The organism is Coleofasciculus sp. B1-GNL1-01, from assembly GCF_040220235.1.
GTDB lineage: Bacteria > Cyanobacteriota > Cyanobacteriia > Cyanobacteriales > Coleofasciculaceae > Coleofasciculus.
Window position 1 is genome coordinate 1 of the sequence record NZ_JAVJTO010000030.1, and the last position, 57,671, is coordinate 57,671.

Consider the following 57,671-nt stretch of genomic DNA (forward strand, 5'->3'; position numbering starts at 1 on the left):
CCCCAGCTTCACCGTAAAATCATTCATCTGATTATTTAGAAAAAACCCCGTATCCTTTGCCATCACCTTAGCGCCAAACAGGGAATTAATCGTATACGTAACCGCCACCGCATTGCCAAACTGATCCACAATAGAATAATGGGTCGTATGAGTGCCTTGAGGCATATCCTGCATCTGCAACGCCTGGGGATTCAACGCCCTTTCCCCAATTTGTTCCCGAATCTGGGCTGCATACTCTTGACTCAACAGGCGCTTAACGGGAATCTCGACAAAATCCGGATCACCCAAAACCTGATTCCGATCCCGATAAGCAAATAGCGCCGCAGACAAAAAGGAATGCAGACTCTCCACCGAACCCCATCCCCACTCCCTCAGAGGATACCCCGCCAACACATTTAACATCTGACACACCGTTACTCCCCCTCCCGGCGGTGGCGCCGTTACCACCTCATAGCCGCGATAAAAACAGCGCAACGGCGTATCCTGACGCACCCGATACCGAGTAAAATCCTCTAAGGTGAGAATCCCGCCATTCTCCTGACTAGCTTGCACGATCGCCTGAGCTATTCTACCCTGATAAAATACCGAAGCTCCCGATCGCGCGATCGCACTCAAGGTTTCCGCCAACTCCTCCTGAACCAACCGTTCCCCCACCTGAAAGGCTTCCCCCCCATCCAAAAAAATCGCCGCCACAGTCTCCTGTTGACGGTTCATCGTACCATACTCCGATAACGCCCTATCCAAACCCGCCACCGTTCCCGGAACCCCTACCGCCAGATATCCCTGGGTACTTAACTTAGGAATCACCTCCCCAGAATCATCCAAATACATATCCGCCGACGCCGCCAGTGGCGCAGTTTCCCGGAAATTCACAAACATGGATGCGATAATCAGAAGCAGGATTTTCTTCTGGCGTGTGAGTTTTATTTGCATAAGGGATACCTAGCCGAGAGATATTAAACAGAAAACAGTTAACATTGGTGGGTTACGGCGGATTGTTCATTAAAGGCTTATCGCTTTGGTTTAAGTTCCGCCTAACCCACCCTACGTTTTTTGAGGTGTGGTTGTCGGTTAGGTTGACGCAGGAAACCCAACCAAGTTTAGGATTATTGTCTGAAATAAGCTGTAATGCATTTAAATTGGGTATTAGTAGCGAGCAAGATGCAAAGCCTGCGGCATGGCTTCGCTAAACGCACTACAAGGATCTCCCAATTCTTGACATTATGGTTTAAATGCCGAACAGCTTATTGATTCGATAATATTTTCCCCCGTTAATATTGGTGGGTTACGGCGGATTGTTCATTAAAGGTTTATCGCTTTGGTTTAAGTTCCGCCTAACCCACCCTACGTTACAATACAAGGTGGTGGAAAGCTAAAGGAATAATTACTCTGATGACAACGGAGACAATTTCTTTTCAAATTTCTCAAGATTTGCTCGCCGCTTTAAAAGTGGGTTCGCTGGAGTTAACCCAAAATCTGCGCTTGTTAGCAGCAATCACCTATTTTCAGGAGAAAAAATTATCTTTGGGCAAAGCCGCAGAACTGGCGGGAATTAATCGTTTAGAATTTATGGATGTTTTAGCGGCAAAAGGTATTATAGTTTTTGATTATGATGAATCCGTTTTAGAACACGAAATCCAAGGAATAAGTCAGTTATAAACAAACAATGATTATCAGCAACGCCACACCTTTAATTGCTTTTGCAAAAATTAATCAGTTATCTTTATTGCGACAAATAGTTGGTGAGTTGACAATACCTGATGCTGTGGCTAAAGAAATATCAGATTATACTCGCAACAAAACTGGATTTATTGACTTAGAACAAGAGACTTGGATTAATCGTCAGACGATTACTGCTAAAGAACAACTCGCTTTACTACTGCCTAGCCTTGATCGAGGAGAAGCAGAAGTAATTACCTTGGCATTAGAAGAAAAGGCTAAACTTGTTTTAATTGATGAGTTAACGGGTAGAAAGGTAGCAGAGTCTCTCAATCTTAATGTTTCCGGTTCAGTTGGAATTTTGATTAAAGCGAAGCAATTAGGAGAGATTGAAGAAGTCAAACCATTTTTAGATGCGATGCTTAAACAAGGAATATATTTTAGTCAGAGGTTTATTGACGCTGTACTACAGTTAATGGGAGAAGCCTGAATATGAGAGTCGGTTGGGTTGACTTAGGAAACCCACCAATATTAATGATTATTCCTGACTTATTAATTAAATAATACACCGTCCCGTTAATATTGGTGGGTGACGGCGGATTGTTCATTAAATGGTTATTGCTTCGGTTTAAGTCCCGCCTAACCCACCCTACGTTTTTTTGATTCAAGTATTTTCCCCTGGCTCTTTTTTTTGAGAGAAAGGGGTTTTAATTTTGTTTGTTTTGTTATAACATTATTACAAGCAAGCAATACACTAATATGACATAAGGAAAAGAAGCCTATGAAACCTTTACCGCCTCACTTTGACACCAGCTATACCGCTGAAACCTTTACCCAGCAAGGGTTAACGGAATTGGGGATTACTCAACTCCTGTCTCTACTCAAGCACTATCGCGATATTGATTTTGATGCGTCGCAAATGCACCTAACGGATGCTGAAGTCGATGCGATCGCCAAGCTATTTATTCAGCAGTTGATCGAAAGCCTCAACGGTAAACTCATCGCTGGCGCTTTAAATACCCTGCGCCATGGTGAGGAAATAGAGGAGATTGAACCGATGAGTGAAGAGGATCAAAATGATCAAAATCTCTACTGTTATCCCACCCCTTCTCGCCATCGGATTGCGCCTCTATCTGTGCATAGCCCAACTGGACGCTATAATCCCCAAGGGCGAAACTATCCCCGCCCAATTACTCAGCGGGAACAATACATCATTCACCTCTATTGTTACTGTGAATTAGGGATGACACCCAAACAGTTTTATGCCAAATGGGATGTCACTTATGAGCAACTTTCTCACATCTGTTCTCGTTCCCAGGGGACGGTTCAGAGTTGGTTTAACCGAGGGAAAGGCTATCATCGTCCTCAACCCGTTGACTTGCGCCATCTGGCAATTATGGATTTTTTGTTAGAGCATTTTGAAGAGATACCTCAATCCTTGATTAACCTTCTGTGTTCGTCTTGATAGCACAAACGCCAATAAGGGAGACGCGCCATGGCGCGTCTCTACAAGGGACGCCACAATTTAATCGTCTTATCCTCACTCCCACTGGCAAGGAGTCCATCAGCACCAATGGCAAGGGCGTATACTGGGGCGGTATGATCCTCAAGGGTTTGCATGAGTTCTCCCCGATGCAGATGCCAAATCTTGATTGTTTTGTCCTCACTCCCACTGATGAGATAGTCACCATCGAGACTCAGCGCGATCGCATACACGGCTCCTGTATGATCAGTTAATGTAGTCAGGAGTTTTCCCGTCTCAAAATCCCATAGTTTAATCGTCTTATCTTCACTTCCACTGACAATCGTTTGTCCATCAGGACTAATCGCCACCGCCCTGACACTGGCTTTATGTCCACTCAGCGTCCGTAATAATTCCCCGGTTGCCAATTTCCATATCTTAACTGTCTTATCCCCACTTCCACTCACTAAACTTTGACCATCGGGACTAATCGCCAGGGAATACACCCATTCTTTATGCCCAAATAGCGTGCGGAAGGGTTCTCCTGTGTTTAAATTCCATAACTTAATTTTGTGGGAACCACTCGCCAGGGTGTGATTATCCGGACTAATCGCTAGGGAATGAATTTGCTTGCGATGTCCAGAAAGCGTCCACAGCAGTTTACCCTGATGTAGATTCCAGACTTTAATATAACTGCGATTTTTCGACTGATCGCTACTGGCTAAAATCTGCCCATCCCGGCTAAGGGTAAGGGTTAAAACTCCACCAGAATGCCCATTTAATTGCTGAATAGGTGTCGAATTCAGCCTGATAATATCCCAAATCTTAATCCTACTATCACCCCCACAGCTTAACAGGGTGCGTCCATGGGGATGAATCGCGATCGCCTGGACTTTACCACTGAGTCCGGTGAACGTAGAGATTAAGCTTAGATTAGCAAACGTCTGCGACTGTTGACGAGCTGCGATCGCCTCTAGCAACTCCTGAACTTGATTTGCCCCTTGTTCATCCCCCACGGCGGCTAAACAGGATTGTAGCATCTGGCAATAGTGGTGATCCTGTTGGGTTAATACCAATCGCATGGCTTCAAATGCCTGTAAGCCTTCTCGATGGGGCTGTTTCCGTTGTTGCAGCCATGCTTTCACCGAGAACTTAATTTGTGTAGTTGCCCAAGATTTATCGGGTAAACAGGTTAAACTCTGTGCTAGTTTTAAACTCAGTTCCGGTTCCCAGTAAGGGCGTTCACTAATAAGGGATTGTAACACCTCTTGATAAATTGAAAGCGTGGTTTGCATCACCACTTGGACTAAATTCGGATCAGGGACTTCCGCAATTAATGGCGGTAATAATTCCGGCAAAAGCGGCGGTACATCCGAGTGAACCAGATGATGAATATCCGCCACCCAGCCCGCCACCAAACAGTGACAGGTACTTAAAAACTGGCAAAAGTTGTCCCAGTCGCGACGGTTCACTTTATAGGGAAAAATCAATTCCCCCGGATCAATCCCAGCTTGCTGTAATTCCTCGGCTTCTTCCAAGTAGGCTAAATTAATCGCATTGTCGCCACCTTTGGCATTAATATCCTCAATACTCTTTCCCAATGCCAGGAGTTTGTCTCGCGTGGTTTTCCATTTCAACGCCCTGGCTTTTGTTGATTCATAGATAAACTCTCGATAGGAGAACTTACATAAGGTTGAATAGCAATAACTGTCCTGTCCCAATCCCCAATAAGCGAGGCGAAAAATCAGAAAATCGCCATCAATTTCTGATTCTAAAATTAAGGTAGGTTCAGATTTCAATAAACTAAACAGCGCCTTAATACTCGATTCACTATGAAACCGCTTACTCTCCCACGCCCCGCCTAAAAATTCAGTGGGTCTCACTTGAGAATGCAGGGGATAATGTTGACTTAAGAATTCTCGCAGTCGTTGCGCCAAACCCAGTTCAATATCTGGCACTTGTGAGTTCATTTCCCCAAACCGTTCAAACTGAACCTGGGGAGGGGCAATAAAAATTCGTAGCGGAATCGGGCGATTGGGGCGATGGGGTTCGAGGAGTTGGGAGGGAAACAGGCGGAGGGGCCAATGATCGAGGATTTTATGGACTTCCGGTAACTGGAGGGTGGTTTCCCGTTGATAGGCGGCGAGTTTGAATAGGGTTTGGCGATGTTCGGCGACGAGTTGCTGCTGAAGGGCTTTCTGTTGCTGGAAGCGCTGCTGTTCTAGGTGATCCGTTTCATCTACGGTTTGCGCGATCGCGTTGATCACATCTGGCAGTTTATTGGCGAAATGTTGCCCCATTGCCACCAGTTTTTCCCCTTGAGGGGGTTGATCGACCCCCTGATAGGGTAATATAAGAGGTTTGGGTTCAGATGTTGGTTTTTCGTTTAAGGGTATACCATTAAATTGATTGGTCGTTTTCAGATAGACCAGGGTCTTAAAAACAGGGACAGCCCATTGCAGAAGTAATTTTAACCACGGCTCCATAATAGTTATCTCTAGAGGCAACATTGACCTGAATAGTCAGGACTGACGCTTGCTGTACCGTTGAACCACTATCTGTAGGGAACATATTGTACCTCTACTCCAGGCTTATGCAAGTCATATCAGGATTGATCCAGTTTTCGCAAAATCTAAGGATAGCAGGGATAGGTCATACCCCCATGTCAACAAAAACACGATCAGCACAGCGGAAGCCAAATAAACCTGATAAGTGGGTGGACACAATTAAAGTTAACGGTTGAGATTAGGGAACAGGGAACACCTCGACTTCGCTCGGTGTGTCACAGGGAACAGGGAACAGTAAGAGTTTGAGGGTTATTTACAAAACTTAGTACAGTGCCGTTTTCTTTTGTCCGACTACTTATAGCACTACGCACACACGTTAGGACAAAATCAAGAAAAATTAAAATCGCTCAATCCCTTTTCAGGTAAGCTTTTGTCTTCACTATTGCCTATTGCCTATTGCAAGAAAGCCTAGCGCGTAGCGCTATACCACTGAGGTACACAGACAGATCCCCGACTTTTTGGAGAAGTCGGGGATCTTGCTTAGGTCAAGTTTGATTCATTACCGTTCTGTCGCCACAGCTTGAGTCGAGACGGTTTCAGTTAAATTGGCTGGAGAATTGGCTCGAATAGCGCGAAACATGCCAAATCGACAAAGCCCAGAACCGAAGGCTAGCCGCATTAATAAAATTGTCGGCACTTCTCGCACAGACTTGATAAAACCGGATAGACCAAACTGTAGCCATCCCTGGGGTCGAACGATGCCTTGCCAGATAGTATCAAGCCAAGATGGAAGCGTTTCCTCTGTCCAATCTGCGGTTGCTACATTACCCTCAACCAGTCCGGTTTCTTGCAACCGTTCCGAAAACCCTTCAATGCTGGAAAACGCCGGATGAGACCACTGATCCAAGAGTTGCTGCATCACCGGACGCTCCCAAAAATTAAGTGGTTTCTGGCGATCATCCCGTTGATTCCAGTCAGCAACAACCAGAATACCACCAGGTTTGAGTACCCGGATTAATTCTTTGGCAAAAAGTGCTTTATCGGGAATATGAGGACCCACTTCAATTGACCAAACCACATCAAAACTGGCATCTGGGAAAGACATTGCCATGGCATCATCGACTAAAAATCTCGCATCTAAGTCCTTTGGTGTTAACTCCTGAGCGCGTTTTATTTGTTGAGGACTGATGCTAATTCCGGTTACGGCAAACCCGTACTCCCGTGCTAAAATACGACTGCTGCCGCCAATGCCACACCCGACATCTAAAACAGTGGTTCCTGGGGGTAATTTATCGAGTCCTCCCCAACGCACCATTTCATGCACAAAATCTGATTTTGCGGCTAAAAAATCCTTGGGTTGAGGCGGTGAGCCATAATGCCCTAAGTGAATATGTTCGCCCCAATAAAACTCTAAAATACCATCTTCTGTCCATTGGTCGTAAGAATTGACCACCGATTCAGAGGATTGATAGCGGCGACCCGTAACCAGATAGAGTAGGATCGCGATCGCGAAGAGTCCTAGCAGTAGTCCCAGAAGCGGAAAAAAGAAATTCATTAACGTTAAACCCTCAAAATTTTGACCCTGTTGATAATCGGGTTCAGAGTTGCCTGATTAACCCACGTTATAATAACGGGCGGGTTTGATTTACAGGTTATCGGTAGATACCAAAATTAAACGACTAAACCCGCCCCTACAATTAACTTATTTTAACGGCTATGATTGAATTGGGTATTTCCTGTTCCCTGTTCCCCGTTCCCTGTTCCCCCCACGATCACGATTTCAACCCTCACACTGCTTCTGACAAGCATCTAAATAAATTTGAGCGACTTGATCAACGGGATTAATCTGTAAACACTCTTGAAAAATTGGGGCGGCTTCTTCAAATAAATGTTTACTATACAGAAATAAAGCCTTCTCAAAATCAGGCTTCGTCATTAACTTGACCGAGCGTAGTTCTGGTGGATCTGCCTCAAATATTTCAAAAACAGAGACCATTTCACTTTTACCCTTAACCTGGACTTGACCGATGATCCGGAAGGCATATTCAACCGGATGATTTAGCTGTAAAAACGTGTGGTGAGAAATTAATAAGGATACCCCATACTCTTTCGTAAGCTGTTCTAAGCGAGCGGCTAAATTGACCGCATCACTAATCACTGTACCATCCATGCGATTGTGTCCGCCCACGGTTCCCAGCATCAGCGAACCGGTGTTAATCCCAATCCCAATCTGAATCGGGGGACGATCCGGGCGTCGCCGCGTTTTATTATAATCAGTCAACCGATTTAACATATCAATTCCGGCGCGAACCGCATCATCCGCACTACCATTAAATAGCGCCATAATCGCATCACCGATATATTTATCAATAAAGCCATCATGTTCGACAATCGCAGGTTCCATGCGCGACAGATAGGCGTTGATAAATTTAAAATTATCCTCTAAACTCATCCGTTCGGAGAGGGTGGTGAAGGAACGAATGTCCGAAAATAAAATCGACATTTCCTTCTGCACTGCCTCGCCCAGTTCTACATCGACAATACTTTTCTTGTCCAGCAATTTCAGGAAATTTTCCGGAACAAACCGTTCATAGGCTTGATTCAGTTGCAAGAGTTGAGCCGTGAAATCCTTGCGTTCAATTTCAGCTTTTTTACGTTCAGTAATATCTTGAAACGCCGCGATCGCAAACGTCACTTTGCCCCCTTCATCAAAAATTGGGATACCCCAAGCTTCAATGGGAATAATCTGATCGCCTTGGTGAATTTCAATGTCATCAGCCGTGGCGCTTTCTCCCATTAACGCTTGCACTACGGGCAATAAGTCCGCCGGATAGAGTTGTTCAGTTCCAGCAATATAAAATTGATAGACCTCAGCAAATTGTTCAGCAAAGGTATCAGGAACCACACCTTTGCCAATTAACTGTTGCGCCCGTTGATTCAGGTAATAGGTTTTTCCGGTTGCATCTAATACCGCTACCCCAACCGGAACCGCTTCCAGAAATTGGGCTAAGCGGCGTTCACTTTCCCGTGCAGCTTCTTCAGCTTGTTGATGTAACTCCTCCTCAATCGCATCAGAATGAGCCGTCGTGGTTTCCAGTAATATTTCTAAGTCAGCATTGTGGCGCTGCAATTCCCAGGTTTGGTATAGTGCGATCGCCATTGATGATCCGATTAACGCCACAAGCGGCGAAACCACGGGCAACCACCAATTAGCCAGAAACGCCCCATAACTCCCCACCACCAGAATACTACCCATGAAGAACGTGCCGAAACCAACAACCACCCATCGGGGAAAAATCCTATCCGCCAACTGGTTTGCCTGCTGAAGTTTCCAACTTCCTCCCGCACCAATAAAAGACCAGACTACAATCCATAACCACTCGACTGGATCAATCCAAATTGTCAGCCAAGACGGTTGGTTTATTCTATCAATGAAGGGAATTAAAGGGCGTCCATCAATCGCCTTAATTAAAGGGCGTCCCGCCATCGCCCCACTAATAATCTGACTGGCGATATTGGCATGAATAATCACGCCCGGTGTTTGCTGACGCGAACCGATGGTATTTTGACTATAGGGTGTAAAAAATAAGTCGTTCGCACTTTGTCCGGTAGCGCCAATCAGAACAATGCGATCGCGCATCAAATCCGGTGGTATTCGATTCTCTAAAATATCAGCAATGGATACAGTTTGAAAGTTCTCTCTCGGTCCGCGATAGTTTAAGAGGATCTGATAGCCACCCACATCGGCATTAACATAGCCACCTTCATTCCCCGTCAATGGCACAAATTCCGCCTTACCCAACTGTAAATGACTCTTGGCTTCATCCGTCATTTGCAGGGTAATCCCTTCGGCGTCTAGATACATCAACGCCAGCTTTACCCCTAATCCCAAGTGGATAGACTCATCGTCTAATTGCACAGACAGCAATCCGCGACGAACTTTGCCATCCGCATCCAAGACTAAATCAGCCATCGCCACTTGATCCAGTTGTTTGAGGGTTGGCGATGGTGCAACTGTCTCTCCGACAACTTTTTCCACACCAATCAGATTTGGTGTGGACTTAAACACCTCAACTAATTCCTGATGACCCGGTTCGACTGGCAAATCACGGTACAAATCCAAGCCAATCGCCCTAGGCTGTTGGGCGTTTATTTTTCTAAGTAACTGGGCTAAAACAGCATCAGGAATGGGCCACGTCCCGATCTGGGTAATATCAGACTCATCAATGGTGATCACCAGAATGCGGGGATCAACTGGTTCTTGGGGACGCTGCTGAAAAAATTGGTCAAGTGTTGCCCATTCGAGAAGCTGAAACGAACCCGTCCAAGCTGTAGCGATCACCAACCCGGCGACAGTGGGGGCAGTGATCAGTACCCCTTGCCATTTAGAAATATGCTGCTTGAGCTTTTGCCACATTTAGGATTAGCAACCAAAATTAACATGAGTAGTCCCCTGATTGCTATGGCGAATCATTCTCTATTCCTTACTGTAGCTCAACTCAAGCTGAGTCGTGGCTTAGACGGTTTTAGCTTTCTTCACCGGAAGCCCCACGCCATACCTGTACTTCGACAGGCTCAGTAACAACTCAGGTTGGCGTTGGGATGGATAGGTGGGAAACCGTAGGAACGGAGGTTTCCAATTACATTCATGACATTATTTTTTATTAGGTTCCAACAAAACACCATACAGACAGTATACTGTTCATAGATTGATAAACAGGAGGGCAAGTAAGCAAATGAGAACTGCCTACCAGTACAAGCTACGCCCAACCAAACAGCAAGTTATTGAACTTGACAGATGGCTGGCTATGCTGTGCGCTCAGTATAACTATTTGTTGGCTGATAGATTCAACTGGTATGAGCAAAACCGCTCCCCAGTCAATGCTTGTCCCTTAATCTGTCATCTGCCTGAATTACAAGACAACCCAGATTACTACTCTCAGAAGAAAACCTTACCTCAACTCAAGAAAACTCATCCCTGGTATAAAGAGATTTACTCTCAAGTCCTACAAGATGTAGTCAAGCGAGTGAAGGTAACGTTTGAGAGATTTATCAAAGGCGATAGCAACGGCAAACGTAGCGGGAAGCCAAGGTTTAAAGCCCGTAACCGATATCGCACCTTGACTTACCCCCAAATGAAAGAGGGGTGCTTGCAGGGAAACCTCATCAACTTACCAATGTTGGGGAAAGTCAAGGTTATCCTACATCGCTCTATCCCTGATGGATTCAAAATAAAAACAGCATCTGTTACCAAGAAAGCTGATGGTTACTATCTGACCTTATCGATGGCAGACAAGAGAGTTCCGGAAATAAAGCCAGATTTTAACCCCGATTCAATTACAGGGATTGACGTGGGTTTAAAGGAATTTTTGACAACTTCAGATGGTGAAAATATTGCGATTCCTCAACATTACCGTAAAGCTCAAAAACGGTTACGAGTTATCCAGAAACGGGTAGCCCGTCGGAAAAAGGGGAGTAAGGGTAGGCTTAAGGCTATCAAGCAACTAGGAAAACAACAAAAGCAGGTAGCAGATAAACGGAAGGATTTTCACTTCAAAACAGCTAATTATCTACTATCAAAGTATGACTGTGTTGCTCATGAGAATTTAAACGTTAAAGGACTTACTCAAACTAGATTGGCTAAATCTGTGCTGGATGCTGGGTGGTCAAACTTTCTGTCGATTCTGACAAACAAAGCCGAAAAAGCTGGTTTGTTGGTAATTCCAGTAAGCGCCCATAACACATCACAGGATTGCTCGAATTGTGGAGAGAAAGTACCGAAAAAGCTGTTTATGCGTTGGCACAACTGCCCCCATTGTGGATGCAGTCTTGACCGTGACCATAACGCAGCTATCAATATAAAAAATAGAGCGGAGGGGCATCCCGTTCTTAAAGCTCAACGCCTCCTACGCAATAGCCGGATTGGTTGAGAAGCCTACACTATACCTGTACTCAGGTTAGTGTAGGAGTATGTCACTTCAAAGGTGAATTAGTAACTATCTTCACTCCCTACTGTGTGCAATGCTAGATCGTTATTAGCGCGGTTGAGTCGATCCGCGATCGCGGAGCGAAGTTTCAGCGTGATCGATGGTGTAGCCAGCACCTCTTGGGCTTGTTCTCGGTAGATAGCACTGGTTACTGGATCAACGTGGTCAATGTTCTGTAAATTTGAAAATACTGTATCCGCAGAAATGGTCATTGGATTAAACCCTTTCATCACATATAATTACGATCTTGACTTAAGTCTCGAACAGATGGCAATAGTTGAATGATTAAAATAAAACAAAAATTCTTCGACGCATCAGCTTCAACGGATGTATGGCAATGTTGAGATGCTCTAACGTGACAAATCTCTATCCGCCTGTATCAGTAGCTATCAGCCCTATCTCTGAAGCTTCTAAAAATCCGGAAGAATGTACACAAAAGTAGAAAATCCGAACAAAACTTAGCTGTGTCGGTTTAAAGGCTCATCTCAAGTGCATAACGGCTTCCCCCGTAGGGATTGACCCCGAATTCGACTGTGGGAGTGCCGATTGCGGTTTGGGAGCCGATTGTATAAGCTTTAGCTTACTACATCAAAGGCTGCCAACCCGTTTTAACGGGTTTAAGCTTTTAGCGCGAACTTTAGTTCAGGGCTTAATATGAAATTTCCCTTATCTCGTCAGAAACGGCAATTTTTCCAATTTCTCGGTTTATTCTGTTGCTGTTGTATCCTGATTATTAGCTGTGGTGGGCAAAATACACCCACTGATAATGCTGCAAGTTCCGTCATGAGCATCAGTAGCCCTGAACGCATCGCTGTGGGTTCTGTTGCCAAACCGCGAACCCTTGATCCGGCTGATGCCTATGAAGTGGCGATTAGTGATATTATTACCAGCTTAGGCGATCGCCTCTATACCTACGAGGGGGATACAGATACGCTTATCCCGCAACTGGCGACAGAACTCCCGCAAGTCAGTGATGATGGGTTAACCTACACGATTCCTGTGCGTCAGGGCGTTACCTTCCATGATGGCACACCTTTTAATGCAGACGCCATGGCATTTTCCCTGAGGCGGTTTAGTGAAAACGGGGGTAAACCTTCCGCCCTACTGTCTAACGTCATGGAATCCGTAGAAGCCACAGGGGAATACGAACTGACAATTAAATTAAAAAACGCCTTTGCGCCCTTCCCTTACCTGTTAGCCTTTCCTGGATTAAGTGCGGTTTCACCCCAAGCCTATGAAATTGGGCAAGGCAAATTCAAACCCAATGATTTTGTGGGAACGGGTCCCTATAAACTGGTTTCCTTTGAGCCAAATTTAGTCAAAGTGGATGTATTCGAGGACTATTGGGGAGAAAAGCCGCCGAATCAAGGGATTGACTTTCAGTTTCTCAGTAGTCCCGCTAACTTGTATAATTCCTTTACCACAGGTGCGGTTGATATTGCTTATCGTGACTTAGGTGCCGATCAAATTCTCAGCCTCAAAGAGGATGCTGAATCGAAAGGGTATCAGGTACTAGAAAAGCCCAGCAGTCGCTTAGACTATATGGTGCTAAATGTCAAGCAAAAACCCTTAGATCAGGTCGAAGTCCGACAAGCGATCGCGGCGTTAGTGGATCGTCAGTTAATCATTGATCGCGTCTATCGGGGTCAAGCGGAACCCGCTTACAGTATTATTCCCGACACCTTTGCCACCAGCCAACCCGTATTTAAGCAACCTTACGGGGATGGCAATGTGGATAAGGCAAAAGAACTTTTAACCGAGGCAGGTTTTTCGGCTGACAATCCATTTGTATTGGAAATTTGGTACAGTTCCGATAGCCCTCAACGCCAACAAATTGTTACGCTTCTCAAAGAATATGCCGATCAAAAAATGGAGGGTTTGATGCAAGTTAAACCGCAACCCGTTGAATCAACCACCCTCTTTGCCAATATTCCCAAAGGCATTTATCCCAGCTATTTAGTGGCTTGGTTTCCTGATTTTGGTGATGCAGATAATTACATTAGTCCCTTTTTCAGTTGTACGAAAGGATCAGCGGAAACCGGATGTCAAGAAGGGGCGAGTCAAAGTCAAGGCTTCTTCTATTACAGTGAGAAAATGAACCAACTCATTGAGGCGCAACGAAAGGAACAAGATCCCCAGGCGCGACAACAACTATTTGAGCAAATTCAAGAGCTAATTGCTCAAGATGTTCCCCTGGTTCCCTTGTTGCAGAAAAAAGAATTTGCGTTTGCTCAAGACAGCTTGCAGAATGTGGAAATTAACCCAATTATTGGTGTCTCGTTTTGGCAAGTTGATAAAAACGCTTAAGTAGTCTCACCAACCGCCTTGGGTTCAAACCCAAGGAACTAAAAGCTTAAGTCGTCTAAAGACGACTGGATAAGAGTTTTAGTCCACTAAGCTTGAACTTAAGCTATAGTGTTTTTATTTGGGTCGTGAACACAGGAACCTGGTAAAAAGGCAATGGGCAATGGGCAATAGGCAATAGGGGAAAGAGATACAGGGTTTTTAAGTAATCTAAAAAAGACCTCCTAGGTTTACAACTCATTTACAAATGCTATATAAGCCAAGAACTTGAATTATTGGCGGGTATCGGGGCTTATTGAAAATGGTGCAATATATCAGATAGAAAAGAGTTCTGCTTTCCGTAATATTGGAATGGCGCTAAAGCGCAACTACAAACCTGTGTTAATCCTACTCGCCATAATTTGAATTCAGATGTCTCGTTCTCGTGCCTTACTCTACTATGTCATCGCTCGGTTGCTTCTAGCACCGTTAATGATGTTTACGATTGTAACTATCGTATTTTTGCTTCTCCGTGCTACGCCAGGAGATCCAATTGATGCGGTTATTGGTAATCGTGCGCCTGAAAGTGTAAAAGCCGAATTTCGGGAACGGTTGGGATTAAATCAACCATTACCTTTACAGTATGTCAATTATTTATTCAGTTTACTTCGCCTGGATTTAGGCAGTTCAATTAGTGACCAAGGACGAGAGGTTTGGCAAGTGATTCAGCAGTATTTCCCCGCGACGGCAGAAGTAGCAGTCTGTAGTATGATTGTCGCGATAACGGTAGGAATTGGCGTGGGTATTTTTTCCGCCTCTCGTCCGGGTACAGTCTTTGATTTAGGGGGACGACTATTTGGAATTATTACCTATGCCTTACCGATATTTTGGGCAGGAATGATTGTCCAATTAATCTTTGCCGTACAGTTAGGATGGTTTCCTCTGGGTGGGCGATTTCCGGCATCAGTAACTCCGCCTCCAGAGTTCACCGGACTTTATACCGTTGATAGTCTGTTGAATGGGAATTTAAACCAATTTTTAACGGCATTATATTATTTAACGCTACCTTCGTTAACCTTAGGAATTCTTCTAAGTGGAATTTTTGAGCGCATCGTCCGGGTAAATCTCAAGCAAACGCTGAAGGCTGATTATGTGGAAGCTGCACGCGCTAGAGGGATTCAGGAACGGACAATTCTGCTGCGACATGCGTTAAAAAATGCATTGATTCCGGTAATTACGGTAATGGGACTTACGTTTGCATCGTTGCTAGGGGGTGCGGTGTTAACAGAAGTGACCTTTTCTTGGCCCGGATTGGCTAATCGATTATATGAAGCGATTCAGTTACGAGATTACCCGACGGTGCAGGGAATTATGGTGTTTTTTGGGGCGATTGTGGTGATCGCGAGTATTGCGATTGATATTATCAATGCCTTGATTGACCCGCGTATTCGCTATTGATTGTTCATTGTTTAATCACCCCCGCCACGGCGATTAAAATCGCTGCTACACAAATGTATGCGAAGCCTTCCCGAAGGGTAGTCCACCTGCGCGGACTGGGTTATAACGGGGGTAGTGTTCCCCGGATTTGGTATGACTTTGGTAGGGTGGGTTTCGACTTCGCTCAACCCAACAGGTTCCAGCTAGCGTTTGTTGGGTCTCGTACCTCGACCCAACCTACTTCAATTTATAAAGAAAGCAAAAGGGATAACCGAGACAAAGGGGATGGGAAAAAACTTGACGATTGCCAGGTAAGCTAGAGGTAATTGGTGATTTGGCGACTTGAACTCACGATCGCATGTCTCAGAAAAACGAAACGACTGTATTAGTTTTAGCCTTGCTGATTACCCTTGGTTTAGTTGGGGGCGGGGTTTGGTGGTTTAGCCGTGAGTCTGACTTAATCAACACAAACCGCCAGGTTAAGGTTAATCGTCAATCTCCTGAACAATCCCAACAGGCTAAAACCTTTGCCCAAGTGGAAGGTGTACCCGAAGGACTCTTCAGCTATGGAGGTAGCACGACTTGGGCACCCATCCGTGAAGTCGTAGACCCCGCCATTCAAACCGTGTGGCCCCAATTCCGATTGCGCTACACTGATCCGACAACGGGTGCACCGGGTTCGGGTACAGGGATTAAGATGCTGTTAAATAACCAATTGGCGTTTTCCCAATCCTCGCGCCCCCTGAAACAAGAGGAATATGAACAAGCCCAGCAACGCGGCTTTACTCTCAAAGAAATTCCTATCGCTATTGATGGTATCGCCGTTGCGGTTAATCCTGACCTGCAAATTCCGGGTTTGACGATTACTCAGCTAAAAGATATTTATACGGGTAAGATTACCAACTGGAATCAAGTCGGGGGTGCTGATTTACCGATTATCCCTTATTCCAGACGCCCAGAAGAAGGCGGTACAATTGAGTTTTTTATGGACAATATTTTAGAGGGAGAAGAGTTTGGCGCGACGGTTGAGTTTATCCCCACCACAACTCAAGCCCTGAGAGTGTTAGCGGATAATCCTGGCGGCATTTATTACGCCTCTGCACCTGAAGTTGTGCCTCAATGTACAATAAAATCTTTACCGATTGGACGCAAACCCGATGAACTGGTTCCTCCTTACCAGGAACCCTTTGTGCCGCTTTCCCAATGTCCCGGACAGCGCAATCAGCTTAATAAGCAGGCGTTTCAATCGGGAAGCTATCCGATTACTCGTCGATTATTTGTCATTGTTAAACAAAATGGTCAAGTTGATGAACAAGCCGGGGAAGCGTATGCGCGATTGTTACTTACAAATCAGGGTCAGGACTTAATTAGCCAAGCCGGATTCGTGAGTTTGCGCTGAGTTGAGCAGGGAAGATGGGGGAGATGGGGAAGATGGGGAAGATGAGGGAGAAGATTCCCAATCAACAATGAACCATGAACCATGAACAATCAACAAATGACTAATGACTAATGACTAATGACGAATGACAAATGACAAATGACAAATGACAAATGACCATTAATTATGTCACAGAAAAACGAAACTGGAACCCTTATTGCTGCATTGGTAATTACACTCGTTATATTAGCGGGTGGTTTTTGGTGGTTTACTCGTCAATCGGGGATGAATTTGGGAGGATTGATGGGAGGATTGATGGGAGGTGAAGATAACCCAGCCCAAAATCCATCCCCACCGACTCAACCTGCCAATCCGGGAACGCCAGCCGCGAATCCCAATAGTGCTTTTCCGCCGCCTCAAACTGTCCCCAGTGGCACAATTGTTCGGATTGCAGGTTCGACGAGTATGGTGCAAATTAATCAAGCCTTGAAACAAAGTTTTGAACAGCAGTTTCCTGGTACAACTGTGGAAACCCAAGCTGGGGGTTCAGATAAGGGGATTCTAGCGCTGTTAACAGGAAGTGTCGATATTGCGGCGATTTCTCGTCCTCTGACCTCCCAAGAACAGTCCCAAGGCTTAGTGGCTGTACCTGTAACGAAAGATGCGATCGCGATCGTGGTAGGTGAGGAAAATCCCTTTCAGCGAGGCTTAACTCAGGCGCAAGTGCAGCAAGTTTTTCAAGGACAGATTACCAATTGGTCACAAGTCGGTGGTGCTTCAGAACCGATTCGGGTGATTAACCGTCCCCCAGTTAGCGGAACTCATCAGGCGTTTCAAGAACTGGTACTCAATGGTGGGCAATTTGGTACAACACCTAATATTGTCACAATGCAGCAAGATGCAACGACTCCAATTTTGCGAGAATTGGGAACCAATGGAATTAGTTATGCCACGTATGCACAGGTTGCCGATCAACAAACGGTGCGAATTGTACCCGTCGATGGGTTAACCCCCCAAGCGACGAATTATCCTTATCAACGAGAACTTTACTACGTCTACAAGCAACCTGCAACGCCGCAGGTGCAAGCCTTTCTGGGTTATGTCGCCTCACCCCAAGGACAAGGCGCGATCGCGGCGACTAACCAGTGAGTTGTTGTGCTATGTTCTCCTATGGGAATTTCACGAGCTTTTGTTAATCCTTTCGATCAGACTATCAGGAAGTTCTAACTCAACACTAAGGGCGGAGAAAAAACTGAGATTATCTGGGTCATTCACTAAATAATCAAAGAACTGATCTTGGTTATCTTTATATAGAGCTTGCTGCAGAAATCGGATGCGTTCGATATGTTTGCGCCTATCTTCATATAGTTCGGGTCTATTCCACCCAAGATACTTAATCAGATTTTCAGCTTCTTTGTCATTTGGATCGACCGCAATAAATTGCCCATTTTCATACTTTATCCGTTGATTTAGATCCGCAGAATATGGCTTTAGGATAGGTTCAAACGGCTCGATCTTACGGGGTTTATGCTGATTGATCCAATGCACCACAGTATACCAATTCCAGTAATTATCATTCTCTGTGCTTTTCAACCGAGCATCAAAATGTTCCACATCAACAGCATCTGTACTTTTGATATAGCGTTCGGAGTAGGCACAAAATCCCATCTGTTCGTTTAGCAGTTCTTGCCTTATCTTAGTTCTATCACTTTGATTTGAATACTGCCACTGATTAGAAATTATCTTTGACTGCGCTGACTTTCTCAGATATCTCATTTGGATGGAGCAAAGTTATAGGCGTTTCCGATTTCTAGATATTCAGCAATCAATTCCTGTTTGCGATTTATGTCGCTAGTTGAGTTAATTAATCGCTGTAGTTCCAGAAATCGTTCCCATTTTTGTAGTCCTTGTTTTCCGTAGATGCTGCGTACATGAAAATCTTTAATTAACAAATCATTGGGGTCATCTCCAATCGGAGTAACGCCCGATGTCGCCGTGACAAACCCTTGCTCATCAAAATCCAGGTGGATTCGCTCATAAGGTTCAAACTGAGCGGCGATAATTGGATTATGGGTAGCGACAAAGAACTGTGTGTTTTGGATGATTGAGAGATATTGCTCAATTAGGTCATAAAGCAGATCCGGATATAAACTATTTTCGGGTTCATCAACCAATAGAAAACCTCGCTCTATCTGACGTTGGAAGTACAATGTTTTAATATGCCCTAACTTGAATATATAGCTGCGAATCCCACTACTGAGGCTGTTGTACGGTAAGGCTTGACTTGTACTCTTAACTTTCACATACGCCTGAAGATTTTCGTTGAGTTGTACAGGAATTCCTGCTTCTTCAATATCGAATTTTAGTCCTGGCTTGTCTAGTATTCGATTCCATAAGTTTCCAATTTCTTGGAGAATCTCTGGATGATTTTGGTTAAATTCCGCCTCAACCTCTTCAATCGTTTTCTTTTTATTTTCAGGTTTCTTTAAGTGATCTAGGTAATCACTCTCCCGTTTTTTGACCAGATAAATTAATAGTTTCCAAAACTCTCCGGCAGTTTCCATAGATATAAAGTGATAAACTGGAAAATTTTGGAATAGCGTTAAAGCTTCGTTAAGTGTTGTTACAGGTAAATCTCCTTGCTGTAAAAGCAATGACCGATCGGCTGGTACATGAATAATTAAATCTCTCTTGCTGGTAAACGAGGGAATGGGTGGGCTGGAAATGTAGTGTTGTATGCAGAAGTTAGGTGGTACGGTTTTTTGGGTTGGATCAGTGACAAACCGATGCCATTCGTCAGTCTGTTCGACATCAGCATTATAGTAGACTATTGGAGTATCAAACCAACCAGAACCGCTATCGGGAGGATGGCAAGCAAAAAAATCTCCAGACGAGGCAGAAAATTTTACAGCGAAGAATGGCTGGTTTTCCAGTTTATTTGGCTGATTTTCATAACCATGAAACTTAAATGAGTTAATTACTTTTTCCAATAGCGTTGTTTTTCCCGTTCCATTCGTGCCAATAAAGCATATTTTATCTAGGGGTTTACCTGTCTTGGGGTTTACCAAATCCAACTGGAAATTATTGAACTGTTGAAAGCCCTTGATAATTATTTTACTTATTTTCATGGACTGGTTCTCAGGTTTAGGTTTGCAGGAATGAAGACAGCGCAACTACGAACTTTATGCTAATAACTCATCGACGGCTATGCTAAACCCGGTTAGAACAACCTGCGTACTCACCACATCACCGGAACGAAATGCTAATGTCTGATTCTGAGTGATCACCAAAATCCAACGAGTCTCAGGAAACACTAACCAAACTTCTTGACAACCTGACTCTAAATACTCCGTCGCCTTGGCAAATAAGTCCTCGGCTGTATCCGTGGGTGAGGCAATTTCGGCAATCAGAGGGGGACTCTGGGGTAATACAGCCACATCTCCATACTGATCTAACAATTGGGACGTTAAATACGAAACATCTGGACGACGCCCCTGACGCAATGTGCGACAAGGAAGTTCTACGAGTGGTTCACCGCCTTGTCCCGACTCGCTGATGTAATTTCCCCAGTAACCATCCAACCTCGATTGAATTCGACTATGTTTTATTGTTATTCCCGTTTTTTCAATCAATTTTCCATCCACCCACTCTGTATGATCGGGAGGATTAGCTATAAAGTCGTCTAGAGAAAAATTGCCAGTTACATTCGTGGCTATGACCATCGCTATATACTCAACTATCTCGTTTTAATAGGATAACAAAGCACCGATTAGGTTGATTTTGAACCATCGTCATCAAAATCATAAGACTGCATGGGTAAGCAAATTAAATTATCCCCGTAGGTAGAAATCAATCCCTTCTTACGTAACTTTCCCATTAAGCGAGTCACGGTGACACGAGTTGCACCAATTGCACTACCAATTTGCCCGTGAGTTAAAGGAAATGGCAAACAGTAGCCATCGGGTGTCGGTTCGCCAAATTCTTCAATGATTAGAGTGAGTAATCCGAAAAGGCGATCAATAGTTTTGCGTTGTCCTAATGTGCTTAACCATAGGAGTTTACGCTGATGTTGATAGTGGAACGCATTAAAAACCTCACGCCGGAAGTGGGGCCAATTGTCTAGCTCATGCCAATACATCCAGAGAACTGAGGTTTGGTCAATATGGGAGTAGGCGGACAGAGTAAAGGGCGATTGGACGACAATTTCAAACGGCTGACCTGCACTGACAAATCCTAAAAAGGCTTCTTCTAAAATTGGGGGTAATGATCCGTCTGTTGAGTCATGGGAACTCAATTGAGTGGTACCCATTAGGCGTACTGTGCCTCGCTGCACGAGATACAGCAACCCTGAACGAGTGGGAATTCGCTCATCTTTGTTAAACGTTCGATCGCGGTAGTGTTCCTGCGCCCAATCCAGAATCCGTTGCCAGGTTAAGAATGGTCGGGATGGGTCTGAGGTTGAGGGTTGGAAATTCATAGATCGATTAGGATGGAGATCCCATTTGTCTCTCAGTGTACATGGAGTTTAAAGTAGCTAAAAATACATCTAACTACCGAGTTTTTACGGTAAAGTCGTTCAGTAAAGATGTGAGTATCAAATCTCAGTTTCAACGACAGCTTTGGCAGGCAATTGATCGAATCAACACCTTACCCATAGCGGCTCAGTTGACACCGAATACTGTACCTTTACACCGTACCTCTATTTCTAATTATGTATGCTATCGGTCAGCGATCGCACTTAAGTTATCTTCGGCTTGGCAACAGACTCCCTTAGATATCGCTCATCAGCTTACCGAAGCTTTGCTAACGCTTTCTCAAGAGTCTGCTGACACGATTGGTATCAATTTTACCGTTGAAGTATTGCCTCCGGGCTGGATTCTTTTCCGACTTGGCGATCGCGCTTTGGCTACTTACTTACAAGAGTGCTTTAAAATACCCTATTTTCCATCAGTGTCCCCAAATGACTTAAACGATAAATTTCACCCAAAAGGAGGAAGAGGGAACCGAGAAAAATCTCAACACAATCAGCCGGATTCTGATCAGCTTTTTCCCATTCAATATATTCATGCTCGTTGCTGTTCGCTTTTACGCCTAGCTGACGAACAGGGGTTGATTGAAATCACCGATACAGGAGGGGGGGAAGATGTGGGAGATGGGAGAGATGGGGGAGATGGGGGAGCTGGGGAAGCTGGGGAAGCTGGGGGAGACAAGGAGGAATTGTTTCCAGTCACCACTCACCAACCCCCAATTATGATCGTTTCCCCAAATCCAATTCCTTGGCTCCAGGATACAGGAGACTCCGATAGGGAGTCGGTACGCCTACGTTTAACCCATCCTGCTGAATGGGATTTGATTGTCCAGCTTTTTGATCTGTTAGATGTGATGAGTGCTTCCGATTGTCAGCGTTGGGTTAAACAAGGATTGATTGTCAGCGAGGCGTGTAATCAATTTTACAAGTTCTGTCGAATTTGGGGAGAGGTGAAAATTCACGACTTGCCCCTAGCGCAGGCGAGATTGGGGTTAATCGGGGTTACGCAAGTGGTATTGCGATCGCTCTTACAAGAGCAATTGGGTGTATCTGCCCCTAGAGTGTTGTAGGCTACCTGTACAGCACTTTCTAACACGGTGTAGTACAGTAACCCTGAGACGGCTCTGTTCTGCTCTTGTTTGGGTGTATCACATCGAGGCGGATGCTTCGCTTTTATTGTACGGGAGAAGGGGAATCGGATTCTCTTGCTCCCCTCTTGCTCCCCTCTTACTCCCCTCTTACTCCCCTCTTACTCCCCTCTCCCAAGCTTGGGAGAGGGGCTGGGGGTGAGGGCTGGCTTGGGAGAGGGGCTGGGGGTGAGGGGTTGAGCTTAAGTTGACACGGGCACGATATTATCGTACCCCTACCCTAAATGGCTTTAAATTTAGCATTCGGCAATTGGGTATCGATAGAAATGGTAAGGTTTTTTTATTTTAGGGGCATAGAAAAATAACTTTTCTTACAAGAGGTGACAACCTCCATCAAATTCCGGTATGATGCTGAATGTGTGAGGAGCGAACCAGCGAGGGAACCGAGACGAAACACGGACAGTCGTCGGTTCCCTTTCTGATCGAGGGACGTCACAGAATTAATGCTTCCAGGGCTGTGGCTACGCCGTCTTGTTCAACAGAGGGCGCTACCCATTGCGCGATCGCTTGGACTTCCAGAGGCGCATTCCCCATCGCAACGCCAAACCCCGCATAGTCCAGCATTTCAATATCGTTAAAGTTATCGCCAATTGCCATAACATTTTGAGCCGTTAGTCCCAGTAAGTCTTCAGCGAGGTAGCGCACGGCTTCTCCTTTGTTGACGAGAGGATTGGTGGCTTCAAAGAAAGTGGCGACGGATTTAGTCAGGTAAAGTTCAGCCGGGGTGTATTTCTGGCGCAAGCGGCTAAATAATTGGTCGATAACTGTTGTATCCTGACAGAGGGCTAATACCTTGGTCGGTTCGTTGGTGAGTACCTGGCGCAAGTCACCCACGGATAGGGGGTGAATATCTGCCCGTTGAGCATAGCGTTGGGTTTCGGGGGTCATTTCCCGGACATACAATTGATCGTTGATATAGAAATGGACTGAAAGTTGCGATCGCAGCCACTCACTCTCAAAATAATCCAATAATTGTTCAGCCCTAGCACGGGAGACGGATAAATGGCGGTGAATTCTCTCTGTGGCGGGATCTTGAATCCAGGCGCCTTGATACGCCAGAATCGGTAGGGTAGAACCAACCTGCCGATGGAAGCGTAAAGCAGAACAGTACATGCGTCCGGTTGCGATCGCGACTTGAATTCCCTTTGTTTGTACCCTACGAATGGCTTGCTTTACAGGTTCTGTAATCGTGTTGGTTTCACCTGCGATCGTGCCATCAATATCCAGAACCAGTAATTGAATGTCCAGGCTATCTCGCTCTTGAGGCTCTAAGGATTGGGACATTTGTTTTATAGTGTTTATTTATACAGGGCGATACCGGGGAAAACTCGGTAACTCAATTGATGACAATGACTTAATCTTTTTCGGGCGTCGTAGGGGATAAACCACAGGTGAGGGCCAATTCGGTTGGGGGAGAGTTACCTCATTCTCTTCATCCCATTCATCTTCAGTCGCCTCAGTCTCTGCTGAGGATAGTTCGGATTCATCACCCATTTCGGCGTCCCTTCCGGGTTCGAGCATCCAAGGGTTTGGCTCCTGAGTTAAATCGTATGCTACTTCTGATAATCCTGAGGCTTGCGCCAGAGAGTTCATTTCCGCCAGAAGCTGTCGCTCAGCTTCTAACTCCGCCGCCGTACTGTCTGAAATCGGGGTTACGGTTGAGTCGGTTGGCGTTGTTGATGACTGAGACTCTGTGGGTTCAGTAACGTCTTCGGTATCAGTAGACGTTGCCAATAATGAATCAAGCTGGAGGGGACGATTCCAGAGGGGTTCGGTATCCGTTGAGGATTCGTCAGCGAGGAAATCCTGTTGAGCGGACCAAGGTTGGATGGGTTGGGCTTTGGGAACAACACCACCTACATCCCGTTTTGGACGGGTGGGTTGGGCTTCGCTTACCTGGCGATTCGGCATTTCCAGGCATTTTTCCAGGGCGACTTTGAATTGTAAGGTTTGCTGTTGTTGTCGGTGTAAGCGGGTTTTCAGTTCTCGACAGGTATTAGCCGATTGCACTAATTGATGGGATTGTTCGTTATTCCGTTGCTGGGTGAGGGCGCATTCCCGTTCGAGTTGGGCGACTCGTTCTTGAGAGCTTTGGAGTTGTTCTGATAAGGTTTCAATCAGAATTTGCTGACGAGTGGCGGCTTGATGGGAGGATTCTAGGGTATGAAACAGACGAGTTAATTGGTCTTGCAGCGTGTTAAGTTCCTCACCTTGGCGGACAATCAGACTATCCTGCTCTTGCGATCGCAGCATCTCGGCGTTTAAGGCGTCCTGTTTTTCACTCAGGGCGTTTTGAAGTTGGGCAATTTGTTCCAGCAAGCGACGATTGCGCTGGCGCATTTTTTGAGCAAGGGCAAACCAATCGGCGTCTTTGTTGCGAGATTCTGCCAGGGTGGGGAGTGATTCAGGATCGCTAGGTTCTGCCTCAACGTTGAGCGTGGAGTCTGACTCGACGGTTTGGTCGATTTCCACATCCGGCTGTGACTCATCCTCCTCATTCATGTCGGCTATCTGAAAGAGGTTGAGCAGCGTCTGAGATTCAGGATTCTCTGGCTCATCGGGAGTATGTTCAGCACTCTCATCAGTCCATTCACTGGACTCCGGGAGAGGCTCTTTATTGGGGGTGTCAGAATCACTCATTGCTCTTCATCCAGAGGGTCACAAATCAACCAAATTATCAATTATGGACTATGAATTTTAAGTTGTTATTGATATAAACCAGTATTTTGGGTTTTAAGCTGGGGGATGGCTCAGAGCCAAGGTGAGTTAAGATTTCCTGGTTTTTGACTCCTTTCCAAAGTAAGACACAAAACTCGCCAGATTACAAATTGTGCTGGGAGAATTTAACAACCGCCTCACCAGAGTATGCAAAAGCATCGGAATAAATCCCCTCTACCCCTCTGCCTTCTGCTTTCTGCCCTCTGCCTTTGTTTTTCATGACGCCTTGACGAGGATGTCTACCAATAAATCTTGATGCATCAACGCCCGATCAACTAAGGATTGGATTTGATCGCGGCTAAGAGGATTACCATTGGCATAGTAATCGATCCAGGTATGCGCGATCGCGTTTGGGTCATCGGGTATGTCGGTTAACCTCCATCCTGGCAAGTCGAGTTCTGCCATTAGAGAATCAACCTTCGGGTCATAGCTTAAGGCAAAACAGCGACAGTCTTGGGCTGCTGCCATAATCAGACTGTGGTAGCGCATCCCAATTGCCATTTCTACCCCGCGAAACAATCCTTTTAATTGTTGGGGTTCATCGAGCTGAAAAATCTGATGGGTATCCGGAAGCTGGGAGGCAATGGATTGGGCAATACTCAGATCTTGAGATGCCTGAAATGGCACAAGGAGTATACAGGTTTTGGTTGCCCTCTGAAAGTCTATCAGAGCTTGGGTGAGGTTGGCGAGACGCTCTTGGGTGAGATGGGGGTGCGATCGCAAGGTGACGGCGACTCTGGGTGCTTTTAAGTCCCATAATCCGGGGACTGGGGTTGAGTCTAATGCCCACACTGGATCAGGAGCCACCCGAAACGGAACCTGCCAATCAGCTAGGAGAGCGGCTGAGGTGCGATCGCGGACACTGACGCCTGTACATCCCTGAAAACATTGTCGTGCCATCCAGCGCGTCAGAGGGCGCTGCAATGGACCAATTCCCTGCGCCCAAGCAATGGTTTTTAAGCCCTGCTGTTGAGCTAATCCCATTAAACCACTGTAGTACACTGGACTCATGGCACTGGTGGCGTCTTGGATTAAACTGCCACCCCCCCAGATAAAACTATCGGCTTGGTTTAAGGCTTGCAAGACGCGAAACGCTGAGGTGCGATCGCAGGTTTCTACCCCATAGCGTTTCCGGGTTTGGTTCGGATTACCTGAAAGCACCAGTGGTGTTATCGATTTAGGCAGCATTTGTAGCAACGACGCCAGTAACGCCTCATCACCCCCATTGCCCTTGCCATAATATCCGCATACTATTGCCCGTTTCTGCCCCATGCCCTGATTCGTGATCCGTGTTTGGTATCAGTTTAGGACAATCCGCGATCGCTGTGTCGATTAGGGTTGAGATAGGTGTGTCGTTTTAGAATTACACTTGTAATACAATTAGATTACCAAAGATCTGTTTCTCGCGATCGCACTCCCAATTCACGGAATGAATCCTAACTTAATTCTGCCCGTCGGCACACAAATTGTCAGTCGTGTCGAGGTAAAAAATTCTGCCAATGAACCGTTATGTGTACGCGGTGCGGTTGGTGTTATCGTCACATCCCCCACCGATAATTCCCATGCCTACCGTATCCGTTTGCCGAACAACGTTGAAATTACTCTAAATCGACAAGAATTTAGTATCCGTAAACATTTTCAAAGCGAAGGATTACAGCAAGCCGCTGATAGCCTGAGTGATTACAATTTATATGAGTATGTCATCTATCGTTGTATCGTCGGGTCTAGGGCATTTGGTTTAGATCAGGAAACCTCAGACATTGACCGTCGCGGGATTTACTTACCGCCTGCTGACGTTCACTGGTCACTTTACGGTATTCCCGAACAATTAGAAAATAAAGAAAACCAAGAATGTTATTGGGAACTCCAAAAGTTTTTACTCTTGGCACTAAAAGCCAACCCCAACGTTTTAGAATGCTTGTACACACCCTTAGTCGAGACAGCCAGCCCCATCGCAAAAGATCTGCTAGAGCAGCGAGAAATGTTTCTCTCGAAATTAGTCTATCAAACCTATAACGGTTATGTCATGTCCCAATTCAAAAAAATGGAGCAATATCTCCGCACCAAAGGAAAAATTCGCTTAAAACACGCCATGCATTTGATCCGCTTATTATTATCAGGGATTACAATTCTCAGAGACGGCTTTGTTCCGGTTAAAGTGGATAACTATCGACAGCAGTTGCTAGCGATTCGCCAGGGTGACATGGCATGGGACGAAGTAAATACTTGGCGATTATCCTTACATCATCAGTTTGATCAAGCCTTGAGAAACACCTCATTACCCGAACGCCCAGACTATGAAAAAGCCAACACCTTCTTAATAAAAGCAAGGCGAACTCGTTCGTCGTTATGCTTGTAGTTGCGCTTGTAGTTGCGCTTTAGCGCCCTAAACGTCTGCCTCCCTTCCTCTAATGAATAAAATATCAAAACATTTGCCACACATCATAACCTGAAAAGACGTAGCATGCTACGTCTCTACACCACCAACCCTTATCCGTCTAGAAAAAAAATCGCAAATAAACCTCATGTGTGATACATTTGTCGCCTTACCCAACTCAACACTCAACAGCGATATTATATTCGGTAAAAATAGCGATCGCCCCCAGGGTGAAATTCAAGATGTTGTCGTCATTCCCGCCAAAAACTACAACTCAAATACAACAGTTGAATGCACCTATATCTCAATTCCCCAAGTCAAGAAAACCCTAGCCGTGATCCTCTCCAAACCCCGATGGATGTGGGGTGCAGAAATGGGGGCAAATGAATGTGGCGTTGTCATTGGCAACGAAGCCGTTTGGACAGTTGAACCCTATAAAACCAAAGGGTTGCTGGGCATGGATTTAGTTCGCTTAGGCTTAGAACGCGGCAAAACAGCGTTAGACGCGCTTCATGTAATCACCTCGTTGCTAAACAAATATGGACAAGGCGGAAATTGTGCCGAAAACTTTGCCATGAATTATCATAATTCATTTATTCTGGCAGATTCCCAAGACGCTTGGGTGTTAGAAACCGCAGGCGAGTATTGGGTAGCTGAACGAGTGCAGCAAGAAACCCGATCAATTTCTAATAATCTCAGTATTCGCAATTCGGGTGATCTGCGCCATCCAGAGGTGATTAATTATGCGGTGAATCGGGGATGGTGTACGGGAGACGATGATTTTGATTTTGCCAGTATTTTCTCGGAAGGAGGCTATTCAGAATCCCTATCCATTGATTCCAGAGAAGGGACAGTCAGACATTTATGTCAAGTTAATGAAGGCAAATTTTCGATTGAGACAGCGCAATCAATTTTACGAGAACACAAAGGTAATATTTGTATGCACGGTGCGTTTGAAAGTGCCGGAAGTCAAGTCTCGTCTCTGTCGCCAGATGGCTGTAAACACTGGTTTATTGAACAACCATTTCCCTGTCAGCAAACTTATCAACAAAAGCGTTTTTTAGTCGATTCAGTGTCGGTATAGCCTCGTTCCCAGACTCCGCCTAGGAATATCTCGCTTGAGGCTCTGCCTCCGGTAGTCGCGGCTGAAGCCGCCAAGAATTTCCGGATCAAAATTGGTAAAAATTGTAGCTTAAATTGACACGGATGCTGCCCATTAGAGGCTGCCCCGATGATGGGAGGCAAACCCTCCCCGCTAGCATTCCCAGGTTCTGACTGGGAACGAGAGTGTTCCTGGAAGACTACTCACTGGTTTTAGGCAAGTCATGATTGAAAGACAAAATCGCTTACTTCCCGCTGTTGGCAAACAGCCGTATCCGCTATTATTTGTCACCATTAGTGGGGCGCATTTATATGGATTTCCTTCACCTGATTCTGATTACGATTTGCGCGGTAGTCACATTTTACCAATACAAGACGTCGTCGGACTAGAAACCGGACGTGAGACAATTGAAGTTGCCGAAAGTCGAGATACATTAGAACTAGATTTAGTCACTCACGATATCAAAAAGTTCTTTTCTCTGCTGCTAAAAAAGAATGGATATGTCTTAGAGCAATTGTACTCTCCCCTAATTGTTCATACAACTCCAGAACATCAAGAATTGAAAGCGATCGCGAAAGGATGCATCACCCGCCACCACAGCCATCACTACTTAGGTTTTGCCCGAACTCAGTGGCGACTGTTTGGCAAAGAATGTCCGCGCCGTATTAAGCCCTTGCTTTATGTCTATCGCGTTTTACTTACGGGTATTCATTTAATGAAAACTGGTGAAGTGGAAGCCAATTTACTCAAATTGAATCAAGAATTTGGATTATCCTTTATTTCCGATTTAATTACCCAGAAATTAACCAGTGCGGAAAAATCTCCGATAGAAGAGGGAGATTTAGCATTTTATCGGGGAGAATACGAACGACTCTATGCAGAATTAGAACAAGCCAGTCAGTCGAGTGAACTACCCGCCACACCATCAGCAAAAGAGGCGTTGAATGACATGCTGATTCGGTTACGCTTAAACTCTCTTTGACATCCACTAATACCCCTGGGGTTAAGAGATGATGTCTTGGGAAAGGGCAGGTTTTGTTGAGTAGTTATCGGTGATATCCTAATTAAATGGCTAAACCTGCCCCTACACTATTACTTATTTTATGAAAAGCAGGTTTGATTGAGCAGTTATTGGTGATACTCTAATTGAATGGTTAATATAACTTCTTTACACGATAGGAAATAAACGGTGTTCAAGGAAAAATTAAGCCAAATCATTGCATCTGTCATCCAGATTTGGCGATCGCAAGCAACTAAACCTCTATTCTGGAAGCTGTCTATTATCCCAATTTTAGGGGTAATCCTCACAGTTGCAGGGCTTTGGGTGTTTCTAGAAATTGCAGATGAGGTGTTAGAGGATCAAACCCAGGCAATTGACAAAACGCTCATGTTGCTGGTCGAACGACTCCATTCGCCGTTGCTGGATTGGGTAATGCGGGGTGCTTCGATTATCGGTGGAACCGTGGTTGTTACTCTAATTTGCTTAATTTTAGGGGCAATATTTTGGGGGCGACAACAGCGCGTTTATTTTACCGCTTTAGCGATTACGGCTATTGGTGGAACCGGATTAAACCTGTTAATTAAGCAGGTATTTAACCGTCAACGTCCCCAACTCTGGCAAATTACCACGGGTGAACCCAATACCTCCAGTTTTCCCAGTGGTCATGCCATGTTATCACTGGTAATCTATGGTTTTATTTGCTATTTGCTAGCCCGTCACTTTCGCCGTTGGCGGTGGTGGATTGTGAGTCTAATTATTGGGTTGATTGTCCTGATTGGCTTCAGTCGGGTTTATCTGGGTGTTCATTGGTTCACGGATATTATAGCTGGACAAGCGGCGGGATTAACCTGGTTGATGGCTTGTTTATTAAATCTTGAGATTTACCGACGCTATCACCAATACCGTAATCATTCGCCGCAGTCACTCTCATCCTAATTTAAAGACAATGGCACGCTCAGTAAGCATTTTTATATCACCGAAATCCTCGATATACCGTAGGGTGGGCAATGCCCACTAAGCCAAATTTCAATACCCTTCAATTTAAGAGTTATGGAGTTGTCGCAGCAATAAAGCCAAACCACTATGGAAGCGGTTATCTTAATGGGAATTCAGGCGTCAGGGAAATCATCATTTTGCCGCGATCGCTTTTATAATACGCATATCCGGATTAATCTGGATATGCTGAAAACTCGGCATCGGGAAAAGATTCTGGTTCAAGCCTGTCTCGATGCTCAACAGCGGTTTGTCGTGGATAATACGAATCCAACTCCGGAAGATAGGGCGCGTTATATCCTACCTGCGAAGGACAAGGGATTTCGGATCGTGGGGTATTATTTTCAATCGGTTCTCGAAGATTGTAAGCGACGGAATGCTCAACGCCAAGGGAAAAAGATGATTCCTGTACCAGGAATTTTAGCAACGCACAAAAAGCTGGTTTTACCAAGTGGGGATGAAGGCTTTGATGCGCTTTATTATGTGAAACTGGGGGCAAATTATTCGTTTATTGTTCAAGAGTGGAGTCAATAAGTAAGAGATAGTTGTACTCATATCTTGCGCCACTCCAGTTAAACCGCCTTGGGTTCAAACCCAAGGATCAACGCGAAAGTCAGCTAAACTTGTCAAGTTTTGATAATTTAAACTATTCTTTTTCCCAGAACGGTTTAAATTTTCCAATAAGGTCACTGTCTTAACAAAACGTCATAATTGCTCGTTTTTTACCTCTCTCTGGGAAAAAGCTACGAATTTTCAGGGGTTGCGTCGATTGTGAGAGGATTGTACGATTTTCAGGTATACTATCTATGGTGGGTATTTTGTAGATAAAAATAATCTAGACCTAGCTAAACTCCTTGAAGCTTCGTAGAACTTTGTATAATTTCTGGTTTTTGTTCTTACTGCTAACCTGCCCTTGGACGCATGTATTTTATTAAACTTACGATAAAAATTATTACCCAGTATTGACAAAAACACAGATTACACATATAGTTTAGCACTTTCCTAGACACTGAATAGTGAGAGACACAGATTGACATAGACAACTAAATAATTCCCCCACAAGTTAATCATTGTTTTATCCGGGGCTAATTATCTTTTCATCCTTAGCCCCCTGGAGAACTAACGCTTTGTCTGTGAAATCAGTGTTACTAACCTTTCATTCCCAACCCCTAACCTTACTCAGAGACATCAGTGTTCAAAATCAGGGCATAGTTCCGCCATCTCCGGTGAGAACAAATGCCGCCCAGTAATAGGGGTGGGCGTATTCGACTCGTGTGTCTTTCTGTGCCTGCTGTAATGCCTCAGCTTTACTTTTTCCTTGCCGCAAATAGGTGTAAAATCGTTCCATGAGAAATCCTGTGGCAGGATCATCAACATTCCATAAGGTAGCGATAACGCTGGGTGTTCCGGCATAGAGGAAGGCTCGATTGAGTCCGATAAGTTCGTCTCCTTTGCTCAGTTGACCGACTTGGGTTTGACAGGCGCTGAGAACAACTAAGTTGGTGGCTTGTCTTAAATCGAGTTGGTAAATCTCATGGACTTCTAAGCGACCATCATAACTGTTATCAGGGGCAAGACGCAGAGTGCTGAATAAGGGACTATGGGGGTTATATTCACCATGAGTGGCTAAGTGTAAAATACCAGCTTGATTGGCTTGTGACCTTATGGCACGTTCTGTGGCTTGTCTGCCTAATAGGGGTTGAGTGACGTGTGACCTCCTCCTACACTAAATCTTGCGATTATAGTGTAGGCTTCCTTACCTCACGATAAGGCTTTCCTGGTTATTTCCCTTGCGGGTATTTCACCACTTACCTAGTCACACCCAATTGCAAGAGATATGACCCCGGCAGACCGATTGCCCAGGCAGTTTCCATTCCGCACAGCCCATGCGTACTTGCTACCAATTGAACTGGAAGCTTTTACACCTAAGTACTGCTTTCGTTTTTACCCAGCTACAGCGTCGAACATACCGCGCTCAACATTTTTAGCTGGAACCCCTTAACGGAAGATTGTCAAGGTTCAGACTAGTTTATGCCGTTTGCGCTGTTCACCACGCTACTTATGACGTGTCCGTTTGAGTCAAGGCAACCGTTAGTTATTCGGTAGATTGATACTATCATTTCTGACAAAAACAAGCAAGAAAGCTTCGACTTTATTTGTTAATTTTAGGGATATTGAATCCCGTAAAATTAAATTGGGAGAGTCCATGTATCCCAACGCTGACAGCAAGAGTACAGCGTGGGTCTTATAGCTCCCCCTCTCCCCCCACAAGAAGATAAATCGGAGATTTTCTCAACTTCTTGTTTGGCAAACGGTAAGTCTAGAGTTGGGTTTCCTAGCGCCATGAGTTCGCCAGAGTCGGGTTTGCGTTTGTCTTGAAGAAAGCGCAGCATACTGGCACTGGGCAGGTTAAATAGGGTATAGTTGTCAACCAAATAGTCTTTACCGTCACTGAGAGCTGGGAAGGGAAGATAGTGAAGTACGTTATGGGGGACGAGAGAAACCTTTGAGGTAGAGATGTGGGGTTGTAAGGGCGCAATTAACCACTGATGCAGTTGGGTTAAACTCTGAGGATGTTGACTGCTGAGTGTGGCAAAGTCATACTCGTAAAATCTCTGAATCGCCTCTTGCAGGGCTTGTTTACTGACATCCAAGGTTACGGGGGTGAGTGTATCGCGAGTGATGACAAAGGCTAAGGTGCGGTTGTCGGTGACGAAATACTCAACTAAGGTTGTATCGGTGTCTAGTAAACGTTGATCATCGCCTTAGGCTACTCTTGGGGAAGGCTTCGCTAACTCACCCGACTTTAAGGATTCTGGTGACAGTTCAGAACCTACAGGAATCGTCACAATAAATGTTGTTCCTTTGCCTACTTCACTGTCTACCGCAATTTCACCCTGATGGCGTTCTACGCATTTTTTGACAATCGCTAATCCTAATCCCGTTCCCGATATTGTCCCCACATTACTGCTGCGATAAAAGGCATCAAATAATTGAGCTTTCTCTTTTTCGGGAATCCCAATTCCTTGGTCTTTAATCGTGAACTTGACCTGATCAGCATCAAAAAACAGGTCAAATTGTACCGTTCCTCCCTCTGGGGAATACTTAATCGCATTTGACAGTAAATTGGTTAAAAATTGTCGTAATAGTTTCTCATCAAGACCAACCCAGCGTGATCTACCTTGACAGCGAAACCCAATTTGATGGGGCGTTTTCACCGTCAGTTGTAATTCTTCCACTAATTCTTGGCAAAATGCCTCTAAATCCAGAGAGACAGGTTTAAATTCCAGTTTACCTGCTTCCGCTTTATTAATTAATAATACATCACTAATTAACTGGGTCATGTGGTGGATTGTATTTTGAATCCGTTGGAAATGCCGCTGCTTTTTATCCTCCTGCCATTTATGACCGTAATGTTGCAGTAATTCGCTGGATGAGAGAATCGTGGCTAAGGGGGTGCGATATTCATGGGAGACGACGGAGATAATATTGGATTTGAGTTCACTGAGTTCTTTTTCTTTAGTTAAACTCTGGCGCAGTTCAGCTTCTAAGTGCTGGCGCTGGGCAATTTCTTGTTGTAAGTCATGATTTTTTTGTCGCAATTCTTCCGTTTGTTTAGCCACGCGACATTCGAGTTCCTCATTAAGCTGTTGGAGTTTCTCCTCACTCTGGCGCAGCCGTTTTAAGGTTTGCGATCGCTCAATGGCATGGCGAATGGAACGAGTCAGTAATTCATGATCAATTTTGCCTTTAACTAGATAATCTTGCGCCCCTTGGCGTAATGCTTCTAAGGCAGTCACTTTATCATTTAATCCCGTGAGAACCACAATCGGTAAATCGGGGACAGTTTCATGGGTTTTTGCCACAGTTCCTAATCCTTGTTTGTCGGGAAGCGATAAATCTAATAACACGACATCAAAGTCGTTGTTTTGTACTGTTGATAACGCCGCTTTGAGTTGTTCAACGTGCGTCAGTGACCAAGGCATTTCGTCGGCGTCTTCCAGAATTTCTTGCAACAGATCCGCATCAGCCGGGTTATCTTCGACTAGCAATATTTTTATGGGCGGGGATATAGACATTGTTGTTACTCCGAAGGTAGTTGAACCACAGCTAACCAAAAGGCTTCAATCAGTTTGACAACTGACATAAATTGTTCGACATCAATGGGTTTGGTGACATAACAGTTGCCATTCAATTCGTAGGTTTTCAGGATATCTCTCTCAGCGGCTGATGTAGTCAGAATAATCACCGGAATCCGCTTGAGTTGGGAATCCGCTTTAATTTCTGCTAAAACCTCGCGTCCATCTTTTTTGGGCATATTCAGGTCAAGCAAGATTAAATCTGGGCGGGGAACATCGCTATATTGACCTTGGCGTCGTAAAAAAGTTAGGGCTTCCACACCATCTTCAACCCAGTGTAAATTGTTGAGAACTCTGGCTTCACTAAAAGCGTCAACGGTGAGATCAGCATCGCTGGGAGAGTCTTCAACCAGGAGAATTTCTATCGGTCGAATTGTCTTCATAAACGTTAGGGTCATGATGAATGATGAATTTAATAGTGGTAGATTGGACAATTAAACTGGAATCGTGAAATAAAACTTTGTGCCAATCCCTAACTCAGAATCGACCCAAATTCGTCCTCCATGACGTTCGACAATTTTCTTACAGATAGCCAAACCAATTCCGGTTCCAGGATAGTCGCGGCGAGAATGTAAACGCTGAAATATGGTAAAAATGCGCTCTAAATATTCCGATTCCATACCAATCCCATTATCCTGAACCACAAACGTCCATTCATTTCCCTGATTTTGGGCAGAAATATGGACATTTGGTGGGGTTTCACGGCGAAATTTAATCGCGTTACCGATGAGGTTTTGGAAGAGTTGAGTTAATTGAGTTGGATCAGCAATGACAGTGGGTAAGGCGTCATAAGTAACCATTGCTTGAGTTTCTGCGATCGCGACGTTTAAATTCTCCATTGCTTGTCGGATAATGGTCTCACTATCCGTGGGTTGTAGGGGTTTTCCTCGTGTTCCTACCCGTGAAAATTCCAGCAGATCATTAATTAATTGCTGCATCCGTGTCGCCCCGTCCATAATGTAATGGAGGTATTTATCCGCTTTGGCATCGAGTTGGTTTTGATACTTGCGGCTGAGAAGTTGGGCGTAACTATTGACGGCGCGTAAGGGTTCTTGTAAATCGTGAGAGGCGACATAAGCAAACTGTTCTAAGTCGCGATTGGATTGCCATAATTCTTGATTGAGTTCTTTGAGTTTTTCTTTGGCTTGCTTGCGTTCCGTGACGACTTCGGTGTTCATAATAATGCCGCTAATGTCGCCACTATTGCCAATCCAAGGACGGATTTCCCAGGAAATCCATTGCGTTTCACCATTAGCGCGGATAAATAAGTCTTCCTCACATTGTTCACTTGCCCCTTGGAGACAGCGGTGATGGATTTGTTTCCAAGTATCGGGGATTTCGGGAAAGAGTTCGTAGTGATTTTTGCCGATAATCTCTTGATTTTCTAAGGTGTAATCCTCTAACCAACGGCGACTGACTAACTGATAATTCATCTGCTTATCAAACATCGCGATCGCGGCGGGGGTATATTCTAGAAGTAGCCGCAGCATTTCGGCATTATGGCGCAAGGCTGTTTCAGTTTGTTTGGCTTCCGTAATATCTTGTACCAGGGACAAAATAGAAACCATATTACCCGATTCATCTAAAAGGGCAGATTCGTACCATTGACAAATCACGACTCTCCCATCTTTGGTCAGATTGCGATTTTGGTAGACAACACTGGAGGTACTCCCATCCAGTAACCCACTCATTTCTTGGCGGACAATTTCAATATCGTCAGGATAAATAAACTGCCAATCACCTGAACGCTTTCCGAATACCTCCGACGTCGTCCAACCAAAGATTTTTTCCGCTTGTTTTGACCAACGCTGCACCCGGAACTGGTTATCCCATTCCACGACAGCTAAGGGAGAATTCTCGACATGGAATCCCAAGCGTTGATGGGCGTCTTGTAAGGCTTTGGTTTGTTGCTTGAGGATAAGTTCGGCGTGTTTCTTTTCAGTAATATCCGTCCAAAAGCCGACCATTTCTAAAGGGTTTCCGGCTTCGTCACAAATCAGTTTCAGTTCATCATGCATCCAGCGGTAAGTGCCATGCTGATGTAAGAAGCGGTATTCATGAACATGATGTCCCGTGTCAAAAATTTTGGGCAAATTGGCACAAACGCGGGGGACATCTTCGGGGTGAATATGGTTGACCCAAAACGGCGGGTTTGTGATAAAGTTTTGGGCAGAGTATCCCACCACCGTTGCTGTATTATCACTCATAAACGTGATGTCATAGTTTCCGGAAACCTGGCGACTATAGAGTACCGCCGGACTATGAGATAGGAGATAACGCAAGCGTTCTTGAGTCAGCCGCAATGTAGACAGGGTACGTTTGCGATCGCTAATATCCCGATTTGACCCAACAATCCGATAAGGCTTACCATTAGCATCGCGTAAACTCGCGCCACGGGACAAAATCCAGCGGTAATTCCCCTCTTTATCCAGGAGACGATGTTCTAGTTCTAAGCTGGGGGTTAATCCGTCAATATAGTCTTGAAATGTCGCCAATACCCGTTCCCGATCGCCTGGATGAATCCGATTCAACCACTCAGTAAAGCGATCGGAAATTTCATCGACGTGATACCCTAAAGTTTGACTCCAACGGGGAGAATAGTAAACCTGATCGGTTAGCAAATTCCAATCCCAAAGTCCATCATTGGATCGTTCTGCTACCAGTTCATACCGTTCTTGAGTTTCTTGAAGAATGGCTTGAGTCTGCTTCTGTTCAGTAATATCGCATCCCACCGCATAAATTAACCCTTTAGCCGGAAATGAGGCGCTATTCCAAGCTAACCAACGATAGGAACCATCTTGACAGCGATAGCGATTCTCAAATTGAATGGATGTTGTACCCGTCGCCAGTTTTTCTATTTCAGTTAAGGTGGCGACGCGATCATCGGGATGAACCAATTCTAGAAAGGGTTGAGTTAAAAGTTCCGCTAGGGGATAGCCGAGAATCCTTTCAAAGGCGGGATTCACTCGTTTGAAATACCCATCGCTTCCCGCAATCGCCATGAGATTAATGGACATATTGAAAAAGCGATCCAATTCACAGTCTCCGGGGAGTGAATCAGTAATTTCTCTGGCGACAGCATACCCATATCCCGCCTCATCAGAGTTCCATGTCCACTCTAGCCAGTGGTAGTTCCCTTGGTCGTGGCGATAACGGTTCCGAAAAGAAACAGGAACCTCTTGCTTGGCTAAAGCCGTCAGCGTGGCGGTAACATCCTCTGGATGGACAAGTTCAATCCAATGGCGCGATCGCACTTTTTCCGGTGTCCACCCCAAAACCTTGCACCAAGCGGGGTTGAGTTGTCCAATCCTGCCATCAGGTTCAATAATACAGAAGAGATCGGCTGAGTAATGGAAAAAAGCTTGCCATTGAGGGTCAGATTGAATTAATCTATGCTGCACGGGATTGCCCATGAGAAGTCTTATCCTAGAAGCGGTTATACAGGGATGGTTTCCTTAATTTTCACCACTTTTAGACAAACTGTTGACCGAGAAAGTACCCAATTCCTTGAGGATGGCGTAGAGTCCTTCGGTGAAATCACGGATACTGGTTCGTAGTTCGTAGTTCGTAGTAGGGGCTTTAGCCCCTAATTGTATTAGTTTCTGGGCGTAATTCTAATCTGTTAAATTAGATAGACCGTAGGATGAGCATTGCCCACCAGCCAAAATTTCAGTACCATTCTACCTAATGGAATTATACAGCTAAATTAGTGGAATAGATTTTAGAATTAAATCGGGCGCACGTCGGTCATCCGTGTCAACTTAGAGTGAAAAGCTTTCTGTGTGAAATTTGAATATCGTTACCTTGAAAATAACCCCCCTTAATCCCCCCTTGCTAAGGGGGGAAACGTTCCCTCCCGGTTCCCTCCCCTTTAAAAGGGGAGGGTTAGGGTGGGGTCAGATCACGTTAGGCAACCTATTTGCCTGGTTATTAGAATAGGACGATTTATTAAACTGAAGTTCCCCCCAGCACAAAATAACGGAACGACTGGGTAAGTATTTGAACCCGTTTTAACGGGTTTAAGCTTTTAGCCAGAACTTTAGTTCAGGGCTTAATTATTGCCGCTTCATGTCACCTCCTGAATCAGCTTTTCCAAATAAGTTTGAGCTTCATCAGGCGACATCAGTAACGCCTCACCCTGACGCAGAATTTCATATTTACCCTTATGATAACCATGACCTGCAATTAGCCCCAATTGAACCGCTTGATTCCCCAATTGAGTCAAATTGTTAATACTAATTGAATCCAACTCTTGATTAAGCTTTTGTCTGATAAAATCTTCGTTCATCGTCTTCTCCGGCATAAAGGATAACCAACTAGCACAAATTTAGAATGTCTAAAGCAATGAACAATCAACCATTCAAATCGATATTCTCGGACCCACATACTGATTAAATGTCGAACTATCCGGTTCAGTATCCACAATCAGCGGACTTTCTGCACCATCAACCAACAAACGAACTAAATAGCGTCCTCCTTTCATCCGTTCCACGGGGAAAGAAACCCAAATTACATCTGTCTGGCGAGGAGACGCTTCAAACAAATAAGCCGCTGGTTGATTCGTATCAATTTCATTCAGGGCTAACAAAACGCGCTGCTTTTTACCTACGGTTAAATTGGAACGTACCCGTATTTCCGCAGACCGCAAATCTTCATCATCAACTTCTTTTTTGGATACCGTGGTTTTGGTAATCGTGGGACGAATCACCAACGGAGATACATTCGACTGAATACTAGAAACAAAGGTTTGCGGCTGATTAACCGTTTGCATCTGACCCCCATTCCCACTTGTCTGACTCGCCCCATTACCATTATTCGATGTAGGTGGCATCACTTTGGCAAGACGATGCACCACTTGCAGACTATGCATTCCCGCCTGTAACGAATCAGTGGGTATAGAGGACAGGGGTAATACAATTTGGGTATCGGTAATTTCACTGGGGGTGACTTCCATTTCCCCAATCCAAACTTGGGTGATATCGCTTTTTAAATGGTTTCCTTGAATTAAGACAGTACTGTCAGCTAATATGGGTTCCAATCGTCCAGCTTGAGAAATGATCCGCTCAATCTTCGGCTGATTAGTAAAGGGAACGATTCCATCTAAGGAACGAGCGCGTACTGGCAAAGGTCTACTGCCAGCTTCTTGCCCTTCCAGCATAATCACCCTAGCCCGATACGCCACCGATAACAAGTAAGTGGTTTGAAAAAAAGCTGACCAGGCTTTGGATAAATCTTCTAGGGACAAATCGAGGGGCCACAGGGAGATTTCTTGGATCTGATCCGGTAAGTCAGACTCTAATAAATAAGAATAAGTAGAATCATGGAGAGTCCGCTCAATCCTCTCTTTTTTCAGAGTACGCCAGTCGTTAAGTCCACCCATTACACTACCCATCAATCGTTGCGGTTGTAAGTCGTTGTCATTGCCGTAGAAACTAATCATGTAATGTAAGTCTAGGGCAGTTTGCGATCGCTTAGCACCTGGGTTTCTCCGACTGCGGGCTTGTACTTCAGCCTGTTGACGCCACGCATGGTTAATCTGAACCTGGTAGAGAAAGACATTCACACCCACTTGGGGAGTCGCTGTTCCCACTTCATTGGGTCGTAATGTGGTCACCGTCGCCCCACTAATATCGTTCTGAATCGACGTCTGTACGATTCGTTGTAGAGTGGCGGTTACGGTAGCAATGGCTAAAGAATTACTCATGATGACTCAGAGGTTTCCACGGTTGACGATTGACAGTTGGCATCTAATCTGCTAATACACGCTTGAAACAATTGACCTGATCCACAGGGACAGGGGCGAGTGCTAACACCTTGAGCAAATAGGGGATTAAATGAAGATAGATCATCAAAATAATCGGCTGGTGGTTCAGTATAGCCCTACGGGGATACGTTAGGACATTCCCCTGTTGCCTATTGCCTGTTGCCTGTTGCCTTTTCACCCAATTGTATTGTCCTAACCTTAATGCGTAGTGCTATATCTACAAGCACTTTAGCTTGGTCTAACTGAGGGATACACTCGATCAACTGTGACCCTATTTTTACCTGAACAGCGGTTTCTGACAAGGGGAAGACAAATTGATGGTCATTTTGCAACCCTTGGATGCGTTCCAGGGTTTCCGACAACTGAAGCGGCGGACTATTTGTCACTAATACAACGGTGTTACCTACATTTAAGGGACAGAGATAAACCGGGGCAAATGCGGCTTGAATGGTTTTTACTTGGTCAGCATAAAATCGTTCTTGTTGAAACAGATTCACCGCCAAAACCCCATTCTCAGACAGGTGAGTTTGGCAGAGTTGATACAAGTCTTGAGTGGCTAACCAATAGGGTGTGTAACCGTTGCCGATAATAGCGTCGGTGAAATTGAAATAAATGTTTTTTTGAGTTACTGTTTTGCCAGTAATGGAGCGGCTTGTAATAGGGTTTGGGTATAAGGATGCTGGGGATTGGTAAACAAGGCTTCCGTGTCTGCCATTTCCACAATCTGACCTTGATTCATCACCGCGATCGCGTCACAGAAAAACCGCGCTACCCAGAGATCATGGGTAATAAATAAATAGGTTAACTCAAAGTCCTGTTTTAGCGATCGCATTAATTCCAGTACCTGTGTCTGTACACTTGCATCTAACATACTCACGGGTTCATCACAGATAATCAAACGGGGACGAGTAATCAACGCCCGCGCGATCGCGACTCGTTGCTGTTGTCCTCCGGATAAGTCTCTGGGATAGCGGTGGTAGTAGTCGTCTGGAGGCGTTAATCCCACCCGTTCCAGCATTTCCATCACCTGATGTTTCGCTGCTGTTGCTGTGGCTAAGTGGTGGATAAATAAAGGATCGGCAATACTATCACCCACTGTCATTAAGGGATTTAGACAAGCCAAGGGATCTTGAAAAATCATTTGGATGTGTCGCCGCATATCCCGTAGGGATTTCCGGTTCAGTTGGGTTAAATTGATGCCTTGAAATTCGACAATACCAGAGGTGGGCGGAATCAGTTGCAAAATGGTGCGCGATAGGGTACTTTTTCCACATCCTGATTCTCCCACTAATCCCAAAACTTGCCCCGGATACAGGTCAAAACTAACCTCATCCACCGCTTTAATCAGTTGAGGTTCGCGGGACAAGAATTGGGCAATAAAATTTTGTTCTAAGGTGAAATACTGCTTTAACTGTTGCACTCGGAGAATGGGTGTCTGTTGATTGTTCTCCCCCTGTTTCTCCATCAGGGCGGGTTTAGTTAGGTTATCGGTTTTTTGGCTATCGTTATCGGTAAAACCCGCCCCTACAACTCCGCCTCTGTGCGTTCCCTGTTCCCCATCATTCACCGTTTGCATCAGCAGCGCCGCTTGCAGGAGCGATCGCGTATACTCATGCTGAGGCTGGTACAAAATATCCCCAACTGCTCCCATTTCTACCAGTTCACCCCCATACATCACCGCCACGCGATCGCAGTATTCCCCCACCATGGCTAAGTCGTGGGAAATTAACAACAGCGCCATCTCCCGTTCTTGGCAAAGTCGCGTCAATTCCTGTAAGATTTGGGCGGAGACGGTGACATCTAGACTTGTGGTTGGCTCATCCGCGACAATCATCTTAGGATTGAGTAAAAGGGCGAGTGCGATCGCGACTCGTTGCCGCATTCCCCCACTAAATTCATGGGGATACTGAGACCAACGGTTCGCGGGAATCTTCACCGCTTCTAGGGTTTCAATTGCCTTTTGTTTACACTCAGAACGCGATAACTCAGGTTTATGCGCTTGTAAGGTTTCTAGACAATGATCCCCAATCGTCATCAACGGATCAAGGCGTGTCATCGGATCTTGAAATACCAGCGCCACCACTTCACCGCGAAACTGGCGCAGTTGAGTTGGGTTTAACTCAAAAATAGACTGTCCTTTAAATTTAATTTGTCCTTCAATTTTGGTTGCTGTTGGTAATAACCGCATCGCCGCGCGTCCCAGAGTGGATTTGCCACACCCTGACTCTCCCACCAATCCCAATCGTTCTCCAGGATTCAGGGTAAATGAGACATCATTCACCGCCCAATAGTCAGGATTACTCGGATAAGCAATATGTAAATTTTCGATACAAAATAAAGTCATAAGCATGTAGGGGCGGGTTTAGGCGTTTAATTTTGATACCTACCGATAATTGAACAACAAAACCCGCCCTCCCCACCGATAATTGAACTTAAGTTGATACCAATGCAAATCTTGCGCCCCTTATAGGGGTGTACTATCAGCACTTGGGAAGCGCTATACTTTATTAATCGTTTGGTCAGCCAATTCTTCACTGTGGAACTTTCACCATGGAACAATTGCTGTCGATAGTGGAAACAACGGCGGCTTCTGCCACAACGTTGCTGAGTAAAATTACCACAACTGTAATTTATCATACCGGAGAAGCCGATCAATTTGACGATATTACCCTGCTGGCTGTGCGGTGATTGCCCCTTTGATGTACTCCCTATCATTAACCCTGACTAATACCAAATCCGATGACAGGAAGTCCCTTTTGCCATGACGATTGAAATCGCGGAACCACACAAACATAAGATTTACGCAAAGCCTTTATGTGTAGGGTGTGTTAGCGAAGCGTAACGCACCTTTGCCACTGAAATTGAGTTGGGGCGAACTCACCCACAAAACGCTTCGACAAACCTGACAAAAACTTCAACTCCGATTGCCAACGCCGTTTCATCAAAATCAAATTGGGGATGGTGGTGAGGGGCGTTCAATCCTTTCTTTGAATTAGCGGAACCAACGAAGAAAAAACAGCCAGGTATTTTCTGGAGAAAGTATGCCATATCTTCACTGGCTAACGTTTGGCAGTCTGAGGTAACATCCGTGGGTGTTTTGACCACAGACTCGGCAACGGAATGCAGTAAGTTAGTGATTGTCTCATCGTTGACTAAGGGAGGAGAAATTTGCTGATAATCCAGTTTGTAATCTGCCCCGTGAATCTGGCAAATACCCGCTATAATTTGCTCAATTCGTTGAGGAATAAATTGGGTCAAGGCTGGGTTAAAATAGCGTACTGTGCCGCTGAGTTTGGCAGTAGCCGCGACAACATTTTGTTTTGTCCCAGCGTGCAGTTCACCCACTGTAATTACGGCGGCGTCTAAGGGGTCGATATTGCGAGAAATAATCGTTTGTAAGGCTTGGATAATATGCGCCCCAACGACGACAGCATCTACGGTTTGATGGGGCATCCCACCATGTCCACCCTTGCCCAAAATTTGGCAGAAAAATGCTTCAGATGCTGCCATTAATGCACCGTGGCGCACTCCTACTGTACCCAGAGGTAAATTATTCCAGAGGTGCAGCCCAATAATGGCGGCGACATTCTCCAGAACTCCAGCTTCAATCATGGCTTTGGCACCGCCTAATCCCTCTTCTGCGGGTTGGAATATCAGTTTGATTGTTCCAGCAAAATATTCTCGATGGTGAGCAAGATAATAGGCAGTTCCTAATAAAATAGCTGTATGCCCATCATGACCGCAAGCGTGCATAATGCCGTGGTGTTGCGATTGATAAGGAACTGAGTTGTCTTCGAGAATAGGTAGGGCATCCATATCAGCGCGAATGGCTAAATTTTGGGGATTGACACTGGGTTTTGTCCCTTCGATTTGGGCGATAATTCCGGTTTTGGCGATGCCTGTTTGATGGGTAATGCCCCATTCCGTTAATTTTTGGCTGATAAAGTTAGCGGTTTGGTGTTCTTGGAAAGCGAGTTCTGGATGTTGATGAATGTGCCGACGCCACTGGACTAAGTTCGGCTGTAATCTATGAATTTTATGTCGTCGGTGTAGTTGATTGTTCATTGGTTATTGGCAAAAAATTGTTATGGCATATTGAAGATCGAGGTAATATCATGTCCGGTCAAACACCCCTAATAAAAATTTATCCGTGTCTAGAACGTCTGGAGCGTCTGTCCTAATTATGGGTAATCGTTAGGACATAATATACATAATATAAAGGAATTGTAGGGGCGACCCGCTGCAATAATGAACAGGAGAAGTGCCTAACTTAATCGGGTCGCCCGATATTCAATGAAAATCAATTCCCCATTACTTTGAGGTGGGCAAAAATTAGAAAAATGAACAGGAGAATTGTCTAACTTGATCGGGACGCCCGATATTCAATGGCTAAAATGGTGGATTAGATGTGACCATTGAATCGGGCGCACGTCAGTGCGCCCCTACAATTGCGGGGTTTGTTAGCCGCTGATTTGAGTTAGTTTGGGAACGGTTTGTTGGGTTAATTGCTGTACTAATAAGTTGAGAAACAAGCCCACATCAGTAACCACACCCAGAGACTCAACCGAACCGCGATCGCATAATTTGGTGACAACGGCGGGATTGATGTCTACACAGACGATTTGCACGCCTGCGGGGGTCATGTTGCCGACGCCAATGGAATGTAGCATGGAGGATAGCATCAGAATCATGTCCGCACCATGCAACAAACGGGCGTATTCCTGTTGGGCGACAACGGTATCGGTGATGGTGTCGGGTAGGGGTCCATCATCGCGAATGGAACCTGCTAAGGCAAAAGGTATCCCCTGTTTGACGCATTCGTACATGACGCCATGATTGAGGATACCTTGATCGACAGCCCGTTCAATAGTGCCACATCGTCGGATACAATTAATGGCTTGCAGGTGGTGTCGATGTCCACCGCGAACGTTAATTCCTTGTTGCATATCTACCCCTAGGGATGTACCAAACAAGGCTTGTTCGATATCATGAACCGCGATCGCGTTTCCACCGAGTAAGGCTTGTACGTATCCTTGGCGAATCAACGTGGCTAAGGCGTCACCCCCGCCTGTATGAATAACCACTGGACCTGCGGTAATGACGACTTTCCAGCCGCTTTCCCGGTAGGTGAGTAAATCATTAGCAAGACGTTCTACAATTAAACGGACTTGGCGTTCACTGGAGACGCCGGAGGACATGAAACTAAATTCGCGATCAGGTGGGTTGGCTGTGGTTTTATCCGGGATGCGAATCCCCTCTTCTCCAACAACCACCAAATCGCCAACCTCCAAATCCCGCAACAGTTTGCACTCAGCGGATAGGGTGGGGGTATAATTGAGTGCGATCGCGGCATCCATGCGCTGGTTTTTTACTCGTAACCATTCCCCGGCGATAAAGACATCTGTGGGGTAAATGGTTGTACCGTAAAAGTGGTCTGGGGCGACTCCGGCTTGGGTGACGGATGCGACATGGGCTTCTTCGGTATAGGAACAGAGGGACAATTGGGGACAATGAAGTAATTGAGTCATGATTCTTCTGTGATGAGTGTGAGGATGGAATTAGTGATCTTTGTTGTTTATGTGTCGGGTGTGTTAGCGCAGCCTAACGCACCTTTGCCACGATAGGTGGTGTAGCTAAACCCGCCCAGACTCAGGGTTCTAGACTTTCCGTGAACCATTAAAATTGGCGATGGGTTCAGTTAGGCGCAGGGTTAAACATTTGGCGGTTCCCCCGGATTTGAGAAATTCTGAAAGCGGGGTTTCAATGACTTGGAAACCGATGGTGGTTAAGCGATGTTTGAGTTCGTTACTGGCTTGGTGCAAGATAATCAAATTGTCGATATTCACCGCATTACAGGCAAAATTCTCAGCATCGACGGCTGATATCGGAATCCGCCGCGTTTTGGGGATGCGCTGTTCAATCAGGCGGTTGGAATGGTTATCGAAGGCGCGGGGATTATAGAGGAGATAGCCACCCGTTAACGGACAAAAGCAGGTATCCAGGTGATAAAATTTCGGATTAATCAGGCGTAGGGAGACAACCTCAATATCTAGCCAGGAGGCTAAGTAACCATGGGAATCGAGTGTAGACCGGAAGCCGTATCCCGCCCAGAGTAAGGCTTCTCCTCGGTCAAGCAGGGCGTCTCCTGCACCTTCAAAGGGTAGGTTGGGTGGGAGTTCATAGACAGTAAAGCCTTGCTGTTGGAAGTAAGCCTTAAAGAAGGGTTCTTCCCCCTGGCGTTGTGGATGACGGAAGCGACTGACAATGGCTTTATCTCCACGGATAACCCCGGCGTTGGCGGTAAAGACGAAATCCGGTAAACCGGGTTGGGGTGGGATGAGTTCTACGGTGGCGTATGAGTGGATACTGTGATACAGTTTTTGCCATTGTTGGAAGACGCGATCGCGTTGGGTTTGGTGCAGGTTGCCTTCCATCCAGGGATTGATAATGTAGTCCACGTCAAAGTAATCGGGACGACACATGAGAATGCAATTCGCATCTCTTTTTTGGAAGTGTTTATCTACTGCAATGGTTTCAAGCTCAAGGCTTTTCAATATGATGGTCATAACAAGTTGTTGGTAAAACATTATGCTCCGAATCCCTAGAGCAATTTCATATTTGCACTAACTTCGTTAAGGTAGTTATCTTGTGTGTAAAGATCTACTGTGTGTACAAAAATGCACATATAGAATGGTTACACCAGAACTTGTACACTAATGTGTATACACCTAGCCGAGTAGTAGCCTTGGATATTATGGAACAACAGAGGTTTGATGAAATATTTGATAACCTTACACCTTCACAGCGGAAGATACTGCGGTTGTTAGCACAAGGTCAGAAGGATAATGAAATTTCTGTATCTTTGAAAATTGAACCAGCAACTGTCAGAACACATGTTAAAAATATCTGTCGAGCCTTTGGCTTGAGAAATGAACCCGGTGAAAAGTACTCGTTGCGTCCTACATTGATTACTCTATGTGCCAAGTACAAACCTAATTGGGTGAGTAAGCACACTCTTACCAACTTGAATAATGTGGGAGTATTAGAAACACCCAACGCAGAAAAAATAAGATGGCAAACCAGTGACTCTTTGGTAGATCATGAAGCAATTGCAAGCTCTTACCACGATTTAGGAGAAGCACCCGATGTATTAATTTTCTTTGGACGCACGGAAGAGTTCGTCACTCTAAAGCAATGGATTGTCAGTGAGCGCTGCCGACTGGTGGCAATATTAGGTATGCGAGGGATTGGCAAAACTAGTTTTTCAGTAAAGCTAGTAAAACAGATTCAGGATGATTTTGAGTACATCATTTGGCGGTCACTTTTCAATGCTCCACCAATCACAGACATCTTGACTGATTTAATCAAGTTTCTGTCTAATCAACAGGAAACTGATTTTCCGAACAATATAGACTTCCAAATATCACGGTTACTACACTATTTGCGCTCGCACCGTTGTTTAATTGTTTTAGATAATGTTGAAGCAATTCTGCAGGGTGGCGACAGTGCTGGGCAATGCCAAAAGGGATATGAAGATTATGGTAAGCTATTTAGGCAAGTTGGTAAAATTTATCATAATAGCTGTTTATTATTGACAAGCCGAGAAAAGCCGAAAGAAATTGCTTTACTAGAAGGTAAAACAAGACCTATTCGTTCATTACTATTAAAAGGGTTAAATGAACTAGAAGGACAAAAGATTTTTACAGAAATTGATTGTTTTGCAAGTTCCGATGATGAATGGAAAGAAATTATCAATTTTTATGATGGCAATCCTCTTATTCTAGAGATCGTAGCTAAACACATTTATGATGTATTTAGAGGAAATATTGCAGGCTTTATAAGCTTAGGAAAGCAAGTTTTTAGTGATATATATGAATTACTCGATTGGCATTTTGAACGGCTTTCATGCTTGGAAAAACAGGTATTTTATTGGTTGGCAATTAATCGTGAACTTGTTTCAGTTTTCCAGCTCCAAGATGATCTTTTGTCATCAATAGCAAAAGAAAAAGTAACAGAAACTATACAGTCTCTACAACGGCGATTACCTATTATAAGAAGTATCAAAGGTTTTGCGCTGCAACCTGTACTAGTTGAGTACACATATAGAAAATTAATCAAGCAGATTTCCCAAGAGATTGTAACTGGAGAAATTGAACTCTTGAACAGTCATGCTTTACTCAAAGCTACTGCAAAAGATAACGTGAGGGAAGCCCAAGTTCGTCTTATTATTAAACCCATTAAGGATAAGTTACTGAATATTTTTAAAAACCAAAGCTATGTTGAAGATGCTCTGATTCAGATTTCAGATAAATCACGCCAGAAAAATCCTTTGGAGCCTGGGTATATTGGAGGTAATATATTGAATATACTGTGTCAAATAAAGACAGATTTGAAAGGTTATAATTTTTCTTTTATGACTATTTGGCAAGCATACTTACAGGGAGTAAATCTGCACGATGTAAATTTTGCTTATTCGGAGTTTGCACATTCTATTTTTACTCAAACCATAGGTAGTATTTTATCAGTAAAATTTAGTCCGGATGGAAAATTATTGGCTACAGGTGATGCTACTGGTGAAATTAGCCTGTGGCAAATTGCAGATGATCAGGGTTATAAAATATCAACCTGCCAGGGACATACTAACTGGATTTGGTCAGTTGCTTTCTGTTTAGATGACAATATCCTAGCTAGTGGGAGTTCAGACCAAACTGTAAAGCTTTGGGATATCAAAAACGGTCAATGCCTGAAAACGTTTAAGGGACATAACAACCGCGTTCGATCTGTAGCCTTTAGTCCTAAAGATAAAATTATGGTCAGTGGTAGTGAAGATAAAACAGTAAAAATATGGGATGTTAATACTGGTCAATGCTTGAACACTTTGCAGCAACAAAGCCGGGTCTGGTCAGTCACTTTTAACCCTACTGGTCAAATCCTTGCCATTAGCTGTGAAGATCATACTGTGAAACTATGGGATGTTAAGACTGGTCAATATTTCAAAAGTTTAAAGGGACACAAAGATTGGGTCAATACTGTTGTTTTCAGTCCAGATGGTAAAATTATTGCTACTAGCAGTCATGACCAAACCGTAAAGATTTGGGATGTCCAAAATGGTCAATGCCTCAACACATTTATAGGACACACTAATGAGGTAACTTCAGTTATATTCAGTCCTAATAGTCAAACTCTAGCTACTGGTGGAGCTGACAAAACTGTGAAACTTTGGCAGATCCAAAATGGTCGATGCCTAAAAACATTGAACAAACACACTAGCTGCGTGCGCTCCGTAACCTTTAGTCCTGACGGTCAACGCCTTGCCAGTGGTGGTGAAGACAGAACAGTAAAAATCTGGGATGTTAATACTGGTCAATGCTTAAACACTTTGCAGGGGTACATCAACTGGAACTGGTCAGTTGTTTTTAGCCCAGATGGTAAGATTATGGTCAGTGGTAGCGAAGACTATCAACTAAGATTATGGGAGGTTAAAACTGGTCAATGCCTTAATACTCTACCAGGACACACTAGTTGTGTTTGGTCAGTTGCTTGCAGTCCTGATAATCACATTATTGCTAGTGGTAGCGCTGACCGAACGGTTAAGCTCTGGGATATCCGAACTGGTCGATGCATCAAAACTTTGGTTGGTCACGCTGGTTGGATATTTTCCGTTGCCTTCAGTGCAGATGGTCAAACTTTGGCTAGTGGCAGTGAAGATCAAACCGTAAAGCTATGGGATGTCCGAACCGGGCAATGTATCAAAACTTTGGTAGGTCACGTCGGATGGGTGCGACCAGTAGCTTTCAGTGCAGATGGTCAAACTTTGGCTAGTGGTAGCGAAGATCAAACCGTAAGGCTCTGGGATGTCCGAACTGGTCAATGTCTAAATATTCTACAAGAACACACTAGCAGAATACGATCAGTGACCTTCAGTTCTGATAAGCATATCCTCGTTAGTGGCAGCGATGACTATACCTTGAAGGTGTGGGATCTGAGAACTGGTCAATGTCTGAATACTTTATCTGGACACACAAATTGGGTACAATCTGTAGCATTCTGTCCTGATAATCAAATTTTGGCTAGCGGTAGTAACGATAACACAATAAAGTTATGGAGCATCCAGAGTGGTCGGTGTCTAAATACTTGGCTGGAACATGCTGATGCAGTACTCTCCGTCGCATTTAGTCCCACTGGTAAACTTCTAGGCAGTGGGAGCCAAGATGGAACTATTAAAATTTTCGATATTAACAGAGGTGAGTGCATCAAAACTCTCCGATCCGAACGCCCCTATGAGAGAATGAATATCACTGGAATTAAAGGTTTAACTGAATCTCAGAAAGCTACCCTATTAAGTTTAGGAGCTATTAATGAGGAACTAGAACTCCCTATTTAAAAATATTTTATAAAATCAATTATTTTTTATTTAAGGTAGGAATCCTAATCTTAAATAAGAAGAATAATTAGATTTACCATTAAACCAAATCCGGTTTATTTTTCTTTTTTCAGTTCTTTTGAAGCTAGTTCTACCATGTAAAACTTTTGTGTTGTCAAGAATTAGTATTTGATTGCGCTTAAGTTTTAAAATAGTTTGATGTTGAGGATTAGAAATAAAATCTTTAATTAAATTAAATAACTTAACAGCTTGAGGTTTTACTAAAATTCGTGCAGCATGGTCTGACCGGAAAGCCATTTGTACTCGACCATTTTTATACTCAAAGACAGCTCTTGTAGCAGTTTTTTTATTTCTTGTTACCGTAAAAACATCAGGTTGAAATAACATTAAAATATCATTAGGAGCTATCTGATATAAATATTCATATATGAGTTTAGCATTAATCAACTGAGTTAAGCCACCGCGATTAGCTGCAATTTCGCACTGCATAGCTATTACTTTTGGTGGATTTGTTTCAAATGAACCATCAGTATGTAATGATAGTGTTTGATTAGTTGTATTGACATATTGAGGATTATTAAAAATTGGCATAATAGGTACTACACCGTCATTGCAAGAATGATCATGGTATACTATTTTTCCAAAAAAATTAGACAAATACAATAAACTTTCCCTATTTTTATAAATATCTTGGCACTCAATTATTAAAAAACCTGAATCATTAATAGTTTTTAACATAGACAAGCACTCTGTTTCTTGCATATGCATCACATTTTCCACTTTAATTGAAACAATATGTGGCATAATAAATTATATTTCACTAACATTTCATAAAATTAATTTTGCTTAATAATTTAATTGGATAAAAATAAATAATTCATCCTTTTATTTGACCATTATACCCCATTGCTCGTGCATTTACACCAAGTACACGTAGTAGTCCTTCTGAATCAGCATGATTGTAATTTCCAACAGCTTCAAGAGAAGAATTTTCTTGAGAATATAAGGAATGAGATACATGGTTAGCGGATAGAAAAGAGATATTTCCTTTATAAAGAGACACACCTATTGTTCCTGTAGCCAGTTCAGCTATGTGTTGAACAGCTTGAAGTGCCATCTGGGTAGTTAAATCAAACCAATAACCTTGATAAGTTTGTCTACCAATTAATTTGGATAGCTGATCAAAGAACTCGCGAGCACGCCGATCCAAAATTAATTGGAGCAACATTTCATAACAGGTGCCAAGTAGTTCCATACCGGGACTTTCATAAATACCGCGTGATTTGACTCCTACGAAGCGATTTTCAATCACATGAGTAGCGATCCCTATTCCATGCCGTCCACCAATTACATTTGCCTGAAGAATTGCATCAAGTAAGGTAACAGGCTGACCATTGATTATAAGTGGACGTCCATGCTCGAAGCGTACAACAAATTCTTCCGGTTTCTCTGAAGCATCTAACGGATGGCAACCCATAACAGGTTTAACAACATTGGCAGGAGTCGTAAGTGATTCAAGTAATCCTGCTTCGTGAGTTAGACCAAGCAAATTTGCATCTGTTGAGTAAGGTTCCTCCTTTGTGGCAGTTATGGGGAGCTTCCGTTCTTTACAGAAATCGATCATTTCGCTACGACCACGAAAACGCTTTAGAAAGGCTTCGTCACGCCAAGGAGCATACACTTCAAAATCAGGAGCAAGCATATTAGTTATAATCTGAAAACGAACTTGATCGTTACCACGTCCTGTTGCTCCATGGCTAAGGATAGACAATCCTCTTTTTCGCATTTCTGAAATAAGGGCTTTCACGAGTACACATCTAGCAATTCCGGTGGTGTTCCAGTAGCTTCCTTCATAGCGAGCTTGAGATTGTATTACATAAAGACCAAATTCTGCCAATAATTCCTGGGCGGATAACAAAACAAAATCATCTGCTCCGCAACTAAGCATTCGACAGCGAATAACTTCCAAATCTTTTTCATCAGGTTGTCCTAGGTCGGCTGTAAAACACACAACACGTACACCTTTATCTGTAAGCCAACGTGTTATGGTGCAACTATCAAGACCACCTGAACCAGCAAAAGCAATAGTTTTCCCTTTTATATCTTGAACATTCATGCCTGTTTTTCCTCTATAGGTGAATTACTAAACTGGTTTCGTAAAGATTTTAAGTAGTCGGACATAAATAAGCGGTACTACAGCATTTCTCAGTCTAGTGAGGTACCGTAACAAAACGATGTTAGCCTCTGTGAGCGCAAAAGTCTTATTCTCAATGTACCTCACCAGCATAGAAAACGCTGTATGTCAATACATAAAAACTATTGTAAACTTTGACGCCCAAGGATTTGAGCGATGTTTACAAAAAATACACAGTGCCGAAAACCTTTGTCCGACTACTTACAGATGGAGATTAGGTTTCAGCCCTTTAGGTTCATTATAATTCTACTTTCTCCTCAGAGTCAAAAAATTTGCTAGTCCGTTGCTTGGAATAATCCTGCTATCCCCTACCTGATCAGTCCCCGTCGCACCACTCTACTCAATAATAAACCGACATTTCGTTGGCATCCTGTAGCCAACGCCACCCGCTACAAGGTACGTGTTAGGGGTGAGGATGTAGATTGGCAAACTCACGTCAATGACACCGAAATAACGTATTCGGGTGAAACCCCCCTAACACCGGGCGTGTATTATTTATGGACAGTAGAAACTCGCGATCGCGGTTCGTTTGAGGAAAATATACCTGAACTTGGTTTCAGAATCCTGGATAGCCAAACCCAAGCCCAAATCAAGACAGCCGCCTCCCAAATTCTCGCCAATAATCAACTCAACCCGGAAGCCAAAGCCCTATCCTTGGTCAACCTTTACCTTAGCCACGACTTGAAACAAAACGCCATTGAAACCCTAGACGATTTAGTCAGTCAAGGAAACCCAACCGCCGCTATTTATCACCAACTGGGTAAACTCTATCGACAAGTGGGATTATCTCAGCTTGCCCTACAAAACTATCAGAAAGCCCTTGAACTCGCGGCTAGCCAAGATACCGATATTCCCGCCCTCGTTGCAGAAGACTTAAGCGAATTTTACACCGCATTGGGGGAAATAGAAAAGGCTAGGAAATGGTACAATCAAGCCCTAGCCCACTATGAAGCGTTAGGGGATGTCCAATGGGTGAATGAACGGTAAAAAGAAGATCGAACTTGATAACGAAAGTATTTCTACTTCCCCAGCTCCCAGACGCGCCATGGCACGTCTCTACATTGCTTCCCCTGCTTTTCAGCTTAAGTTGACACCAATGTATATAGCATTTGTAAATGAGTTGTAAACCTAGGAGGACTTTTCTTAGATTACTTAAAAACTCCGTATCTCTTTCCCCTATTGCCTATTGCCCATTGCCCATTGCCTTTTTATCAGGTTCCTGTGTTCACGACCCAAATGAAAACGCTATATCAACTCGCCCCTCACTTATTCACAAGATTGTTGTGTCCCATCGGGCAGAATGGCGTTACAGAGATTCGCTTGGTTAAGATTAGCCCCCTCTAGATTAGCCCCCCTGAGATTCGCCTCTTGTAGATTTGCCTTCTGCAAATTCGCCCCCGCTAAATTAGCATTACTCAAATCGGCTTGAAACAAGGTTGCTTCCTCAAAGTTCGTGTTTTGAAGGTCAGAATTGTACAGGCTTGCACCACTCAGATTCACATTGCGGAAATTTGCTCCGTTTAAATTAGCATTAAATAAATTAGCACCCCGTAGTTCACGTTCCTCAGCCCCTTGATTCACAATTTCCCAAACCAAACGCCATTTGGAGTCAAGGGTCGTCTCTTCATTAATTTTTGCAGTTCTCAGATTAGCATTTTCTAGATTAGCCCCAGCTAAATTAACATTTCCGAGTTCGGCATTCCTTAAGTTGGCATTGGTTAAATCGGCATTACTCAGGTCAGCATAGCGCAATTCCGTATTAGTCAACTGAGTACCTTGCAGATTAGCGCCTCGTAAGTTGACAATAAATAAATACGCTTCAGCTAAATTCGCATTTTCTAAATTTGCGTTTTCCAAATTCAACCCTTCTAAATTCGCACCTGACAAATCCGCCCCTGCTAACGCTTGTCCGGCAATTCCTTGATTAACCAACTCCCAAACAAATAACCATTTGTCATTCAAAACCGTTTGACTATTAAATTGGGTTCCCCTTAAATCGGTGCGAAATAACTTGGCATTTTCTAAGTTAGCGCCTTTGAGGTTTACCCCTCTTAATGAGGTTCCTTCTAAATTAGCGTCACCGAGATTGGCTCCTTCTAGAGATGCATTAGCTAATTTAGCCTGTCTTAAATCGGTTTCCTGTAAATTGCTACGAGTCAGATTAGCATTCTGTAATGAAGCATTCATCAGGTTTGCTTTCCGCAAATCGGCAAATTGTAAGTTAGCATTCTGGAGATTAGCGTCTTCTAAATTCGCCTCTTGTAGATTAACTTTAAGAAGTTTAGACCGAAATAAATTAGCGTTAGCGAGTCGAGCATTCCGGAGATCTGCATCCTCTAAATTTGCCCCAGAAAGTCGGGCTTCCCGTAAGTCAGCTTCTCTTAAATCGGCTTCAACTAAGTTAGCACCTTCAATATTGAACCCCCTGAGATTCCGCTTCCTCAAACGCACTCCCCGCAGATTACAAGTCGGACATTCTCCTTCATCTAAAAGCTTTTCTACATCTTGATCCTTGGCGGCTTGCACGGAATTGCTGAGACATAGCAGGGTAACTAGAGCGATAGTTGTAAAGCTGGTGGCTAACGGGAGGGTTTTGATCGTGGATAAACGCATAGAATAGTTAGTATAGATAAGTATTTACTATAGCAATCTTAAATTGTATTGTACAAATCCTTCCACCTGATCAGGGGCTACGAGTTATACAGGTTAGTGCGATCGCGCCTTTAATCAAAAGCCTGTAAACCCCTTTGGCTACAGATGCAGCGGGGTAGCAAGAGAGAGTGCGATCGCCTAAGTCAGCCATGGATTCTCTGGCGGCGGAACTCTACCCTTTTCCCGTAATATTGGTAATCAATTTTAAACCAGCAGGTAAAAAAACTCGAATTCAGAATTTATTAACCCATTGTAGGGGCGGGTTTAGGGACTCAATTGGGCTGGTTACCGATAACTGAACAACAAAACCCGCCCTTTATTCAATGGCTTGCAATTCTCACCTGAATATCGGTGAGTTACCCCGCCCTTTATTCAATGGCTTGCAATTCCCACCTGAATATCGGTGGGTTACGGCGGATAGTTGATTAAATAATTATTGCCTGAATTAAATTCCGCCTAACCCACCCTACGATCCTACGATCCCGCCACTTTAAAATCGCAATGTGGTTCGTATTGTGCCAATGAAGACATCATCGTTATCGCTATTATGATCCGGTGCAGTTAGCCAAATTATCCCTGGTGTAATTGTAATATTATCGGTTAACTTATACTGGTAGAATGCTTCTAGATGTAGGGAGGTACTCGGATCATCAATGCCTAAATTCTTCAAACCATCGCTCCCGGTAACTTTGGGTTCCATCCCGATAATAAATCCGCCTAGATTGCCAGTTTTGCCGAAATCGGGTAAGGCTAATGTTAGCGCCCAATACCACAAATTAGCATCCCCTTCATCAATAACATTGGCTTTGGTATAACCCGCCCATCCTCCAACCACAAATCGGGGATTAAGTTGTACGGAAGCGGCGAGGTTAACGGAATTGGTAACGACGGGCAAATCTAATTGATTGACTAAATTAGTGTCTTGACTACCAACTTGCCAGTCTTGGTTATACGCATTAACATAGGTCAAGCCAATCGTGGCGCGATCGCGAATCTCAAATTTGACTTGGGCTAATGCGCCATAAGCCCCATCAAATAAGCCGTTACCGGGTTCCGGATTTCCGCCATTCCCAGCTAAATAGCCTAAGCTAACTTCTAACTGATCATTTACGGCGTGTCTTACCCCGACACCCGCCCCACTAACTAAATAATAAATCGGCGCACGAGTAGCAAAGCGAGATACCGCCCCACTCGCGCCATCCCCATCCAGGTAAGGGTTAATTGTATCCGTAAAGTCATCCGCCGCCCCAGCATTTGCCGCGATAACCACTTGCGTCTGATTCCCGATCGGGAAACGGTACAATAAAGCATCAATCTCTAAGTCACTATCGCTAGCCCCAGTAAAAGATAGTTCCCCTTCCGGTGTACCTGTGCGACGTTCCAGACGCCCTAATCCTTCCGCTTGTAGTCGAGTTCGCAGTAAATCTTCACCCGTGAAACTCGTGTCTAAATTTAAGCGGGTACGATGTCCTAATGTGGTAACAGTATCATCCTCAGAAACAATCCCCGCCGCGCCAATAATCACTTCTCCATCCAGTTGAGTTGTTGTCGAAAATTGGGTCAGTTCTAGTTCTCGAGTTCGGGCGGTTAAGGCGTCTACATCACCCCGTAGCAGGGAGAGTTCTAAAACAAATTCATTGGTTAACTGTTCTAGTGTGGCTAAGTCTGCGGGAGGAACATCGCGCCCCCTGGCAATTAAGGATTGGATTTGATCTAAAGCCTGACGTAATCCGGCGGCAAATTCGTAGCGAGTCATTGACCGATTGCCTCGGAATGTACGATCAGGATACCCTGTGAGTATGCCATATCGTTCAATGAGCGATCGCAAGGCAGTATATGCCCAATCACTGGGCTGTACATCCCGCAACTGGGAAACATTCGTCACTTGACCTAAGCTATTATTATTCCCGTACTGATTAATTGGGTCTAAACGATTCTCAGTCGGATCACTCGACTCAT

Annotated in this window: 45 protein-coding genes and 2 pseudogenes (1 of these 47 running past the window's edge); 18 read left to right on the top strand and 29 right to left on the bottom strand. The window is 44.5% G+C overall.

Annotated features, from left to right (window positions below; genetic code table 11):
• Positions 1–933, bottom strand: a 933-nt coding sequence (locus RID53_RS06750) for a gamma-glutamyltransferase family protein (protein WP_446387385.1), incomplete at its 3' end; no start/stop codon positions are given.
• Between the two features lie 459 nt (positions 934–1,392).
• Between RID53_RS06750 and RID53_RS06755 the strand changes: the two genes are divergently transcribed.
• The 3 genes from RID53_RS06755 (at position 1,393) to RID53_RS06765 (ending at position 3,124) form a co-directional block, all read left to right on the top strand.
• On the top strand, positions 1,393–1,659 hold the full coding sequence (locus RID53_RS06755) for a UPF0175 family protein (protein WP_446387386.1): 267 nt from the start codon (positions 1,393–1,395) through the stop codon (positions 1,657–1,659).
• A 7-nt stretch (positions 1,660–1,666) separates the two neighbouring features.
• Positions 1,667–2,149 carry a DUF3368 domain-containing protein gene (locus tag RID53_RS06760; protein WP_446378844.1) on the top strand — a complete coding sequence of 161 codons (483 nt, stop codon included), beginning with the start codon at positions 1,667–1,669 and terminating at the stop codon, positions 2,147–2,149.
• Between the two features lie 291 nt (positions 2,150–2,440).
• Complete coding sequence (locus RID53_RS06765) at positions 2,441–3,124, top strand: hypothetical protein (RefSeq protein WP_446387387.1); 684 nt, start codon at positions 2,441–2,443, stop codon at positions 3,122–3,124.
• Positions 3,125–3,165: 41 nt separating this feature from the next.
• Here RID53_RS06765 and RID53_RS06770 read toward each other — a convergent pair whose 3' ends face one another.
• From RID53_RS06770 to RID53_RS06780, 3 genes are all read right to left on the bottom strand, one after another.
• Entirely contained in the window at positions 3,166–5,607 is a 2,442-nt protein-coding gene (locus RID53_RS06770) for a WD40 repeat domain-containing protein (protein ID WP_446387388.1), read from the bottom strand.
• Between the two features lie 580 nt (positions 5,608–6,187).
• Positions 6,188–7,183 (bottom strand): methyltransferase domain-containing protein, encoded by a 996-nt coding sequence (locus RID53_RS06775; RefSeq protein ID WP_446387389.1) that lies wholly within the window; start codon positions 7,181–7,183, stop codon positions 6,188–6,190.
• A gap of 225 nt (positions 7,184–7,408) precedes the next feature.
• Complete coding sequence (locus RID53_RS06780; RefSeq protein ID WP_446387390.1) at positions 7,409–10,045, bottom strand: CHASE2 domain-containing protein; 2,637 nt, start codon at positions 10,043–10,045, stop codon at positions 7,409–7,411.
• A 24-nt stretch (positions 10,046–10,069) separates the two neighbouring features.
• Between RID53_RS06780 and RID53_RS06785 the strand changes: the two genes are divergently transcribed.
• Both RID53_RS06785 and RID53_RS06790 read left to right on the top strand, forming a co-directional pair.
• On the top strand, positions 10,070–10,210 hold the full coding sequence (locus RID53_RS06785; protein WP_446387391.1) for a hypothetical protein: 141 nt from the start codon (positions 10,070–10,072) through the stop codon (positions 10,208–10,210).
• Between the two features lie 154 nt (positions 10,211–10,364).
• Positions 10,365–11,558: an RNA-guided endonuclease InsQ/TnpB family protein gene (locus tag RID53_RS06790; protein WP_446387392.1), complete on the top strand. Its 1,194-nt coding sequence runs from the start codon at positions 10,365–10,367 to the stop codon at positions 11,556–11,558.
• 59 nt (positions 11,559–11,617) lie between these two features.
• On the opposite strand, the gene RID53_RS06795 is transcribed toward RID53_RS06790, so the two are convergent.
• A complete protein-coding gene (locus tag RID53_RS06795; protein ID WP_446387393.1) occupies positions 11,618–11,827 on the bottom strand; it encodes a hypothetical protein in 210 nt (69 codons plus the stop codon).
• Positions 11,828–12,269: 442 nt separating this feature from the next.
• Between RID53_RS06795 and RID53_RS06800 the strand changes: the two genes are divergently transcribed.
• The 4 genes from RID53_RS06800 to RID53_RS06815 all read left to right on the top strand — a co-directional run bounded on the left by RID53_RS06800 (position 12,270) and on the right by RID53_RS06815 (position 17,862).
• Entirely contained in the window at positions 12,270–13,922 is a 1,653-nt protein-coding gene (locus RID53_RS06800; protein ID WP_446387394.1) for an ABC transporter substrate-binding protein, read from the top strand.
• Positions 13,923–14,330: 408 nt separating this feature from the next.
• Entirely contained in the window at positions 14,331–15,356 is a 1,026-nt protein-coding gene (locus RID53_RS06805; RefSeq protein ID WP_446387395.1) for an ABC transporter permease, read from the top strand.
• A 337-nt stretch (positions 15,357–15,693) separates the two neighbouring features.
• Positions 15,694–16,734 carry a PstS family phosphate ABC transporter substrate-binding protein gene (locus RID53_RS06810; RefSeq protein ID WP_446387396.1) on the top strand — a complete coding sequence of 347 codons (1,041 nt, stop codon included), beginning with the start codon at positions 15,694–15,696 and terminating at the stop codon, positions 16,732–16,734.
• 165 nt (positions 16,735–16,899) lie between these two features.
• On the top strand, positions 16,900–17,862 hold the full coding sequence (locus RID53_RS06815; protein ID WP_446387397.1) for a phosphate ABC transporter substrate-binding protein: 963 nt from the start codon (positions 16,900–16,902) through the stop codon (positions 17,860–17,862).
• A gap of 30 nt (positions 17,863–17,892) precedes the next feature.
• Here RID53_RS06815 and RID53_RS06820 read toward each other — a convergent pair whose 3' ends face one another.
• From RID53_RS06820 to RID53_RS06835, 4 genes are read right to left on the bottom strand one after another with little or no spacing between them, the layout of a single operon-like run.
• Complete coding sequence (locus RID53_RS06820) at positions 17,893–18,489, bottom strand: hypothetical protein (RefSeq protein WP_446387398.1); 597 nt, start codon at positions 18,487–18,489, stop codon at positions 17,893–17,895.
• On the bottom strand, positions 18,486–19,841 hold the full coding sequence (locus RID53_RS06825) for an AAA family ATPase (protein WP_446387399.1): 1,356 nt from the start codon (positions 19,839–19,841) through the stop codon (positions 18,486–18,488). The genes RID53_RS06820 and RID53_RS06825 overlap by 4 nt, the downstream gene beginning before the upstream one ends.
• Positions 19,842–19,895: 54 nt before the next feature.
• The gene (locus RID53_RS06830; protein WP_446387400.1) at positions 19,896–20,435 is read right to left on the bottom strand and encodes a Uma2 family endonuclease; all 540 of its coding nucleotides are present in this window, start codon (positions 20,433–20,435) and stop codon (positions 19,896–19,898) included.
• Between the two features lie 47 nt (positions 20,436–20,482).
• Complete coding sequence (locus RID53_RS06835) at positions 20,483–21,190, bottom strand: Crp/Fnr family transcriptional regulator (RefSeq protein ID WP_446387401.1); 708 nt, start codon at positions 21,188–21,190, stop codon at positions 20,483–20,485.
• A 110-nt stretch (positions 21,191–21,300) separates the two neighbouring features.
• Between RID53_RS06835 and RID53_RS06840 the strand changes: the two genes are divergently transcribed.
• Positions 21,301–22,311, top strand: coding sequence for a DALR anticodon-binding domain-containing protein (locus RID53_RS06840; RefSeq protein ID WP_446387402.1), 1,011 nt, complete (start codon positions 21,301–21,303; stop codon positions 22,309–22,311).
• A 510-nt stretch (positions 22,312–22,821) separates the two neighbouring features.
• Here RID53_RS06840 and RID53_RS06845 read toward each other — a convergent pair.
• The 3 genes from RID53_RS06845 to csaB form a co-directional block, all read right to left on the bottom strand.
• Entirely contained in the window at positions 22,822–23,673 is an 852-nt protein-coding gene (locus RID53_RS06845) for a Cof-type HAD-IIB family hydrolase (protein WP_446387403.1), read from the bottom strand.
• An 18-nt stretch (positions 23,674–23,691) separates the two neighbouring features.
• Entirely contained in the window at positions 23,692–25,029 is a 1,338-nt protein-coding gene (locus tag RID53_RS06850; RefSeq protein ID WP_446387404.1) for a hypothetical protein, read from the bottom strand.
• A 294-nt stretch (positions 25,030–25,323) separates the two neighbouring features.
• Positions 25,324–26,379, bottom strand: coding sequence for a polysaccharide pyruvyl transferase CsaB (csaB, locus tag RID53_RS06855; protein ID WP_446387405.1), 1,056 nt, complete (start codon positions 26,377–26,379; stop codon positions 25,324–25,326).
• A 157-nt stretch (positions 26,380–26,536) separates the two neighbouring features.
• Between csaB and RID53_RS06860 the strand changes: the two genes are divergently transcribed.
• From RID53_RS06860 to RID53_RS06880, 5 genes are all read left to right on the top strand, one after another.
• Positions 26,537–27,466: a nucleotidyltransferase domain-containing protein gene (locus tag RID53_RS06860; RefSeq protein WP_446387406.1), complete on the top strand. Its 930-nt coding sequence runs from the start codon at positions 26,537–26,539 to the stop codon at positions 27,464–27,466.
• Between the two features lie 166 nt (positions 27,467–27,632).
• The gene (locus tag RID53_RS06865; RefSeq protein WP_446387407.1) at positions 27,633–28,568 is read left to right on the top strand and encodes a C69 family dipeptidase; all 936 of its coding nucleotides are present in this window, start codon (positions 27,633–27,635) and stop codon (positions 28,566–28,568) included.
• A 241-nt stretch (positions 28,569–28,809) separates the two neighbouring features.
• Complete coding sequence (locus RID53_RS06870; RefSeq protein WP_446387408.1) at positions 28,810–29,568, top strand: nucleotidyltransferase domain-containing protein; 759 nt, start codon at positions 28,810–28,812, stop codon at positions 29,566–29,568.
• A gap of 207 nt (positions 29,569–29,775) precedes the next feature.
• Positions 29,776–30,522, top strand: a complete 747-nt coding sequence (locus RID53_RS06875) for a phosphatase PAP2 family protein (RefSeq protein WP_446387409.1) — start codon at positions 29,776–29,778, stop codon at positions 30,520–30,522.
• A gap of 147 nt (positions 30,523–30,669) precedes the next feature.
• Positions 30,670–31,113 (top strand): AAA family ATPase, encoded by a 444-nt coding sequence (locus tag RID53_RS06880; protein WP_446387410.1) that lies wholly within the window; start codon positions 30,670–30,672, stop codon positions 31,111–31,113.
• Between the two features lie 667 nt (positions 31,114–31,780).
• Here the strand turns inward: RID53_RS06880 and RID53_RS06885 are convergent.
• The 10 genes and pseudogenes from RID53_RS06885 to RID53_RS06930 form a co-directional block, all read right to left on the bottom strand.
• Positions 31,781–32,269: pseudogene (locus tag RID53_RS06885) on the bottom strand (CHAT domain-containing protein); the annotation flags it as partial.
• 499 nt (positions 32,270–32,768) lie between these two features.
• On the bottom strand, positions 32,769–33,233 hold the full coding sequence (locus tag RID53_RS06890) for a CHAT domain-containing protein (protein WP_446387411.1): 465 nt from the start codon (positions 33,231–33,233) through the stop codon (positions 32,769–32,771).
• Between the two features lie 111 nt (positions 33,234–33,344).
• A complete protein-coding gene (locus tag RID53_RS06895; protein ID WP_446387412.1) occupies positions 33,345–34,658 on the bottom strand; it encodes an ATP-binding protein in 1,314 nt (437 codons plus the stop codon).
• A 5-nt stretch (positions 34,659–34,663) separates the two neighbouring features.
• Positions 34,664–35,116 (bottom strand): response regulator, encoded by a 453-nt coding sequence (locus RID53_RS06900; RefSeq protein WP_446387413.1) that lies wholly within the window; start codon positions 35,114–35,116, stop codon positions 34,664–34,666.
• A 36-nt stretch (positions 35,117–35,152) separates the two neighbouring features.
• Entirely contained in the window at positions 35,153–38,131 is a 2,979-nt protein-coding gene (locus RID53_RS06905; protein ID WP_446387414.1) for a PAS domain-containing sensor histidine kinase, read from the bottom strand.
• Positions 38,132–38,784: 653 nt separating this feature from the next.
• Complete coding sequence (locus RID53_RS06910; protein WP_446387415.1) at positions 38,785–39,006, bottom strand: hypothetical protein; 222 nt, start codon at positions 39,004–39,006, stop codon at positions 38,785–38,787.
• Between the two features lie 72 nt (positions 39,007–39,078).
• Positions 39,079–40,422 carry a DUF4255 domain-containing protein gene (locus tag RID53_RS06915; RefSeq protein WP_446387416.1) on the bottom strand — a complete coding sequence of 448 codons (1,344 nt, stop codon included), beginning with the start codon at positions 40,420–40,422 and terminating at the stop codon, positions 39,079–39,081.
• Positions 40,419–40,517 (bottom strand): annotated as a pseudogene (locus RID53_RS06920) (SEC-C metal-binding domain-containing protein); the annotation flags it as partial. The pseudogene RID53_RS06920 and the gene RID53_RS06915, both read right to left, overlap by 4 nt.
• Before the next feature lie 114 nt (positions 40,518–40,631).
• Positions 40,632–41,027 (bottom strand): hypothetical protein, encoded by a 396-nt coding sequence (locus tag RID53_RS06925; RefSeq protein ID WP_446387417.1) that lies wholly within the window; start codon positions 41,025–41,027, stop codon positions 40,632–40,634.
• A gap of 80 nt (positions 41,028–41,107) precedes the next feature.
• Entirely contained in the window at positions 41,108–42,832 is a 1,725-nt protein-coding gene (locus RID53_RS06930; RefSeq protein WP_446387418.1) for a dipeptide ABC transporter ATP-binding protein, read from the bottom strand.
• A 200-nt stretch (positions 42,833–43,032) separates the two neighbouring features.
• On the opposite strand from RID53_RS06930, the gene RID53_RS06935 reads away from it, so the two are divergent.
• Entirely contained in the window at positions 43,033–43,170 is a 138-nt protein-coding gene (locus RID53_RS06935) for a hypothetical protein (protein WP_446387419.1), read from the top strand.
• 189 nt (positions 43,171–43,359) lie between these two features.
• Here the strand turns inward: RID53_RS06935 and RID53_RS06940 are convergent, their stop codons facing one another.
• The 3 genes from RID53_RS06940 to RID53_RS06950 all read right to left on the bottom strand — a co-directional run bounded on the left by RID53_RS06940 (position 43,360) and on the right by RID53_RS06950 (position 47,048).
• Positions 43,360–44,547: a M20 family metallopeptidase gene (locus RID53_RS06940; RefSeq protein ID WP_446387420.1), complete on the bottom strand. Its 1,188-nt coding sequence runs from the start codon at positions 44,545–44,547 to the stop codon at positions 43,360–43,362.
• A gap of 395 nt (positions 44,548–44,942) precedes the next feature.
• Positions 44,943–46,010 carry an ornithine cyclodeaminase gene (locus tag RID53_RS06945; RefSeq protein WP_446387421.1) on the bottom strand — a complete coding sequence of 356 codons (1,068 nt, stop codon included), beginning with the start codon at positions 46,008–46,010 and terminating at the stop codon, positions 44,943–44,945.
• 129 nt (positions 46,011–46,139) lie between these two features.
• Entirely contained in the window at positions 46,140–47,048 is a 909-nt protein-coding gene (locus RID53_RS06950; protein WP_446387422.1) for a dimethylarginine dimethylaminohydrolase family protein, read from the bottom strand.
• A gap of 188 nt (positions 47,049–47,236) precedes the next feature.
• Here RID53_RS06950 and RID53_RS06955 point away from each other — a divergent pair, with 188 nt between their 5' ends.
• Positions 47,237–50,866: a WD40 domain-containing protein gene (locus RID53_RS06955; RefSeq protein WP_446387478.1), complete on the top strand. Its 3,630-nt coding sequence runs from the start codon at positions 47,237–47,239 to the stop codon at positions 50,864–50,866.
• Between the two features lie 30 nt (positions 50,867–50,896).
• Here RID53_RS06955 and RID53_RS06960 read toward each other — a convergent pair whose 3' ends face one another.
• Both RID53_RS06960 and argG read right to left on the bottom strand, forming a co-directional pair.
• Positions 50,897–51,670 (bottom strand): TauD/TfdA family dioxygenase, encoded by a 774-nt coding sequence (locus RID53_RS06960; RefSeq protein WP_446387423.1) that lies wholly within the window; start codon positions 51,668–51,670, stop codon positions 50,897–50,899.
• A gap of 73 nt (positions 51,671–51,743) precedes the next feature.
• Positions 51,744–52,982: an argininosuccinate synthase gene (gene argG / locus RID53_RS06965; protein ID WP_446387424.1), complete on the bottom strand. Its 1,239-nt coding sequence runs from the start codon at positions 52,980–52,982 to the stop codon at positions 51,744–51,746.
• A gap of 564 nt (positions 52,983–53,546) precedes the next feature.
• Between argG and RID53_RS06970 the strand changes: the two genes are divergently transcribed.
• Positions 53,547–54,047, top strand: coding sequence for a tetratricopeptide repeat protein (locus RID53_RS06970; protein WP_446387425.1), 501 nt, complete (start codon positions 53,547–53,549; stop codon positions 54,045–54,047).
• 279 nt (positions 54,048–54,326) lie between these two features.
• On the opposite strand, the gene RID53_RS06975 is transcribed toward RID53_RS06970, so the two are convergent.
• Both RID53_RS06975 and RID53_RS06980 read right to left on the bottom strand, forming a co-directional pair.
• The gene (locus RID53_RS06975; protein ID WP_446387426.1) at positions 54,327–55,673 is read right to left on the bottom strand and encodes a pentapeptide repeat-containing protein; all 1,347 of its coding nucleotides are present in this window, start codon (positions 55,671–55,673) and stop codon (positions 54,327–54,329) included.
• Positions 55,674–56,202: 529 nt separating this feature from the next.
• Positions 56,203–57,671 carry the 3' portion of an iron uptake porin gene (locus RID53_RS06980; RefSeq protein ID WP_446387479.1) on the bottom strand. It continues 136 nt past the right edge of the window, so 1,469 of the gene's 1,605 nt are visible here — the last part of the coding sequence; the start codon falls outside the window, past its right edge; it ends in the stop codon at positions 56,203–56,205.

What these genes read in the sequence shown, in the direction of transcription:
- RID53_RS06850 (WP_446387404.1), bottom strand. Translation starts at nt 25,029, where the DNA reads ATGAGTGATTCTGACACCCCCAATAAAGAGCCTCTCCCGGAGTCCAGT.
- RID53_RS06930 (WP_446387418.1), bottom strand. Translation starts at nt 42,832, where the DNA reads ATGCTTATGACTTTATTTTGTATCGAAAATTTACATATTGCTTATCCG.
- RID53_RS06785 (WP_446387391.1), top strand. Translation starts at nt 10,070, where the DNA reads ATGAGTAGTCCCCTGATTGCTATGGCGAATCATTCTCTATTCCTTACT.
- RID53_RS06780 (WP_446387390.1), bottom strand. Translation starts at nt 10,045, where the DNA reads ATGTGGCAAAAGCTCAAGCAGCATATTTCTAAATGGCAAGGGGTACTG.
- RID53_RS06825 (WP_446387399.1), bottom strand. Translation starts at nt 19,841, where the DNA reads ATGAAAATAAGTAAAATAATTATCAAGGGCTTTCAACAGTTCAATAAT.
- RID53_RS06865 (WP_446387407.1), top strand. Translation starts at nt 27,633, where the DNA reads ATGTGTGATACATTTGTCGCCTTACCCAACTCAACACTCAACAGCGAT.
- RID53_RS06860 (WP_446387406.1), top strand. Translation starts at nt 26,537, where the DNA reads ATGAATCCTAACTTAATTCTGCCCGTCGGCACACAAATTGTCAGTCGT.
- RID53_RS06845 (WP_446387403.1), bottom strand. Translation starts at nt 23,673, where the DNA reads ATGTCCCAATCCTTAGAGCCTCAAGAGCGAGATAGCCTGGACATTCAA.
- RID53_RS06795 (WP_446387393.1), bottom strand. Translation starts at nt 11,827, where the DNA reads ATGACCATTTCTGCGGATACAGTATTTTCAAATTTACAGAACATTGAC.
- RID53_RS06830 (WP_446387400.1), bottom strand. Translation starts at nt 20,435, where the DNA reads ATGGTCATAGCCACGAATGTAACTGGCAATTTTTCTCTAGACGACTTT.
- RID53_RS06775 (WP_446387389.1), bottom strand. Translation starts at nt 7,183, where the DNA reads ATGAATTTCTTTTTTCCGCTTCTGGGACTACTGCTAGGACTCTTCGCG.
- csaB (WP_446387405.1), bottom strand. Translation starts at nt 26,379, where the DNA reads ATGGGGCAGAAACGGGCAATAGTATGCGGATATTATGGCAAGGGCAAT.
- RID53_RS06790 (WP_446387392.1), top strand. Translation starts at nt 10,365, where the DNA reads ATGAGAACTGCCTACCAGTACAAGCTACGCCCAACCAAACAGCAAGTT.
- RID53_RS06805 (WP_446387395.1), top strand. Translation starts at nt 14,331, where the DNA reads ATGTCTCGTTCTCGTGCCTTACTCTACTATGTCATCGCTCGGTTGCTT.
- RID53_RS06945 (WP_446387421.1), bottom strand. Translation starts at nt 46,010, where the DNA reads ATGACTCAATTACTTCATTGTCCCCAATTGTCCCTCTGTTCCTATACC.
- RID53_RS06975 (WP_446387426.1), bottom strand. Translation starts at nt 55,673, where the DNA reads ATGCGTTTATCCACGATCAAAACCCTCCCGTTAGCCACCAGCTTTACA.
- RID53_RS06900 (WP_446387413.1), bottom strand. Translation starts at nt 35,116, where the DNA reads ATGACCCTAACGTTTATGAAGACAATTCGACCGATAGAAATTCTCCTG.
- RID53_RS06880 (WP_446387410.1), top strand. Translation starts at nt 30,670, where the DNA reads ATGGAAGCGGTTATCTTAATGGGAATTCAGGCGTCAGGGAAATCATCA.
- RID53_RS06835 (WP_446387401.1), bottom strand. Translation starts at nt 21,190, where the DNA reads ATGAATTTCCAACCCTCAACCTCAGACCCATCCCGACCATTCTTAACC.
- RID53_RS06905 (WP_446387414.1), bottom strand. Translation starts at nt 38,131, where the DNA reads ATGGGCAATCCCGTGCAGCATAGATTAATTCAATCTGACCCTCAATGG.
- RID53_RS06800 (WP_446387394.1), top strand. Translation starts at nt 12,270, where the DNA reads ATGAAATTTCCCTTATCTCGTCAGAAACGGCAATTTTTCCAATTTCTC.
- RID53_RS06935 (WP_446387419.1), top strand. Translation starts at nt 43,033, where the DNA reads ATGGAACAATTGCTGTCGATAGTGGAAACAACGGCGGCTTCTGCCACA.
- RID53_RS06950 (WP_446387422.1), bottom strand. Translation starts at nt 47,048, where the DNA reads ATGACCATCATATTGAAAAGCCTTGAGCTTGAAACCATTGCAGTAGAT.
- RID53_RS06870 (WP_446387408.1), top strand. Translation starts at nt 28,810, where the DNA reads ATGATTGAAAGACAAAATCGCTTACTTCCCGCTGTTGGCAAACAGCCG.
- argG (WP_446387424.1), bottom strand. Translation starts at nt 52,982, where the DNA reads ATGAATGTTCAAGATATAAAAGGGAAAACTATTGCTTTTGCTGGTTCA.
- RID53_RS06810 (WP_446387396.1), top strand. Translation starts at nt 15,694, where the DNA reads ATGTCTCAGAAAAACGAAACGACTGTATTAGTTTTAGCCTTGCTGATT.
- RID53_RS06955 (WP_446387478.1), top strand. Translation starts at nt 47,237, where the DNA reads ATGGAACAACAGAGGTTTGATGAAATATTTGATAACCTTACACCTTCA.
- RID53_RS06815 (WP_446387397.1), top strand. Translation starts at nt 16,900, where the DNA reads ATGTCACAGAAAAACGAAACTGGAACCCTTATTGCTGCATTGGTAATT.
- RID53_RS06960 (WP_446387423.1), bottom strand. Translation starts at nt 51,670, where the DNA reads ATGCCACATATTGTTTCAATTAAAGTGGAAAATGTGATGCATATGCAA.
- RID53_RS06915 (WP_446387416.1), bottom strand. Translation starts at nt 40,422, where the DNA reads ATGAGTAATTCTTTAGCCATTGCTACCGTAACCGCCACTCTACAACGA.
- RID53_RS06895 (WP_446387412.1), bottom strand. Translation starts at nt 34,658, where the DNA reads ATGTCTATATCCCCGCCCATAAAAATATTGCTAGTCGAAGATAACCCG.
- RID53_RS06910 (WP_446387415.1), bottom strand. Translation starts at nt 39,006, where the DNA reads ATGAACGAAGATTTTATCAGACAAAAGCTTAATCAAGAGTTGGATTCA.
- RID53_RS06820 (WP_446387398.1), bottom strand. Translation starts at nt 18,489, where the DNA reads ATGAGATATCTGAGAAAGTCAGCGCAGTCAAAGATAATTTCTAATCAG.
- RID53_RS06765 (WP_446387387.1), top strand. Translation starts at nt 2,441, where the DNA reads ATGAAACCTTTACCGCCTCACTTTGACACCAGCTATACCGCTGAAACC.
- RID53_RS06760 (WP_446378844.1), top strand. Translation starts at nt 1,667, where the DNA reads ATGATTATCAGCAACGCCACACCTTTAATTGCTTTTGCAAAAATTAAT.
- RID53_RS06940 (WP_446387420.1), bottom strand. Translation starts at nt 44,547, where the DNA reads ATGAACAATCAACTACACCGACGACATAAAATTCATAGATTACAGCCG.
- RID53_RS06755 (WP_446387386.1), top strand. Translation starts at nt 1,393, where the DNA reads ATGACAACGGAGACAATTTCTTTTCAAATTTCTCAAGATTTGCTCGCC.
- RID53_RS06770 (WP_446387388.1), bottom strand. Translation starts at nt 5,607, where the DNA reads ATGGAGCCGTGGTTAAAATTACTTCTGCAATGGGCTGTCCCTGTTTTT.